General features: G+C 59.2%; 51 protein-coding genes and 3 pseudogenes (1 of these 54 cut by a window edge). 30 read left to right on the top strand and 24 right to left on the bottom strand.

Features of this window, described 5'->3' with window-relative positions:
• The 3 genes in view from ETW24_RS02740 to ETW24_RS02750 are tightly spaced (each overlapping or abutting the next) and all read right to left on the bottom strand, a layout consistent with a single transcriptional unit that may run on beyond the window.
• On the bottom strand, positions 1–39 hold the start of the coding sequence (locus ETW24_RS02740) for an alpha/beta hydrolase (RefSeq protein ID WP_129369638.1). It extends 834 nt beyond the left edge of the window; only the first 39 of its 873 coding nucleotides appear in the window; it begins with the start codon at positions 37–39; its stop codon lies beyond the left edge, outside the window.
• On the bottom strand, positions 36–1,223 hold the full coding sequence (locus ETW24_RS02745; RefSeq protein WP_129369639.1) for a PLP-dependent transferase: 1,188 nt from the start codon (positions 1,221–1,223) through the stop codon (positions 36–38). Before ETW24_RS02745 ends, ETW24_RS02740 begins: the two co-directional genes overlap by 4 nt.
• Positions 1,220–2,560, bottom strand: a complete 1,341-nt coding sequence (locus tag ETW24_RS02750; RefSeq protein ID WP_129369640.1) for an MATE family efflux transporter — start codon at positions 2,558–2,560, stop codon at positions 1,220–1,222. The genes ETW24_RS02745 and ETW24_RS02750 overlap by 4 nt, the downstream gene beginning before the upstream one ends.
• A 157-nt stretch (positions 2,561–2,717) precedes the next feature.
• Here ETW24_RS02750 and ETW24_RS02755 point away from each other — a divergent pair, with 157 nt between their 5' ends.
• The gene (locus ETW24_RS02755; RefSeq protein WP_129369641.1) at positions 2,718–2,915 is read left to right on the top strand and encodes an MbtH family NRPS accessory protein; all 198 of its coding nucleotides are present in this window, start codon (positions 2,718–2,720) and stop codon (positions 2,913–2,915) included.
• On the top strand, positions 2,912–6,778 hold the full coding sequence (locus ETW24_RS02760) for a non-ribosomal peptide synthetase (RefSeq protein WP_129369642.1): 3,867 nt from the start codon (positions 2,912–2,914) through the stop codon (positions 6,776–6,778). The genes ETW24_RS02755 and ETW24_RS02760 overlap by 4 nt, the downstream gene beginning before the upstream one ends.
• Before the next feature lie 86 nt (positions 6,779–6,864).
• Here the strand turns inward: ETW24_RS02760 and ETW24_RS02765 are convergent, their stop codons facing one another.
• The 6 genes from ETW24_RS02765 to ETW24_RS02790 form a co-directional block, all read right to left on the bottom strand.
• The gene (locus ETW24_RS02765) at positions 6,865–8,895 is read right to left on the bottom strand and encodes a TonB-dependent siderophore receptor (protein WP_164982675.1); all 2,031 of its coding nucleotides are present in this window, start codon (positions 8,893–8,895) and stop codon (positions 6,865–6,867) included.
• 385 nt (positions 8,896–9,280) lie between these two features.
• Entirely contained in the window at positions 9,281–10,333 is a 1,053-nt protein-coding gene (locus tag ETW24_RS02770) for a siderophore-interacting protein (RefSeq protein ID WP_129369644.1), read from the bottom strand.
• Between the two features lie 11 nt (positions 10,334–10,344).
• Entirely contained in the window at positions 10,345–11,142 is a 798-nt protein-coding gene (locus ETW24_RS02775) for an ABC transporter ATP-binding protein (RefSeq protein ID WP_129369645.1), read from the bottom strand.
• Entirely contained in the window at positions 11,142–12,158 is a 1,017-nt protein-coding gene (locus tag ETW24_RS02780; RefSeq protein WP_129369646.1) for a FecCD family ABC transporter permease, read from the bottom strand. The genes ETW24_RS02775 and ETW24_RS02780 overlap by 1 nt, the downstream gene beginning before the upstream one ends.
• The gene (locus ETW24_RS02785) at positions 12,155–13,192 is read right to left on the bottom strand and encodes a FecCD family ABC transporter permease (RefSeq protein WP_129369647.1); all 1,038 of its coding nucleotides are present in this window, start codon (positions 13,190–13,192) and stop codon (positions 12,155–12,157) included. The genes ETW24_RS02780 and ETW24_RS02785 overlap by 4 nt, the downstream gene beginning before the upstream one ends.
• Before the next feature lies 1 nt (position 13,193).
• Complete coding sequence (locus tag ETW24_RS02790; protein ID WP_129369648.1) at positions 13,194–14,177, bottom strand: ABC transporter substrate-binding protein; 984 nt, start codon at positions 14,175–14,177, stop codon at positions 13,194–13,196.
• A gap of 489 nt (positions 14,178–14,666) precedes the next feature.
• Between ETW24_RS02790 and ETW24_RS02795 the strand changes: the two are divergent.
• Positions 14,667–15,497: pseudogene (locus ETW24_RS02795) on the top strand (transposase); the annotation flags it as partial.
• 161 nt (positions 15,498–15,658) lie between these two features.
• On the opposite strand, the pseudogene ETW24_RS02800 reads toward ETW24_RS02795, so the two are convergent.
• From ETW24_RS02800 to ETW24_RS02840, 10 genes and pseudogenes are all read right to left on the bottom strand, one after another.
• A pseudogene (locus ETW24_RS02800) lies at positions 15,659–16,698 on the bottom strand (IS481 family transposase).
• Between the two features lie 401 nt (positions 16,699–17,099).
• Positions 17,100–17,456: a transposase gene (locus ETW24_RS24650; RefSeq protein WP_254695686.1), complete on the bottom strand. Its 357-nt coding sequence runs from the start codon at positions 17,454–17,456 to the stop codon at positions 17,100–17,102.
• Positions 17,457–17,479: 23 nt separating this feature from the next.
• On the bottom strand, positions 17,480–18,139 hold the full coding sequence (locus ETW24_RS24655; RefSeq protein ID WP_254695687.1) for an IS110 family transposase: 660 nt from the start codon (positions 18,137–18,139) through the stop codon (positions 17,480–17,482).
• Between the two features lie 349 nt (positions 18,140–18,488).
• Positions 18,489–19,535, bottom strand: coding sequence for an adenylate/guanylate cyclase domain-containing protein (locus ETW24_RS02810; RefSeq protein ID WP_205877341.1), 1,047 nt, complete (start codon positions 19,533–19,535; stop codon positions 18,489–18,491).
• The gene (locus tag ETW24_RS02815; protein ID WP_205877343.1) at positions 19,532–19,969 is read right to left on the bottom strand and encodes a response regulator; all 438 of its coding nucleotides are present in this window, start codon (positions 19,967–19,969) and stop codon (positions 19,532–19,534) included. Before ETW24_RS02815 ends, ETW24_RS02810 begins: the two co-directional genes overlap by 4 nt.
• Positions 19,935–20,330, bottom strand: a complete 396-nt coding sequence (locus ETW24_RS02820) for a response regulator (RefSeq protein WP_129369650.1) — start codon at positions 20,328–20,330, stop codon at positions 19,935–19,937. The genes ETW24_RS02815 and ETW24_RS02820 overlap by 35 nt, the downstream gene beginning before the upstream one ends.
• A complete protein-coding gene (locus ETW24_RS02825) occupies positions 20,327–23,026 on the bottom strand; it encodes a response regulator (protein ID WP_164982676.1) in 2,700 nt (899 codons plus the stop codon). The genes ETW24_RS02820 and ETW24_RS02825 overlap by 4 nt, the downstream gene beginning before the upstream one ends.
• Before the next feature lie 43 nt (positions 23,027–23,069).
• Entirely contained in the window at positions 23,070–24,086 is a 1,017-nt protein-coding gene (tauA, locus tag ETW24_RS02830; RefSeq protein ID WP_129369652.1) for a taurine ABC transporter substrate-binding protein, read from the bottom strand.
• A 43-nt stretch (positions 24,087–24,129) separates the two neighbouring features.
• Positions 24,130–24,909, bottom strand: a complete 780-nt coding sequence (locus ETW24_RS02835; RefSeq protein ID WP_129369653.1) for a substrate-binding periplasmic protein — start codon at positions 24,907–24,909, stop codon at positions 24,130–24,132.
• Between the two features lie 64 nt (positions 24,910–24,973).
• Positions 24,974–25,474: a substrate-binding periplasmic protein gene (locus ETW24_RS02840; RefSeq protein ID WP_129369654.1), complete on the bottom strand. Its 501-nt coding sequence runs from the start codon at positions 25,472–25,474 to the stop codon at positions 24,974–24,976.
• Positions 25,475–25,574: 100 nt separating this feature from the next.
• On the opposite strand from ETW24_RS02840, the gene ETW24_RS24660 reads away from it, so the two are divergent.
• From ETW24_RS24660 to ETW24_RS02855, 3 genes and pseudogenes are all read left to right on the top strand, one after another.
• Positions 25,575–25,868, top strand: a complete 294-nt coding sequence (locus ETW24_RS24660; protein WP_129369655.1) for a transposase — start codon at positions 25,575–25,577, stop codon at positions 25,866–25,868.
• An 8-nt stretch (positions 25,869–25,876) separates the two neighbouring features.
• Positions 25,877–26,545, top strand: a complete 669-nt coding sequence (locus tag ETW24_RS02850; protein ID WP_129369656.1) for an IS3 family transposase — start codon at positions 25,877–25,879, stop codon at positions 26,543–26,545.
• Between the two features lie 103 nt (positions 26,546–26,648).
• Positions 26,649–27,858, top strand: a pseudogene (locus ETW24_RS02855) (IS3 family transposase).
• Positions 27,859–28,865: 1,007 nt separating this feature from the next.
• On the opposite strand, the gene ETW24_RS02865 reads toward ETW24_RS02855, so the two are convergent.
• The gene (locus ETW24_RS02865; protein WP_129369657.1) at positions 28,866–29,105 is read right to left on the bottom strand and encodes a helix-turn-helix domain-containing protein; all 240 of its coding nucleotides are present in this window, start codon (positions 29,103–29,105) and stop codon (positions 28,866–28,868) included.
• A 228-nt stretch (positions 29,106–29,333) separates the two neighbouring features.
• Between ETW24_RS02865 and ETW24_RS02870 the strand changes: the two genes are divergently transcribed.
• The 13 genes from ETW24_RS02870 to ETW24_RS02920 all read left to right on the top strand — a co-directional run bounded on the left by ETW24_RS02870 (position 29,334) and on the right by ETW24_RS02920 (position 42,677).
• Complete coding sequence (locus ETW24_RS02870; protein ID WP_129369658.1) at positions 29,334–30,101, top strand: hypothetical protein; 768 nt, start codon at positions 29,334–29,336, stop codon at positions 30,099–30,101.
• 104 nt (positions 30,102–30,205) lie between these two features.
• Complete coding sequence (locus tag ETW24_RS24130; protein ID WP_164982677.1) at positions 30,206–30,370, top strand: hypothetical protein; 165 nt, start codon at positions 30,206–30,208, stop codon at positions 30,368–30,370.
• Positions 30,371–31,076: 706 nt separating this feature from the next.
• The gene (locus ETW24_RS24135) at positions 31,077–31,253 is read left to right on the top strand and encodes a hypothetical protein (RefSeq protein WP_164982678.1); all 177 of its coding nucleotides are present in this window, start codon (positions 31,077–31,079) and stop codon (positions 31,251–31,253) included.
• Between the two features lie 166 nt (positions 31,254–31,419).
• Positions 31,420–33,000 (top strand): ABC transporter substrate-binding protein, encoded by a 1,581-nt coding sequence (locus tag ETW24_RS02875; RefSeq protein WP_129369659.1) that lies wholly within the window; start codon positions 31,420–31,422, stop codon positions 32,998–33,000.
• 112 nt (positions 33,001–33,112) lie between these two features.
• Positions 33,113–34,093 (top strand): ABC transporter permease, encoded by a 981-nt coding sequence (locus tag ETW24_RS02880; protein ID WP_129369660.1) that lies wholly within the window; start codon positions 33,113–33,115, stop codon positions 34,091–34,093.
• A complete protein-coding gene (locus tag ETW24_RS02885; RefSeq protein WP_129369661.1) occupies positions 34,093–35,007 on the top strand; it encodes an ABC transporter permease in 915 nt (304 codons plus the stop codon). Before ETW24_RS02880 ends, ETW24_RS02885 begins: the two co-directional genes overlap by 1 nt.
• Entirely contained in the window at positions 35,007–35,987 is a 981-nt protein-coding gene (locus ETW24_RS02890) for an ABC transporter ATP-binding protein (protein ID WP_129369662.1), read from the top strand. The genes ETW24_RS02885 and ETW24_RS02890 overlap by 1 nt, the downstream gene beginning before the upstream one ends.
• Complete coding sequence (locus ETW24_RS02895; RefSeq protein ID WP_129369663.1) at positions 35,984–36,949, top strand: ABC transporter ATP-binding protein; 966 nt, start codon at positions 35,984–35,986, stop codon at positions 36,947–36,949. Before ETW24_RS02890 ends, ETW24_RS02895 begins: the two co-directional genes overlap by 4 nt.
• Before the next feature lie 18 nt (positions 36,950–36,967).
• Positions 36,968–37,864 carry an MBL fold metallo-hydrolase gene (locus tag ETW24_RS02900; protein WP_129369664.1) on the top strand — a complete coding sequence of 299 codons (897 nt, stop codon included), beginning with the start codon at positions 36,968–36,970 and terminating at the stop codon, positions 37,862–37,864.
• A gap of 91 nt (positions 37,865–37,955) precedes the next feature.
• The gene (locus ETW24_RS02905) at positions 37,956–39,716 is read left to right on the top strand and encodes a SulP family inorganic anion transporter (protein WP_129369665.1); all 1,761 of its coding nucleotides are present in this window, start codon (positions 37,956–37,958) and stop codon (positions 39,714–39,716) included.
• A 728-nt stretch (positions 39,717–40,444) separates the two neighbouring features.
• Complete coding sequence (locus ETW24_RS02910; protein ID WP_254695688.1) at positions 40,445–41,599, top strand: multidrug effflux MFS transporter; 1,155 nt, start codon at positions 40,445–40,447, stop codon at positions 41,597–41,599.
• Between the two features lie 167 nt (positions 41,600–41,766).
• A complete protein-coding gene (locus ETW24_RS02915; protein ID WP_164982679.1) occupies positions 41,767–42,153 on the top strand; it encodes an ACT domain-containing protein in 387 nt (128 codons plus the stop codon).
• A gap of 41 nt (positions 42,154–42,194) precedes the next feature.
• Positions 42,195–42,677 (top strand): GFA family protein, encoded by a 483-nt coding sequence (locus ETW24_RS02920; RefSeq protein WP_129369668.1) that lies wholly within the window; start codon positions 42,195–42,197, stop codon positions 42,675–42,677.
• A 549-nt stretch (positions 42,678–43,226) separates the two neighbouring features.
• On the opposite strand, the gene ETW24_RS02925 is transcribed toward ETW24_RS02920, so the two are convergent.
• Positions 43,227–44,129, bottom strand: coding sequence for a GlxA family transcriptional regulator (locus ETW24_RS02925; protein ID WP_129369669.1), 903 nt, complete (start codon positions 44,127–44,129; stop codon positions 43,227–43,229).
• 238 nt (positions 44,130–44,367) lie between these two features.
• On the opposite strand from ETW24_RS02925, the gene ETW24_RS02930 reads away from it, so the two are divergent.
• The 11 genes from ETW24_RS02930 to ETW24_RS02985 all read left to right on the top strand — a co-directional run bounded on the left by ETW24_RS02930 (position 44,368) and on the right by ETW24_RS02985 (position 54,205).
• Positions 44,368–45,345 carry a homocysteine S-methyltransferase family protein gene (locus ETW24_RS02930; RefSeq protein WP_129369670.1) on the top strand — a complete coding sequence of 326 codons (978 nt, stop codon included), beginning with the start codon at positions 44,368–44,370 and terminating at the stop codon, positions 45,343–45,345.
• A 202-nt stretch (positions 45,346–45,547) separates the two neighbouring features.
• The gene (locus ETW24_RS02940; protein ID WP_129369671.1) at positions 45,548–45,763 is read left to right on the top strand and encodes a DUF1127 domain-containing protein; all 216 of its coding nucleotides are present in this window, start codon (positions 45,548–45,550) and stop codon (positions 45,761–45,763) included.
• A gap of 98 nt (positions 45,764–45,861) precedes the next feature.
• Positions 45,862–46,431, top strand: a complete 570-nt coding sequence (locus ETW24_RS02945; protein ID WP_129369672.1) for a hypothetical protein — start codon at positions 45,862–45,864, stop codon at positions 46,429–46,431.
• Positions 46,432–46,498: 67 nt separating this feature from the next.
• The gene (locus tag ETW24_RS02950) at positions 46,499–48,037 is read left to right on the top strand and encodes a cytochrome-c peroxidase (RefSeq protein WP_129369673.1); all 1,539 of its coding nucleotides are present in this window, start codon (positions 46,499–46,501) and stop codon (positions 48,035–48,037) included.
• Positions 48,038–48,114: 77 nt separating this feature from the next.
• Complete coding sequence (locus ETW24_RS02955; RefSeq protein ID WP_129369674.1) at positions 48,115–48,858, top strand: methyltransferase family protein; 744 nt, start codon at positions 48,115–48,117, stop codon at positions 48,856–48,858.
• A 78-nt stretch (positions 48,859–48,936) separates the two neighbouring features.
• Entirely contained in the window at positions 48,937–49,995 is a 1,059-nt protein-coding gene (locus tag ETW24_RS02960; RefSeq protein WP_254695690.1) for a flavin-containing monooxygenase, read from the top strand.
• Between the two features lie 205 nt (positions 49,996–50,200).
• Entirely contained in the window at positions 50,201–51,571 is a 1,371-nt protein-coding gene (locus tag ETW24_RS02965) for an MATE family efflux transporter (protein ID WP_129369675.1), read from the top strand.
• On the top strand, positions 51,568–52,266 hold the full coding sequence (gstA, locus tag ETW24_RS02970) for a glutathione transferase GstA (RefSeq protein ID WP_129369676.1): 699 nt from the start codon (positions 51,568–51,570) through the stop codon (positions 52,264–52,266). The genes ETW24_RS02965 and gstA overlap by 4 nt, the downstream gene beginning before the upstream one ends.
• Complete coding sequence (locus ETW24_RS02975; protein WP_129369677.1) at positions 52,263–52,955, top strand: class I SAM-dependent methyltransferase; 693 nt, start codon at positions 52,263–52,265, stop codon at positions 52,953–52,955. Before gstA ends, ETW24_RS02975 begins: the two co-directional genes overlap by 4 nt.
• Before the next feature lie 36 nt (positions 52,956–52,991).
• The gene (locus tag ETW24_RS02980; RefSeq protein ID WP_254695691.1) at positions 52,992–53,489 is read left to right on the top strand and encodes a LysE family translocator; all 498 of its coding nucleotides are present in this window, start codon (positions 52,992–52,994) and stop codon (positions 53,487–53,489) included.
• A 176-nt stretch (positions 53,490–53,665) separates the two neighbouring features.
• Positions 53,666–54,205 (top strand): dihydrofolate reductase family protein, encoded by a 540-nt coding sequence (locus ETW24_RS02985; RefSeq protein WP_129369678.1) that lies wholly within the window; start codon positions 53,666–53,668, stop codon positions 54,203–54,205.
• A 494-nt stretch (positions 54,206–54,699) separates the two neighbouring features.
• Here the strand turns inward: ETW24_RS02985 and ETW24_RS02990 are convergent, their stop codons facing one another.
• From ETW24_RS02990 to ETW24_RS03000, 3 genes are all read right to left on the bottom strand, one after another.
• Complete coding sequence (locus tag ETW24_RS02990) at positions 54,700–54,990, bottom strand: putative quinol monooxygenase (protein WP_129369679.1); 291 nt, start codon at positions 54,988–54,990, stop codon at positions 54,700–54,702.
• A gap of 95 nt (positions 54,991–55,085) precedes the next feature.
• Entirely contained in the window at positions 55,086–56,009 is a 924-nt protein-coding gene (locus ETW24_RS02995; protein WP_254695692.1) for a helix-turn-helix domain-containing protein, read from the bottom strand.
• A 330-nt stretch (positions 56,010–56,339) separates the two neighbouring features.
• Positions 56,340–57,392, bottom strand: a complete 1,053-nt coding sequence (locus ETW24_RS03000) for an IS110 family transposase (protein ID WP_205877346.1) — start codon at positions 57,390–57,392, stop codon at positions 56,340–56,342.
• Positions 57,393–57,671 lie beyond the last annotated feature (279 nt).

The raw sequence follows: 57,671 nt of genomic DNA on the forward strand, positions 1-57,671 counted from the left end.
GGTCTCGCCGGTGGCGCAGGCAGGGGGCAGTGGTGTCATTGGCGTGCCTCCGCGATGGCTTGCAGGACATCCGCCACCAGGTCATCGGCGTTTTCCAGGCCGGCAGCAAGGCGCACCGATCCGGCGGGGGTGCCGAAGCGCTGGAACACATTGGCCGGCCCGGAAAGGCTCAGGGCGGCCTGAGCGGGGATCACCAGGCTTTCCGGGCCGCCCCAGCTGACGCCGATTTTCACTACTTTCAGCGCATTGGTGAAACGGGGAATGTCGACGCTGCTGTCCAGATCAAAGGCGAACAGCCCGCCATAGCCCGACAGGCAGGCGTTGCCCGGGTTGGCCTCAAAGGCAGGATGGCGGACGCGGGCGACGGCGGGATGGGCAGAAAGGGCCCGCCCCAGCGCAAGCCCGTTCTGCATGTGGCGGGCCATTCGAAGATGCAGGGTGCGCATGCCTCGCAGCACCAGCCAGGCGTCGAAGGGGGAGAGCTTTCCGCCGAGAAAATGATAAGCCTCGTGGTCGATACGGGCAAGCAGCGCCTTGGGGCCTGCAATCAGGCCTGCCAGCGTGTCGGAATGGCCTGCGAGATATTTGGAGGCGGCGTGAACCATCAGGTCGATGCCGAATTCCGCCGGGCGCTGGTACAGCGGCGTGGCCCAGCTGTTGTCGATCACCGAGATCACCCCCAGCCGGCGCGCCTCAGCACCGATGGCGCGTAAATCCTGGGTGGTGAATCTCCAGGAGGCCGGGCTTTCCAGATAAATCAGCGCGGCGCCTGGCAGGGCATCAAGCACTGCCTGGGTATCGGTGCCGTCTACATACTGGGTGGTCACACCAAACTTCTTCAGCAGGCATTCGAACAGGCGGAAAGCGTCGGAATAGAGGTTCTCGACCGCCACAACACGATCGCCGGATTGCACAAAGGGGATCACCGCGGCAGCAATGGCCGCCATGCCGGAGGCAAAGCCGCGCGCTGCCTCCACGCCCTCCATCCGGGCGATGAGGCTTTCCAGTTCAGCCACCGTGGGGTTGTTGCCGCGGCTGTAGACATAGCGGCTGGACTCGCCTGCAAAGACGGCGGCCAGGTCCTCGTAGCGGTCGAACAGAAAGGAAGAGGTCTGGAACACCGGCACCGAACAGGCGCCATGCGGCATGGGATCATGCGGGGCGATGAGATCGGGTGTGAGCCGGTCGGACGCGGCGGGCAGGGTGGGCGAGTAATCGTTCATGCGGGAAGACCTTTCAGGGTGGCGTGCGGCAGGCGCAGCAGGATCAGAACGGCGGCGAGGCCAGTGAGGAGCGCCGCAAGCGACAGTGCTGGGGCAAGCCCGGCGAAGCCCCAAAAACCGGCGGTAGTGAACAGGAGCGGCAGGAACAGCCAGCCCAGCGGTGCGAGCCCCAGGAGAGCTGCATCGCGGGCGCGGGCGGTGGCTTGCAGGCTGACTTGGGCCGCGTGGCGCAAGGCGGTTGCGGGCAGCGACAGAGCGAACGCTGCCAGCGCGGGTTCGGCAAGGGACTGAACCGCAGGATCAAGGGTGAACAGGGCGCTGATTTGCGGCGCTGCCAGCAGACCCGTCAGCAGAAACAGGCTGGCGGTTGCGGCGGCGATGGCTGCGGTGGTGAGCGCCGCGCGGGCAAAGCGGGCGGTATTGTTTGCGCCGGCGGCATAGGCCAGCACCGCCTGCGCGCCGAGACAGAAACCCTCGACCGGCAGAGTGGCGAGCACCCAGAGCCTGAGGGCGATGCCCATGGCGGCCTGGCCAGCGGTGCCCTCGTGCTCGCCGGCCAGGCGGTAGAGCAGCAGAAAGGCGAGGCTGGCCCCCAGCACTGAGGCAGCCTCAGGCAGGCCGATGCGCAGAACCGGCCAGAGGCGGGCAAGGGCGCTGCCGGAAAGGCGCGGTCGCAGCCGCAATGGGGTGCGGGAAGACGTGAAATACCAGCCATAGAGGGCGAGAGTGGCAATCTGGGCCAGTACGGTAGCCAGCGCTGCACCGCGCACGCCGAGGCCCACGGTGAAGATCAGCAGCGGATCCAGCGCCATATTGAGCGTGAAGCAGAAGATCAGGCTGAAAAGGCTGAAACGGGCATGGCCGCTGCCGATTGCGGTGAAATCGCACAGGATTTGCACCATTCCCAGCCCCGCCGAGAGGGTAAGGATGCTGATGTACTGCAGGGCAGGCTCCCGCACCGCTCCCGTGGCGCCAAGCACATCCAGCAGCGGAAGCCGGGCCAGCCAAAGCGCAGCAGCGGACAGAGCTGCCAGCAGCAGGCAGAGCGCCATGGCGGCGGAGGCGAGGCGGGCGGCCTCCTGCTTGCGGCCGGCGCCCAGGGCACGGCCGGCCGCGGCGGCGGTGCCGATGCCGAGCCCCACGCCAATCGCGGCGGTGAGGCCGGTGAGGGGCAGGGCCAGGCTGACGGCGGCCAGCGCCTCTGGTCCGAGCTGGCCGACAAAGTAGCTGTCCACTCCTTGGTGGGCGGCATTGATCGACAGGCCGCCTGCGGTGGGCAGGCCTGCGCGCAGCAGCGTCCGGAGGAGATCCGGGCTGGCAAGGTTCAAGGCGGTCATGGTCTGGGGCTTCTATCTGATGAGGGTCTGTCCTGACCTTTGACGCAGGCGGGGCGGGGAAATTCACAAGCCAGGTGCAAGTTTTCTGCTGGGAGGGGTGAATTGCGGGCGATGTGCTGCGTCTTTCCGGGGACAAGAGATGAATGGAGACCCGAAGATGACCCAACCTGGACCCGATCAATGGATCTGCGTCAGCAACAGTGAAGGCCGCTGGTCCGTCTGGCCTGCAAACCTGCCGGTTCCTGCGGGGTGGCAGGCCAAAAGCACGCCAGCGGACCGCAGCGCCTGCCTCGCGGAGATTGAGGCGCGCTGGGCCGACCCGCGTCCCGAAGCACTGCAGGAGGCGATGGCATGAGCGGCACGCTGGCGCTTGAAGATGCGGCGATGGAGCTGACACCGGGGGAAAAACAGGTTTGCGCCCATGATCAAGTGGGGCAGCTGGCGCCCTACGGGATGCAGGTGCTGCTGCTCAGGGCGGATGCGCGCTGGCAAATCGCAGAGGTCCGTCAGGCCGCGGAAGCCGTCCTGGAAGCGCATCCGGTTTTTTGTGCCCGCCTTCACCGCCAGGCGGGCGGCGAGATGCGCCGCTCTGAACAGGAGAGGAACCGGATTGGACTGGCGGAACGCCCGGCAGAGGAGTTGGAGGCCGCGCTGGCCGGGATGCGTTTTGATCTGGACGGCGGTGCGGGGGCCTTTGCTTGTGTCGCAACGGATGACAGGGACCATCTGTTCGGCGTGGCTTTGCACCCGGCCTTTGGCGATGCAGGGGTGCTGAACGCTGTGGCTCTGGGCTTTGCCCGGGCGTTGACGGGAGAGGCGGATGTTGCTGTTTCAGCGGTTGGGGCTGCAGCTGAAACGGGCCGGGATCAGTTGCCTGGCTGGCGGGAGATGCTGGAGGATACGGCCTGTGCGGTTGCCCGCTTACCGCACCGGCACGGCGGCAGCGAAGGCGTCGCACGGGGCCGTGCAGAACATGTGCTGCAGCCGGCGCTGGCGGAAACCCTGAACAGTGAAAGCACCGGAGCGGAAGCCCGGTTCGCTGCGGTACTTGGTATTGTGCTGTCGCGCTGCAGCGGGCAGGGGGATCTGCGCTTTGCAACCGGTTCCGTACAGGCGCAGGCTGGGCGGCGCAGTGAAGACATCCTGCCGCTGCGGCTGCGAATTGATCCGGGCAGCAGTGCAGGGGCAGTGCTGGCACAGGTGCAAACGGAATTGGAGCGGGGCAGGGCGCGAGCAGTGCCTTCGGAACTTCTGGTGCAGGACATGCTGCGCCGCGAGGGCGCGGACCGGCATCCTTTGGGAGCCGTCACCCTGCATGTGCGCAGGGATGTGCCGCTGCCGGACGGGCTGGCGTTCTGCGCATTGCCGGAACCTGCGGCGCAGGGGGAGTTGATGCTGCTGGTGCGTCTGAGCGGTGATGGCAGGGTGATCCTGCGGGCCAGTTATGCGCGGGACTTGTTCGAGCCTGCCTTGATCGGGCGTTTTCTGGCGCATCTGGAGCGGGTGCTGAATGCCGGGCTGGCGGACCCGGAGCAAGCGGCAGGGCGGATTGCCTTGCTGAGCCGCGAGGAACTGGACACGCTGTCGGCGCCATATGAGGACAGCGCGGTCAACGATCCCCGCATGGTGCATGAGATCATCGCCGGCCACGCCTGCCAGACGCCGGACAAAACGGCGCTGATCTGCGGTGGCGAGGCCTGGAGCCACGGCACCCTGAACCGCAGGGCCAACCGGCTGGCGCACTGGTTGCGGGCGCTGGGGGTTGGCGCCGAAGTGCCGGTGGCCGTCATGGTCGAACGCGGCAACGAGGCGGTGATGGCGATCCTGGCAGCGCTGAAGGCAGGCGGCGCCTATATCCCAGTGGAGCCGGATCATCCGGAAAGCCGCAATCACCACATTCTGAGCGACGCAGGTGTGCAGGCGGTGATCACCCGCCGCTGCCACCTGGGCAAGCTGCCCGAGGGGCTCAAGGCCCGGATCCTGTGCCTGGACGATGATCCCGGGGCAGGTCAGCCGGAGGTGGACCCGGATGTCCCTATCCACCGGGACCAGATGGCCTATATCATGTATACTTCCGGCTCCACCGGTAAGCCGAAAGGCGTTGCAGTGGAACATGGCCCGCTCAGCGATCATCTGCAGGATACGGCGCGTGTTTATGAGATGAGCAGCGAAAGCCGCGAGCTGCCGTTCCTGCCGTTCTCCTCGGATGGCGGGCATGAGCGCTGGATGAATCCTCTGATGATGGGCGGCTCGGCGGTGATCCCGGACGGGGTGCTGTGGACGCCGGAGCAGAGCTTTGCGGCGATGCGTAAATACGGCTGCAATAATGCCTCTATCCCGACGACCTACCTGCAGCAGCTGGCGGAATGGGCGGAGGAGACCGGCGAAGCGCCGGATATGCGGCTCTATTCCTTTGGCGGCGAGGGGCTGGCGCAAGCGACCTTTGACCTGCTGTCGCGGGAGCTGCGGGCGCCCCTGCTGATCAACGGCTACGGGCCGACCGAAACCATCATGACGCCGATGGTTTGGAAGGTGCGGGCAGGCACCCGTTTCGAAGGCGCTTATGCGCCCTTGGGCCGGGCAGTGGGCAACCGTCGCGCCTATGTGCTGGATGCGCAGCTGATGCCGTGCCCCGTCGGGGTGGTGGGAGAGATCCACCTGGGCGGCGAGGGGGTTGCGCGCGGCTATGTGAACCGGCCTGGCACCACCGCGGACCGGTTCATCCCTGATCCTTTTGCACCGGAATTGGACGGGCGGGATGGTGCGCGGATGTACCGGTCCGGCGATCTAGGGCGCTGGCGCGAGGACGGCACCATCGAGTTCCTCGGCCGGGTGGATCACCAGATAAAGCTCAATGGTTACCGGATCGAGCCGGGCGAGATTGAGGCGGTGCTATTGCAGCAGCCGGGTGTCTCCGAAGCGCTGGTTCTTCTGCGCGAGGATGGCGGCGAAAAGCGGTTGGTCGGCTATGCTGTGGCGCCGCGGGAAGTGCAGGAGGAGCAACTGATGCGGGCGCTGGAGGCGCAGCTGCCCCGGCATATGGTGCCCTCGGCCATTGTTGTGCTGGAGCGGATGCCGACCAACCCCAATGCCAAGGTTGACCGGGCGGCACTGCCGCTGCCGGGGGTGCGGCGGCGGGCCGGCGAAGGTGCCGCACCAGCGGGGGAGGCCGAAGCCGCGGTGCTGGCGGTTTGGCGGGAAGAGATCGGCAATCCGGATATGGGCGTGACCGATGACTTCTTTGACATGGGCGGCAGGTCCCTGACCGCGTTGAAGGTGCTGGCCCGCATGCGCAAAGCCTGGCCGGGCATTGCGCTGACCATTGCGGACTTGTTTGATGCGCCGACGGTCCGGGCCTTGACACGGCGGCTTGTGGCTGGGGATGCCACCGGGCGGCAGGCGATTGCGCTGCGCAGTACAGGCTCAAGGCCGATGCTGTATTGTTTCCCCGGGCTGCTGGTGTCGACCCGTGAATACCTGCGGCTGACGGTATTTCTGGGAGAGGATCAGCCAGTGACCGGCTTCCTGTGTCATTCGCTCAATGAAGAGAAGCATTTGAACGTGTCAGTGCAGGATGTGGTGGCGCCTTATGTCGAACATATCCGCCGGGAAAGCGCCGGGCGGCCCTGCGTATTTCTGGGCTGGAGCTGGGGCGGTCTTCTGGCCTGGGAGGCGGCGCGGCAACTGCAGGGCGAGGTGGATCTGCGGATGATCGGCATGGTGGATGTCTGCGATCTGGGCCGCGATTTTGCCCCTGGCGCGGTGCCGCGCTTTGCTCTGGACGAGCGGGCGAAGCTGGAAGCGGAGCTGCAGGCGTGGCTGGGCAAGACCAGGATGCGGTCACAGTGGGACGCCCTGATCGGGGCGATGGATGCGCTCTGCTATGACCAGTTCCTGCGATTCATCGGCAACGAGGCAGAGCCGCTGCCCTTTGACGGCCCCGAGGTTTCCAGCCGTGAGCATACATTCTGGGTGCTGATCGACAACGCGCTGGTGTTTCGCCAGTACCAGCTGGCACAGCTGGATGTGCCGGTGGCCTCCTTTAGTGCAGGGGACACGCTGAGCCGGGGTCTGAACCTGGTGGACTGGCGGCAGGTATCCCCGCGCGCCGAACCGGCGGAAGTGGTGCCAGGCACCAACCATCTGCACATCATTGGCGACCAACTGTTCCATGGCCGCTTCAAGGCGGCGCTGGAGCGGGCTTTTGCAGGCGTGTAATGGCAGCAGCCGGGGCTGAAAAAGCCCCGGCTGCCGGCCGGACAAAGGCGGCACGGGTTATCCCCGTGCCGCTGTTTTTTGTTTGATCAGAAAGATCTGCCGATAGTGAAGGACACGGTGCGGCCTTCACCGCGGGAGCAGCCGTAGCCGTCGTAGCAAACGCTGTCGTAGCCCTTGTCGAACAGGTTGGAGACCCGCAGGTTTACCTCCATTTCCTGCCATTCATAGCGCAGGGCCAGATCGGCAAGCGTGTAGGAGGGTGTCACCCGTGCGTTGCTTTGGGTGGCGAAGGCATCGTCATTGTAGCGGATGCCGCCGCCGATGCTGAGACCCGGCAGTAGGGCCGCGGCATCATAGTCCAGCCACAGCGACAGCTGATGCGGCGGCGCCATGGCGTTGTCGTTTCCGGTGAGGCCTGCAACCAGAGATTTGGTGATCTCGGTGTCCAGGTAAGTATAGCCGAACACACCTTGCAGATTATCCGTGATCCGGCCCCGGGCCTCCAGCTCAAACCCGCGGGAGCGGATTTCGCCTTCCTGAGTAAAGCTGCTCCAGGTCGGGTCGTTGCGGTCGTAGTCCTTCACGTTGGTCTTGCGCAGGTCAAAGATGGCGGCGCTGAGCATATAGCTGCCGTGCTCCGGCAGATAGCGCAAACCGGCTTCCCACTGTTTGCTTTCGGAGGGGTCCAGAGGCGCGCCGGCGATGGTTTTACCAAAGTTCTGGACGAAGCCTTCGGTATAGCTGACGTAGGGGGTCATGCCGTTGGCCATCTCGTAGGTCAGGCCCAGCATGCCGGTGGTTGCCGCGTTCTTCTGCGACTGGGCGGTGGAATTCAGCAGATCGTCGATTTCATTTTCGAACCAGCCGCGGCGCAGGCCAGCGGTGACAGCCAGGCCGTTGCCGAACTTGTGGTGGTTCTGCAGGTAGATCCCTTTTTCAGTATACTCTTCCCGGTTATGTGCCGACAGCGGCGGGTAGGCGACGTCGAAATCGAACACCGGATTGGCGAAGCTGACGGAATAAGCGCCATAGGCCAGGTGCTGGCGGTATTCGGTTTTGCGGCGCTGGTAGTCGGCGCCGACGATCAGGCTGTTACCGCCGCGTTTCCATTCCAGGTAGTTGTCGAAGCCCAGGTTATAGGCCTCTTCAGTGTTGGCCTGTGCGGTATAGCCCATGTTGCCGGTCGCAAAGTCGGTCGAGGCGAGGTACAGGTGCTGGTAGTCGATCTTGTCGCGGGCGTAGCGGGTCTTCTGATTGAAAGTGAAGCCGTCGCCGAAGCGGTGCGAGAATTCCCAGCCGATGGAGCCGCTGTCGCTCTCATAGGAATTGAAGCCCGACTGCCGCGTATAGAAGTTCTCGGGCAGGCTGCCGAGGGCCACGTCATACTCTACACCCGCTTGCGGCACCCATTGCAGCGGGGTCCGCTCGTCCTGCTGCAGATGCAACAGCACCGTCAGGCTGGTGTCGTCGCTGGGCGCCCAGGTCAGGCTGCCCGCAACCAGATTCCGGTCGTTGTGGGAATTGTCCAGTTCAGTTTCGCCGTCGCGCAGCAGCACCGTCAGCCGCCCAGCCAGCGTGCCCTCGGCATTCAGCACCCGGGACACGTCCACGCCGGCCTCGGCGGCGCCAAAGCTGCCATAGCCGGCATAGGCAGAGCCTTCGTTTTCAAATGTGGGACGTTTGGTGACCAGATTGACCAGGCCGCCTGCGTCGTTGGAGCCATAAAGAACACCCGCCGGGCCGCGCAGCACCTCGACCCGGTCCAGCATGTAGGGGTCGATCTTGAAACTGGCGAAATTGTGCGCCTTGTTCGGCAGCCCGTCGCGGTAAAGCGCACTGGTGCCCATGTCGAAGCCGCGGATCGAGAACTGGTCGAACCGGTCATCAGTGCCCCAGGTGGAGGGGTTGATGCCGGGAGTGAACTTGATTGCGTCCTCGACCTGGGCGGGCTGGCGCCGTTCCAGCTCAGTAGAGGTTACGACGGAAATCGACTGCGGCACCTCGGCCAGCGGCACGCCTGATTTGACGCCGGTCTCGGAGGCGGGCGCGAGGTAGCTGTCGACGGCGCCGGCATATTGCAGCTTGTCACGCACGATGATCGGCGCGAGCTCCAGCACGTCCTCTTCCTGTGCTGTAGCGGGTTGGGCGGCGAACGCAGAGGCGCTAAGCGCGGTGCCGCAAAGCAGCGCTCGCAAAGCGGGCCGACCGGTAGCGGCCGGGGAGGGTAGGGTTGTCATCACTGTAGTCCCAGGTTTTTCGGCCAGGCTGCGCTGCAGCAGGAAACCGGCCCTATTGGTTGGCAAATTGCAAATGTTGCCTGGGACGTTCCTGGGTGGCGGCACCATACATTTAACGGGTGAAGAGTCAACGGTGGCACCGCCGTAACTCTTGATTTGGAGCGGTTTTTCCGGCTCTTCATTTTCCGCCAGGTCCGCAGGCAGAGAGATGGAGCGCCCTGCAGACCAGAGCCTCGCCGCGGCGTTGCGGCGGTAAGACGTTGGGTTACGGCAGGCTCCAATAGGCTGCGATATAGCTTTGGCCAGGCGGCACGCCGGCGGTCCGGGCGGCGGCGCGCAAGGGTTGCGCCTCGGATTTTTCGCCGGCGAACCAGAGGAAGGCGCCGGGGGGCTGCGGGAAGCCCGCCCGGGCACAGCGGCCGAGGCTGTCTCCGGCCCGCCGGTCCAGCCAGCGCAAGGAAATGCCGGGCGGGGCGGTGACCGGATACCCGCAGGCGGCGCCGCCATCCGCAAGCAGCGTGGCGCTGCCGCAAGTACCGGGCGGCAGGGTTTCGAGAATGCGGGCTGCTGCGGGAATGGCGGTCTCATCAGCGTAAAGCAGGATCTCTTCCGTATCCGGAATGCCGCCGCCGCCGGGGCCTGCGATAGCCAGCTTATCACCCGCTGCAGCGTTTTGCGCCCAGGCAGAGGCCCGGCCGCCGGCATGCAGGAACAGGTCGAATTCCAGCAGACCGCTTTGGGTGCAGACGTTGCGGGCGGTATAGACCGGCCGGTGCAGCGTCTTGGCGCCTTTGGGCCAAACTGTCCGGCCACCGGCATCGAGCTTCGGGTACTCCGGATCGGTGCAGCCCGCGGGCGGCAGCAGCAGGCGAAAGTGGATGGCATCATCGCCAAAGCCGGACAGATTCTGCGCCTGCAAGCGGATGCGCAGAAAACTGCGGCCCAGCGGAATGACGGAGAGCAAGGTGGTGAATTGCACATCCGGAGGCCGTGTGCTTGCTACGCCATTATCCGGCCAACGGAGTGAAGCCGCCGCGCCAGGCTGCAGGTGTTCGAGGTGTTCAGCAAAGCCCTCTTTCAGCATGTGGAGCCGGTCCGGCAGCGCAGCTGATACCCGGATCGCGGTGCCTGTCCCCTCCGCGGTAAATCGGTAGCGGCCAAAAGCGGGGACTTCGATCGTGAGGCTGGCTTCAGTATCTTGGGTGACCGGCAATTCATGCTCTTGCGCCATGGCGCGCAGTGCCGGCCGGGCGGCGGCAAAGGGCAGGGCAGGCAGATTGGCCTCGGCCCGCAGGGGGAAGCTGGGAAGGCTGTTCATCGGTGCGGGCCTCATTCCGGGATCACGTGGGGGGTGCCATGCAGCGGATCGGGGATGATCCGGCAGGGGAGACCGAACACCTCCTGCATGACGGTCTCGGTGACCACTTTGACCGGAGTGCCCTGGCAATGAACACGGCCGGATTTGAGAGTGATCATATGGGTGGCAAAGCGCGCCGCGAGGTTGATGTCGTGCAGCACCATCGCGATGGTGCGCCCGGTCTCGCGGTTGAGTGCCTGCACCAGTTTCAAAAGCTCGATCTGATGCGGCAGATCAAGGTAGGTGGTGGGTTCGTCCAGCAGCAGAATACCGGTGTCTTGGGCTAGCGCCATGGCAATCCAGGCGCGCTGGCGCTGGCCGCCGGAAAGCGACTCAAGCGGCGATGTGGCAAGGGGGGTCATGCCGGTGCGCTCCAGCGCCTGATCAATGGCGGCGGCATCCTGGCGGGACCATTGCCGCAATGGCGACTGATGCGGAGTGCGGCCGCGGGCGGCAAGGTCGCGGACGGTCAGCCCTTCGGGGGCTGCGGGGGATTGCGGCAGGATCGCCAGCCTTTGCGCGACAGAGCGGCTGGGCTGACGGTGGATTGCCTTGCCGTCCAGCACGACCTGGCCCGCGGCGGCAGGCTGCAGCCGTGCCAGGGCACGCAGCAGGGTGGATTTGCCGCAGGCGTTGGGGCCGGCGATGACCGTAATGCTGCCATCGGGGATTTCTGCGTTCAGGTCAGTGAGCACTTGTGTCCCGGCATAGGCAGCCGACAGGTTCTCTGCACGCAGGCGGGCGTTTGGGGCGTTGGAGGCTTTGAGCATCAGAACGGTCCTTTGCGGAAGTGGCGCAGCAGCATCCAGATCAGCAGCGGTGCGCCGGCAAGGGCGGTAAAAACGCCGGCGGGCAGCTGGATCCCGGGCAGAGCACGGGAAGCGGTGTCGGCAAGCAGGGTGATCAGCGCGCCTGCAAGAGCCGCGCCTGGCAGGGCAGGGTGCCCGCCGGGTCTAAGCGCGCGGGCGAGGGGGCCCGCGGCAAAGGCCACAAAGGGCAGCGGCCCGGTGGTGCTGACCGCCAGTGCCGCCAGCAGGGTGCCGGTCACGGTGAGCGCCAGCCGCAGCGCAGGCAGGTTCAGGCCCAGCCCGGCGGCGGTCTCCTCACCCAGGGGCAGCCGGGCGAGCGGGAACTGCAGCCAGAGCGCCAGGGGCGCCAGCAGGGCCAGCCCGGCCCAGACCTGGACCGCGTCGTCCCAGTTGCGTGCGTTCAGCGAGCCGGTGAGCCAATGCGCCATGCTGACGGCGCTTTGGATATCAAGGCGGCTGAGCAGCAGGTCGGCGGTGGCACTGAGCGCGAGACCGGCACCGATGCCGGTGAGGATCAGCCGGGCGGGGGACAACCCGCCCTTCCACGCCAGCAGGGTGACGGCGGCGGCGGTCAGCAGCGCCCCGGCAATTGCACCGGGCAGCACCAGGCCGCCAGTGAGGATCAGCGCCGTCAGGGCACCGCAGCTGGCGCCGGCGTTGAAGCCGATCACATCGGGCGAGGCGAGCGGGTTGCGCAGCATCGCTTGGAAGATAGCCCCGGAGAGGCCAAATGCGGCTCCGGCGCCGAGAGCTGACAAGATGCGCGGCAGACGGAGATCAAGCAGAACCAGTTGTTCCATGGCGCTGCCCTGACCTGCAAGCACCTGTAAGCTGCGGGTGAGGCCAAGAGGGTAGCTGCCAAGCTGTGCTGCAAATGCGGCCAGCGCCAGCAGCATGGCCAGCAGCAGAGCACCTGCCAGAAGGGCCTGGCGCGGGATCTGCAGCGAGAGGGAGGCGATACGAAAGGTCCAGTTCACAGGCTTCGGGCTCCGTTCCGGCGTACCATCCAGATCAATGCGGGCCCGCCCAGCAGCGCGGTCATCACCCCGGCCTGCAGGCTGCCGCCAAAGAACGGCAGACGACCGGCCAGATCGGCTCCAAGCAGAAGAATGGCACCAAAGGGGGCAGACAGGGCAAGGCCCCAGCGCAGGCCTGGCCCAGCGGCCCAGCGGGCCAGATGCGGCACGATAAGACCCGCAAAAGCAATCGGGCCTGCAAGGGCGACGGCACTGCCGCTTAGCAACACGATTGCGGCGCCGGCCAGCAGCCGCGCCGCGCCGGTGCGCACGCCCAGGCCACGGGCGCTGTCTTCGCCCAGCAGCAAGGCGTCGAGGCCTGACGCCGCCGCCAACGCCGCCAGCGTGCCCAAAACGAAAAAGGGAGCGAGCGCTGCGATTGTCTGTGTTTGGATCCCGTCAAATCCGCCGAGTACCCAGAAACGGTAAACATCCAGCGCCTGCTGGCTGGCCAGCAGCAGCGCCCGGGTAAGAGCAAGGAACAGAGAGCTGATGGCGGCGCCGGCCAGCAGAAGCCTCAGCGGGCTGGCCAGAGAACCGCCGCTGAGCACGGCCACCAACAGGGCGGCCGCCAGCGCGCCGCCAAGGGCGGCCCAAACAAAAACCGCAGGATCGGTGATGCCCAGCAGCAGGATGCATCCGGTCACCGCCAGCGCGGCGCCGCCGTTGATGCCGAGAAGGCCCGGGTCGGCCAGAGGGTTGCGGGTCAGTCCCTGGATCAGCGCTCCGGAAATTCCCAACGCGGCTCCTGTCAGGACAGCGCCGAACAGCCGCGGCAGCCGCATCTGCCGGATGACGATCTGTTCGGCGCTGGCCGGGTCATAAGCGATCATAGCCTGCCAGACCTCGGCCCAGCTGACAGGGCGCAGGCCCAGCCGCAGCGATACTGCGGCTAGCAGTACCAATGCCACAAGCGTTCCAGTCAGCCAAAGCGCACGGCTGGAGAGGGCGGCGCGGCGGCGCGGAGCTGCCAGGGCAAGTGCGGTGTCAGGCATATCAAGATCCCCCAGGCAGAAGCCCGGCCTCGGCCATTCCGGGAACCGGTGTCGCCGGGGTCCCGTCCGCTGCTGCCTCCAGCAGAGGTACCAGGCGGTCGAGCGCGTAATCCAGGCTGAGCGGACTGGAGTGGGAGAGGGCAGCGGCCAGTAGCGGATCGGCGTGGATTTCCCTGCCCTCCCTGTAGGCGCGCAGGGTCGGGCGCAGCGGCATCCGGGCAATCTCCGATGCAGAACCGCCGTAGTCGAGCCAGATCAGCACATCCGCGTCGATAGGTGCGGGGGCTTCGGCCGGGATCAGCGCGTGAAAACTGTTGACGCCTGCGGCAGTGTTGATTTCAGCGGGCACTTGAAAGCCGAGATCTTCCAGGAAGCGGCCGCGGATATCGCGGCTGGTGAATGCTCCGGTCTGCCCGGCCCAGACCATGGCAGCGCTGGCGCCTTGCCAATCGGGATGGCTTGCACGCAGTTCCTCGAAACGCTTGCCGATGCGTGCGATTACCGCCTCCGCCCGGTCCGTTGTGCCAGTGGCAGCGCCGAGCCGCCGCAGCATCAGTTGCCAGGGGGTACCGTAATCACCAAACCCGGCCGGTGGTGCAAGGGTGGGGGCAATGCGGGACAAAAGGGCATATTCCCGTTCTGTGATGCCAGACCACTGGGCGGCGATCAGATCGGGTTCAAGCGCGGCAACCGCCTCGATATCTATGCCGCCCCTTAAGACCGCCGGGCGGCTCTCACCCATTACCTCCAGGGCCCAGGGCCAGACGCCGGAAGGATCGTTGCCATACCAATTCCGCAAGGCGGCCGGGGTTTCACCAAGCGCCAGCAGGAAGTCATGGCCGATAAAGCTGATTGAAACGATGCGGCGGGGTTTTGCCGGGACGGTTGCGTCTCCGAAACGGGTTTCAAGCCTCACCGGGAAGCTTTGTGCCGCAGCAGCAACAGCAAACAAGGAAACCATAAGGCAGGCAAAGGCAAGACGCATAGCCGATTTTAAGTCCAAAGGCGGGCACCGCCCGTTGTTAAAGTTTCGTTCAGCTGTCTTCAGCAGTAGAAATTTTAACGTTTGACTGGACTCTGCACCTTCGTTCAGGTGGCTGTAATCTTGCTAATACGCTTTTGATGTATGGTGTTGACCCGATATACACTCTCAATTCCCCGGTCAAGGAGCTTGCGGCACCAACTCTTGCCAGGGGCACGAAGCGAATGCCGTTCTGCTTGTTCAGGCAAGACCGGTTGATGCTGTGATTCCGGCCGCTACTGAACAGAGGTGGTCGCGCTTTTTTGACCTGTTTGCAGCCCGTTTAAGGTGGATCAGGGTTTCACATCAGGCTGCCATTCTCATGGGTTCTGTTTTGCTTTCACAGGCCTCATCCGGGGTCAATATGCCATGGGCTGATGTCGTTGAAAAACTCCTACTTGATCGGCGATTAAGTGGCTGATTCAATATCCGCATTGAACGGGAGGGTTGGCGATGACGGGACCGATGCAGGCGGCGCAGGCCGAACTCTTTTACGAGTTCTCTCTGGAGGAGCATGTCCCGTAAGGTCATCTGCTGCGATCGATTGACCGGCATCTCGATCTGAGCGGCATCCGGGGTCATCTGGCGGGTTTCTACAGCCGCACGGGCCGACCATCGGCCGATCCTGAACCAATGATCCGCATGCTTGTGGTTGGCTACTGCTTTGGCATCCGATCCGAACGGCGGCTTTGCGAAGAGGTGCATCTGAACCTGGCCTGTCGCTGGTTTTGCCGCCTTGATCTGACTGACCGCATCCCGGATCACTCGGCATTCTGCAAGAACCGGCACGGCCGCTTCCGCGACAGTGATCTGCTGCGTCATGTTTTTGAGACGACTGTTGAAAGATGCGTGTCGGAAGGGCTTGTCGGTGGCCAGGGGGTCGCCGTGGATGCCAGCCTGATTGTTGCGGATGTTCAGAAGCAGAACTCCAGCAATCCCGAAGAATGGGTGGCCAGGGAGATCGATCCCAATGATATATCACGGGCGGTGCGCGAGTATCTCGACACTCTCGATGACGCAGCATTCGGTGCGGCCGGTGAGACAACACCCAAGTTCACGGCACATGCCGATCCCGCCAGCCAATGGACCGCGGCTCGCAAAGGACCTGCATTCTTTGCCTATTCAGACAATTACCTGATCGACACGGATCATGGGATCATTCTTGACGTGGATGCCAGCCGCTCGATCCGGCAGGCAGAGGCGGGTGCCATGCGCAAGATGACCGGCCGGACGGAAGAGCGCTTTGGCCTGAAGCCTGATCGGGCCGCAGCGGACACCGCCTATCCGCAACAAGCGCCATTACCGCGAAAGCGGTTTCGTCCATGTACCGAAAGCCGACATGGATGGCGGTTAGTCCGGCCCAAAGGCTGCCCTTGGACGATTTGATCTGTAGTGGTTCCGATGTGATCTGACAGTTGGCCGTTTTTCCGGCGGCGTCTGTCAGGTCAAGTTTGGTTCAGGAACTTTTCCTTCCAGATTTCTTTGCCCTCGATCATGGTCTGAAACGGCGTTCTGCCGCAACACATTTTGCCCTGATGAGTGCGCTCGTGGTTGTAGTGGTGCAGCCATTCGTCCAGATCGGCCTGCAAGGCTTCGATGCTGTCGTAGAGCTTCTTGCGGAACGCGACCTGATAAAACTCCTGCAACACCGTCTTGTGAAACCGTTCGCAGATGCCATTGGTCTGCGGTGATTTCACCTTGGTTTTGGTGTGGTCGATATCGTTGATCGCCAGGAAGAGCTGGAAATCGTGTTTGTCGACGCGCCCGCAGTATTCCGTCCCGCGACTGTCATGATCCGCAGCACCGGCAGGTCGTGCTCGTCATGGAATGGCAGCACTCGGTCATTGAGCAGGTCGGCTGCGGTGATCGGTGTTTTGGTGGTGTAGAGCTTGGCATGCGCCACCTTGCAATAGGTGTCCACGTAAGTCTGCTGATAGACCCGCCCGACGCCCTTGAGGGTGCCGACATAAAACGTGTCCTGTGATCCCAGATAGCCGGGATGGGCTGTTTCCACCTCGCCGCAGGCTTCATCGTCGAGCTTCTTCTTCTCCAGCGCCTGCACCTGGGCCTCGGTCAGGATCATGCCGTCCTCGGCCACCTTGGCTTCCAACGCCCTCAGCCGGGCCTTGAAGTTCGCCAGATCGTGCCGCAGCCAGATCGACCGGACACCCGAGGGTGAGACGAAGACACCCAGCTTACGCAACTCGTTCGAAGTGCGGGCCTGACCGTAGGCCGGGAAATCAGTGGCGGATTTGATGACGGCCTGCTCGGTCGCGTCGTCCACCCGGTTTGCCAGATTGGGCTTGCGCCGGGTGCGCTCAAACAGCGCTTCCACGCCGCCTTCTTCAACGGCTGACTTGTAGCGATAGAAAGTATCCCGGCTATAGCCCATCACCTGACAGGCTTTCGAGACATTCCCCAGTTCCTCGGCCAGATTCAGCAGGCCGGTTTTGTGTTTGATGATCTTGTCGGTAGTATTCAACATCGTGGTTTCCTCGTTTCGATGGTTTGGTTGGCACCACCATCAAAACGGACAACCATCTCCCTTCAAGGGAACCACCGCCCCCAATCCAATTTGAAAAAATGGGGGCGGTGTCAGATCACATCGAGACTAATTCATTTGATCCAAAGTCGCGGTGCTACCCGCCGAAGCGGCTCTCTGTTTGCGGGATCGTCAAGTGCGGGTTCTATTGCCGTTCGGGGTCCTGGTTCTCTACGAAGTCGGTGTTTCCGCTTCCTGATGGCGTCCGGGAGCTGACCAGCCAGAATGTCATTCGCGAAGTGAGCGTCACGCTCCTTCAGCCGCTTTTGACTGGCTTGATCCGCCGCCGTCCCGAAGGACGCTGAACCCGCCCTGTCTCTGGTGGGCGGGATCTCAGTTGGTTGTCAGGTGATGAGCTCCTTTTCCGGTTCGAAATCTGTCCCGTCGCGCCAAATGCACATCATGACGACGGCGAGTTTTCGGGATGCCGCCAGCGCAGCTTTCTTGAAGCCCTTTCGGTCTTGCAGCTTCTTGGCCCACACGCGCAGTTTTGACGGCTTTCTGACCTGGGTGATCAAGCTGGTTGCAGCGGAGTAGAGCAATCTGCGCAGATCACGGTCTCCGCATTTCGATATCCGTCCGGGCCAGTCCATGTCTCCGGATTGATGCCGCCGCGGCGTGAGGCCGAGGAAAGCACCGACGTCTCGGGATCTCTGGAAACGGCCTGCGTTGTCGAGGGTTGCGAAAAAAGACAGCGCCACGACAGGCCCAACGCCCGGGACGGTCATGAGGCGGCGGGCAAGGCCGCTTGGCGCGCTATGAGCCTGAGATCTTCATCCATCGCTTCCGCAGCCGCGCACAGGGCCCTGTGGATCGGGATGAACATGCCGGCCATCACGCCGAGTGCCGGGTTGGTCTGACCGGCCTCAGCGAACTGATCACGGAAGCCCTGCCGCAGGTTTGCCCGGCCAACTGAACCCATACAGATCCCGAAAACCTTCAGCACACCGCGAACATGCGCTTCAAGGTCCTTGCGCATCCTGATCAGGCGCTCCCGTGCGCCAATGAGCACGCGAACCCGCTCCGACGCCTCGCTTCTGATGTGAACCCGGCTGAACCAGCCGGTGCGGGCCAGATGCGCCAGCCCTTCGGCATCACCGGTATCGGACTTGTTGATCCGCCCAGACAGCGCCTTGTGCGTCAGGCGTGCATCAATGCAGATGATCGGAAGGCCGCGTTTCTCCAGTTCGCGGGTAAGCCAGATGGCCAGAATGCCGCTCTCATGCGCAATCCGCTCGGGCTCAGCGGTGTGCTCCGAAATGAATGATGCGATTGCGTCCGGATCCGAACTGGTTTCGCCGCGCGCAAGCACCTTACCCTCTCCATCAACAACACAGATCGACACGGATTTGACGGACACGTCCAGACCAACATAATGCAACATGGTCGTTCTCCTTCACGGCTGGTTTCGCTGAGGCCCATCTTACCGGACCTCGTTCGCCCAGGGAGAGCGGCCGCCGCAAACACACCATGTCGATCGCTACGAATGCAAATACAGGGATTGTCGGTTTGCGCACCTCTCAAAGATCGGAGGACAAAAAACGGAAATACAGAGCCTCAACAGGGTTGCCGACGTGATTTCCAGCAACTTTTTGAAACATACCAACTCCGGTTCGATATATGTGCAGGGACTTTCTCAGAACCAAGAAACTTGCGGAAGCCGCCAAGGGTACATATCGCCAGGTGGCATCTAAGGGTGATCGGGCGAAACGGAGCGTGCGCAACAAGGCTCCCTACCGAGTGCACGCGCATTCGATCAACTCGTGCGATCCTCTTCCCTTCAGTTCGACCATACCTTTTGACTTGCCGTCGAACGCATCGTGCAAGTTTCGCCATACGGCCTCGCTCACAAGCACCGTTCCAGGATCGGCATGACCGACGATGCGGGCGGCGATATTCACGGTATCTCCCCAGATATCAAAGGCGTAATTCTTTTGGCCGATGACTCCACCAACGAGCGGTCCTATGTGAATGCCGACCCGGATTTCCCAGCCAGAGGAATGTTCCGCCACGGCATCAATCATGTCCAGGCCCGTCTGAACACTGGCCTTCGCAGGACTTTCGACATGGTTCAACAGCCCGGCGGTTGCCATGAAGGCATCCCCAATCGTTTTGATCTTTTCCAACCCGTTCCGGGTCGCGATGTCCTCGAAGGCGCGGACCAGATCCTGAAGATGGGATACAACATTTTCTGCCGAATTGTCGTTGCAATAACTCGTGAAACTCACAACGTCGCAGAACAAAACCGCCACATCTTCAAAATGACGCGGTCTTACAGAATTGGTGGATTTCAGTTCGTGAACCGCGGCGGCTGGCAGGGTCGCATGGAGCAGGTCGTCGGCGCGTTTTTTTTCAACCTCGATTTGTTTCATGTAGCCCGCCTCCTTATCTCTCAGGCGCTTCTTTTCGAGGCTGGCGCGAATACGCGCACGCAGGATCGCAGCGTTGAACGGTTTCGGGAGATAGTCTTCGGCACCGGCTTCGATACAGCGCACAACGCTTTCAATTTGATCGACGGCGGAAATCATAATGACCGGTATTGAGCGCAGGCGCATGTCGGATTTCATCCGCTCCAGCGTTTCATACCCGTTGAGAACCGGCATCATGATGTCAAGCAACACGAGGTCGTATGGCTTCTTTCCGAGCAGATCAAGCGCCTCCTGGCCATTCTCGGCCACATCGACATTCTCATAGCTCTCGCGCTTCAAGCGCCGCAGGAGCGTATAGCGGTTGTCTTCGTTATCATCGACAATGAGAAGAGCTGGTCCATCCGAGGTCAAGATGCTTGCCTCGCCTGGAGCAGCGCGTCGATCTTGCCGAGCAGGCGTGGCATGTCGACGGGCTTGGTGTCGAAATCGTCGCATCCGGCATCATGTGCTTTTGCGCGATCCTCGGCCATGGCATGCGCTGTCAGCGCGATGATCGGGATGTCCGACGTGGCAGCGTTCGATTTGATTCGGCGGATCGCTTCCCAGCCATCAAGAACAGGCAAACCCAAATCCATGATGATCAACCGAGGCATTTCCGATTGTGACATGTCCACACCTTGTTTGCCATCGGGCGCCACGACAACTTCGTATCCTTTCCGGGCTAACCGCTTTGTGAGCATGTAGACATTGTCTTCGTTGTCCTCGACGTAAAGGATTTTCACCATTCCCACTTCAACTCCTTTTCTTCGGTCAATGACCTTCGCCTGAACCTGGTTGCCGACCATGCTCTGCGAGGACTTCGATCCGGCCGCAAAGTGCCTTCATATCGACCGGCTTTGAAAAGAAATCCGAGCATCCGGTCTCTATCGCGCGCCTGCGATCCTCGGGCATGGCATAGGACGACACCGCGATCACCGGAATATCGCGGGTGGCGGCGGCTGCCTTCAGCCGACGGGTGGCTTCCCAACCATCAATAATGGGAAGATCGAGGTCCATCAGAATAATGGACGGATCGGTCGTGCCCGCCATTTCCAGACCGACCGCGCCGTCGCGGGCAATCAGGACCTCAAAACCATGTTTGCCCAACCGACGTGTGAACAGGAAAATGTTGTCTTCATTGTCTTCAATGTAAAGCACTCGGATCATCCCACGGCCTCCTGCGTGGGTTGCGGTGTGTTCTCTACAATGATCTCACGGATCGTGGCCAAGAGCTCGCTCCGACCAATATCTGTTTTTTGCACGATCTGCGTGACGCCGCCATTTAGCCGCTGGTGATCTTCCGGCGTCAAGTTTGCCGCGGTTAGCACGACGATCGTTATCCTGCCATATTCAGGGCGTTGACGAAGCGCTTCAAGGAACTGAAAACCGTCCATTTCCGGCATCAGCAGGTCAAGCATAATGAGATCGGGCTGACATCCATTCAGGCGCTCGATCCCGATATTGCCGTTCTCCGCCTCAGTGACGTCCCAACCGTTCTTGGAGAAGATTCCGCGTAAAACGTCGCGTACATCGGGATCATCCTCGACTACCAGCACCTCTGGTGTCCGGTCCTGCGGATGGTATTTTGACAGCAAGGCTTTCATCTTTTCGCGGTCGATCGGCTTTGTCATGTATTCAGACGCGCCCAGAGCAAAACCGCGATCGGGCTCTTCGGTCATGGTTGCCATGATGACGGGAATTGCGGCGGTCTCCTTGTCTGACTTGATCTCCTTGAGAAACTCCCAGCCATCCAACTCCGGCATCACGACATCGAGTGTGATTGCAGAGGGCATCAGTCTGCGCGCGAGTTCGAGTCCGTCCCGGCCATCGACGGCGGTCACGACATCGTAGCCTTCTTTAGCCAGCATGACGCGCATCAGCTCACGGGACGCCTTGTCGTCATCGACCACCAGGATCCGTGGGTTGTCACGCCGAGCTGAATTGATCGGCAGCGCCGGCGGGCGCTTGGACATGGGTGATGCGTCGTCGTCGCCCGAACTGACACCTGCCACGCGTGGCAGGTGAAAGGTAAATGTTGCACCCTCGCCAAGCGCGCTTTGCACTTCGATGTCACCCCCCATCATCCGCGCCAGACGCCGACTGATTGCCAGGCCCAGTCCGGTGCCGCCGAAGCGGCGGGTAGTCGAGCTGTCGGCCTGGCTGAAATCTTCAAACAACCGGTTAATCTGTTCTGCACTCAACCCGATGCCAGTATCTGTAACCGAAATCGAAACCGTCGAACCGCGATCATCCTCCACCGCCCGCGCCACCAGAGCGATCCTTCCGTTTTCGGTAAACTTGCTGGCATTGCTCAGAAGATTAAGGATGATCTGGCGCATTCGCGTCTGATCGGCAGCGATCGTCCCGAGATCATCCGGGCAATCAACGGTCAACTCATTCCCGTTCTTCTCGGCCATCGGACGCACAGTTGTCGTTGCGTCTTGGATCAGGCTCAGCAAGTCGAAGCTTTCGATATACATCTCAAACTTGCCGGCTTCAATTTTCGATAAATCGAGAATTTCATTTATCAGGTTCAGCAGGTGCTTTCCTGCGCGCGAAATGCGTTCCAGAGGCTCAATAAAGTCCTCCTGTCCGAATTCCTCGGCATCTTCCATCAGCATCTCGGTAATGCCAATCACCGCATTGAGCGGCGTCCTCAGTTCGTGGCTCATATTGGCGAGGAACTGGCTTTTCGCACGGTTCGCCTCCTCGGCTTCCTGCTCCCGTTCCTTGAGTTCAGTTATGTCGGTGTAAACGGCAACGGTGCTGTCGTCGTCGGTTTTTCGCTCGCTGACGCGGATCCAGCGGCCGTCCGCACGTTCTTGAAGATGTGTCTCTCCCGGGTTCTTGTGCTGCGCGTTTCGCTCCGCGATCCAGTCCTCCGGTGCATCGAGCGCATCCTTGATAAGACCTTTTTCAGCGGCACTTCGGATGATCTCATCGAACGAGGCACCAGCGACAACGATGTCTTCGATTCCGTGATAGAGGAGTTCACGATATCGACGGTTGCAAATGATCAGGCGATCATCGGGGCCGTACAATGAAAACCCGTCGGAGATGCTTTCAATGGCATGAGACAGCTGCATTTGGGCTCGTTTTGCAGCAAGGGTCGCTTCGGCCAGTTCACGGGTCCGTTCCTCGACACGCTGTTCCAATTCGTCGCGCGCCCTGCGTAGCGCCGCCTCATCCGCCTGCTGGCGTTTCTGCATTTCGTTGAATGCCGCGACAACCGTGCCAATCTCGTCACGGCTGAGCCAGTCCACCGGAACGCGCTCACCTTTGACGCGGGCACTGTTGATCGAATTCAAGAGCCGTTCGAGTGGGATACCGATTGTGCGGCGATTTGCGATCAACGTGCTAAAAATGATGGCCCCGAGAAGAAGAGCGCCCAGGATTCCGGCCGTCGTCAGTCGCTGCCGTGCAGCGGCGCGTATCTGGGCGTCAGTCAGCGCGATGGCCAGGCGCCCGATGACCTCGCTGCTATCGTCATACACATAGACGATTTCTTTTTCCGCAAAGAACTGTTCCTGCTCGAGATCTTCGACCTTTCCAATCCACGCAACCAGTATGTCCTGATCGTCATAGACCGCCGCGCCCGAGATATCCGGATCAATGGCAAGGGCTTTGAGGATTAGCTTGATCTGCTCGTCGGCAACGTTCCACATCGATTCCGCAACCACGGCACTTTGGATTGCGACCAGTTTTTCGAGCTTGTTATTGAGCCGGTCTTCGGCTTCGCGCTGCGCATTGAATTCAAAAAGCCCAAAAACAATTACGGTCGATGCAAGAACCAGCGGCGTCACAACGGCAAGAAATTTTGCCCGGATCGACCTGAACGAAAATATTCCTGGCTTTTGCTTCATCAAATACACTCTGTACGCAGCACGCTATGTTTGCTTTTGTCCGTCAACACGCGCCCTCAAGAACCATCTCGACATAACGAGGATTCACATGCCGCGCGAAATCGTCTACGACACTGCGAATTTTACCCTGCTCGCGCAGGAACTCTGCAGTGAAACTCAGCGCCTGGGCGACACCTCCCTCGCCGCCGCCGCCAAGCCAGCGCGGCGATGCTTGTTCTCTGAGCGTTGGAAAATCGTAAAGGCCCAGAACCACCGGCACGTTTTCGGGATCACCACCGGCCAGGCTGACGATCGCGGCGACCTGATCCGATCCCGACGTCCAGGCCGAAGGATTGGCGAGATAATCTGCATCCGCAGCCGCAACGGTCTTGATCAATTTGCACATGAAATCCGGGTTCTGGGCGGCGAATGTCCTGTCGACAACCATCGCATCGAACGTGGCCTTCCCCCAGCTTGACAGAACACCAGAGGTGATCAGCACTTTCCCGGACTTCTTGATTTCGCTTAATGCCGGATCCCAGACAAAGGCAGCGTCGATCTCACCACGTTGCCACGCCTCCGCGATCTCCTGAGGTTGCATGTTTCGTATATCGACATCCTTCTGCTCAATCCCAAACTGCTCGAGCGCAAAAAGAAGGTGGAAATGTGTGGTTGAAGCGAAAGGCACGCCGATGGTCCTGCCCGCCAGATCCCGAGGCGCGATTACGCCGGCTCCGTCCCGAACAACCAGTGCTTCCGCCGCCGCTATATCTTCCAGAATCCAGACGACCTCAATGTCCAGGCCCCGGCTGATACCGGCGGCAATCGGGCTTGACCCGGATTGCGCGATCTGAACATTGCCCAAAATCATCGAGTTGATGACCTTTGCGCCGGACTCGAACTTTCGCCATGCCACGGGCTGGCCAACGGCTTGCTCGATTTCACCGCTCACGATCGCCGTCTTCCAAGGATTATACATCAGCTGGTAGCCGATCGTGACATCGTCCTGCGCACTTGCCCCGCGCGCACCCAACTGCGCGACGCAAAACAGGGCCAACATCACCCGCCGAACCGCTTTCATCTCACGCCTGCAAAGTCACTGACCCGGCGCCGAACAGCCGCCTTCATTGCGAAAACGCAGTCGCGAAGTAATTCTCCGCGATATCGTCCGCATTCACCTGAGCGAGTCCCGCATTGAATTTTTCGAGCATCGCACGACCATCCCCGTCATCGCGGAAACACAGATATAGCGTCTTGTCTTCCAGTGGGGTGGCGTTGAATTGCAGGTCATCTCGGTTTGATTTCAGGCTTGGTTCCGTCGCTTTGAGGTATTCAAGCACGAATTTGTCTATGACAGCGGCGTCAATGCGCTTGCGCACCAGTTTCTTCAGATTCGTAAGATCGTCGTTTGACGGAACCGCCAGGATCCAACCGGTTCCGACTTTTTGATCGAATTCGTCGGTATTCGCGTAGCCGAGGACCGTTCCGATCTTCAGCTGCTGTTCACCGATGGAATCGAGGCTGTCCCACGAAATTGGCGCAGCCGCATTTTCAGCAAATCCCAAAGGGCCATTGCCGATCGGATCGGATGCGATGAAACCTTCCTGGTGGCGGCAATGATATCCAGGGAAGTATGCAATGACTCCGTCCTTGCCATCTTTTGCCATATCGATCGCACGTTTCCATGGGCGATAGGCAACATCTGTTATGAACCCTGCCTTCTCAAAGGCCACGCGAACCACTTCTGTCGTCGCTCCGCCACTGGGCAGATCACTGCCGGTGTAGGGTGGCCAATCCAGCGTCGAGATGTGGGTCATCTGATCCTGCGCCACAGCTGGCGACGCGCATGACAGTGCAAAGATCGCAGCCGCCGCGCGACATGTCTGAGACATCGCAGTAAACATGAAAAAAATCCCCCCAATTTTTTGTGGCAACGCAGACCGAACGGCGCATCGTTACCTTACGTCATTACAACCCATATCGTTGCTTTATGGCAAGAAATTTAGGTGTCGTCTTGAACTCAGTCAGGGCTTTCGAAAACCTATCTGCAAGCGTCTCGTGACCTGGTTTCCGGCTGAAAAACAAATATCCCGGCGTTTCAGCGAGGCTTGGCAAGAGAGGTCGGACCTGATCTTCGACCCCCAACCGCCTGGCATCTGCAAGAAATGGCAGGGTCGTATCCAGAACAGTTTCGACCCGCCCAAGCGTCAGGAGTTTGATCATGCTTTCGCGACCCGTGGCTTCGACGCGCGACATGCCGTCCGCTTCAAGTTCATTGTCGATGCCTCCGTAGCTGTACCCTTTTACCAGCGCAAAGGATTTTCCGGAGAGCGGGCTACGGTCGGAAGTGGTCAAGCTGGAATCCATGCGCACGAAAAGCGTTGCATCATAGTTCAGTAACGGCTCGTCCGGGTAATGGTTGAAGTCTTCACGCTCTTCGGTTCTCGTACCACAAAGGCCCGCGTCCACACGTTGGGTCTCGACGAATTTGAGCTACCCCCTGAATTTCGGACACTGACGTAAGCTATGATTTGTTGTCTGCTGATCTTCGACGAAGAGGAGATCAGAGATGTCGAAACGGAAGAACCACTCGCCCGAGTTCAAGGCGAAAGCCGCGCTTGAGGCTTTGAAGGGTGAGCGAACTGCGGCTGAGCTTGCCAGCCAATTCGGCGTCCATCCCACGATGATCCACAGCTGGAAACGCGCTCTGCTGGAAGGCGCGTCCGGCGTGTTTGAACGCGGCGGAAAGAAGTCCCCAGAGATCGACGAGGAGCAGGTCAAAGAACTGCACGCGAAGATCGGGGAGCTGGCTGTCGCCAACGATTTTTTGTCACGAAAGCTCATGCCGTGGACCGGCAAGTGAGGCGCAAGATGGTTGAGCCTGCCAATGCCAACCTGTCGATTGGCAAGCAGTGCAAGCTGCTGTCGATCTCGCGGTCGTCGTTTTACTACACGCCCAAGGGCGAGACGGCGATGAACCTGATGTTGATGCGCCGGATCGATGAACAGTTCCTGGAAACGCCGTTCTTTGGTGTCCGCCAGAAGACTTGGCACCTCCGAAACGACGGGCACCTTGTGAACGAGAAGCGCATCCGACGCTTGATGCGGCTGATGGGCTTGATGCCGACCTATCAGAAACCAAACACCAGCAAAGCAGCGAAAGGGCACAAGACCTATCCCTATCTGTTGCGTGGTCTACGCCTGGAGCGTCCCAATCAGGTGTGGTGTGCCGACATCACGTATCTGCCAATGCGCAGGGGCTTTCTGTATCTGGCGGCGATCATGGATTGGCACACCCGAAAGGTGCTGGCCTGGCGCCTTTCGAACACGCTGGAAGCAGACTTCTGCGTCGAGGCACTGAACGAGGCCATCGCCAGGTTTGGCCCGCCGGAAATCATGAATACGGATCAGGGCAGCCAGTTCACATCTTTTGCCTGGACGAGCAGATTGCGCCGATCCGGCGTGCGGATCTCCCCTCTCGCGCATGCACACATGCGCTGCCGGGCAGCGGATGGATGGCAAGGGGCGCTTCCTCGATAACATCTTCGTCGAGCGGCTCTGGCGGTCGTTGAAATACGAATGGACGTGTCGCGGTTTGATGCCGCTCCTTTGATAGCATTTATTGCAGCAAAGGAGACGAACTATGGGACTGAAACGGACAGAAGAATTCCGGGCCGATGCGGTGCGGATTGCGCTGACGAGCGGGCTGAGCAGGAAGCAAGTGGCCTCTGATTTGGGTGTTGGCCTTTCGACCCTGAACAAGTGGATCACAGCGCATCGCGACACCGAGGTGGTATCCGACAAAGACCTCGACCTTGCCCGAGAGAATGAACGGCTTCGACGGGAGAACCGCATTCTCAAGGAGGAGAGGGAGATCTTAAAAAAGGCAACGCAGTTCTTCGCGGGCCAAAAGCCATGAGGTTCAGGTTCATCGAAGAACACACTGATACCTTCAGCGCCAAGCGGATGTGCAATGTGCTGGATGTCAGTGAGCGCGGTCTACGGGCCTATCGCAGCCGCCCGGCCAGTCAAAGGCAGCGCACTGACATGGTCGTTCTGGCGCATATCAAGGAACAATCTCGCCTCAGCCTGGGCAGTTATGGCCGCCCACGGATGACCGAGGAACTGAAGGAGTTGGGCCTGAACATTGGCCATCGTCGCGTCGGGCGTTTGATGCGTGAGAATGGCATCCGTGTCGAACGATCTAAGAAATACAAGGTGACGACCATTGCCCGGCAGACGATTGCGAAGCAATCAGCCGAGAGGGGGACAGCAACCACGCCTTCAACATCGCACCCAATCTGCTGAACCGGGATTTCTGCGCAGATGCGCCCAATCAGAAATGGGCAGGTGACATAAGTTACGTGTGGACGCGCGAGGGCTGGCTCTACCTGGCGGTGATCCTTGATCTGCATTCCCGGCGGGTGATCGGTTGGGCCATCAGCAATCGGATGAAGCGGGACTTGGCGATCCGGGCGCTGAACATGGCTATAGCCTTCAGATCACCGCCTATGGGCTGCATTCATCATACGGATCGTGGATCGCAATACTGTTCTCATGACTATCAGATAATCCTGCGACAACACGGGTTCAGCGTGTCCCCCTCTCATGCATGTAAACATGCACTGCCGGGGCAGTGGATGAGCGGCAAAGGAAATTGCTATGACAATGCGGCCATCGAGACCTTCTTCAAGACGATCAAGGCAGAGCTGATCTGGCGAAGGTCGTGGCCAACGCGTAGGGCCGTTGAACTGGCCATCTTCAACTACATCAATGGCTTCTACAATCCGCGACGGCGGCACTCAGCATTGGGCTGGAAAAGCCCCGTCGCATTCGAACGGAAAGTGGCCTAAACGAGCACTTGGAGCGGCACGAAAGCGGGACACGTCCACAATTCGTTTATGACGTTTACAGGCTTCCGGTTCCGTAGCTCCTGGATGCTGCGATCAAAGTAACCTGCGTAGTACGTTGTCTCCGGTCCGCGAAGGAGATTGCTGACCTCCTCATGAGATAGCAGTTCAGTTATGCCAGGCTGACCGAGGCGCTCAAAGTGGACACCATTTGCGTCCACTGCGGTAGGGCGCAGGGCCGCGCCGCGAGAAGCCAGCATATCAGAATTGGAAAATCGATAGCGGGTAGTCATGCGGTGGCCTCCTCAAATCTCCGGTGGGAAAAGGCCAGCGTTCGTGCTGCATTCGCCGCAGCCTTGCGATCCAGATGTTTGTCCGTGATGAGCAGGCTGCGGTCGGCAAATCTCTTTGGCATCGCTGCGGCAACCCGTTCCAGCTCGGAAAGGAAGTTTCGTTGGATAGCACGCTGCATTGGCTTCACGGCAATTGCGACACGTTCTCCATCTGACAGTGTAACAAGGAAATCAAAGACATGCTTTGCCAGCGACCATCTGCGCCGACATATGAAACAGCGGCAGGCTGGTCCCAGATGTGATCGACATCGGTGCGCACCAGCATCAGGCATAGGAAGGCGTATTCTAGCGCACTTTCGAACTGGAGAATGCGGGGTCGTTCGTATCCAGGAAGTTTGGCGACCAAGGAACCTCGCAGGCTAGCGCGTGAACGGCGTGTGATATGGCGGGTCGCGTGGCTCGGATCCGGCCCGCGGTAAACAAGTGTTTGTTTCATTCTGTATGGAGTGCAGACCTCCAACCCGCGCAGAGTGCTGAGCGAATTGGAGGGTGCGATCTCCCCCTGATTTGGATGTGTTGAACAGACCCGCCGGAGAGGGTTCCGGCAGGTTGACTTTCGGTTTGGATCGGGGGAAGAATGGGGCGTCGGGTAGAAAACGACACTTATTCCGAAAAGGCCTTTCCATTGCAGTGGAAGGGCTTTTTCTTTTCCCGATTTCAGTTGTGTTTCGTGACATCCTCCTCTGTTGCATAGCGTTCGGGAAAGAGTTCTTGAGGTGTCGTGCCCAGTTGACGGGCGATTTCGGCCTGCACACGATGTGACCGTCGGTATCCTTGGCTCACCACAGTGACACTGCTTTGGTTGATCCCTAGGTGCCGAGCAATTTCTGCCATCGACGAGCCGGCCATACGAAGGCGGAATTTTAGAAGCTCGTGATTTTCCAGGTCGATCTTCATGGCCAGTGCAAGTCCTTAGACTTCGTAGTTGCTCTGTGCATCAGTGATTCGAAAAAGCGAGCAGTCTTCAATTCAAAAGATTCAAACTCTGCGTTTGTCTGAGTTTGCCCTTAGAAAACTCGGTCAAAGTACGAAGTTCAACTTGTGTGATTGCGAATTTGCATGACCTGCGAGTCAAAAGGCGATTGAGTTTACCTAGGTGGAGAAGTCGTGGAACCAGGGGGCATCATGCAAAATGAAGTGAATTCGGCGGTTGGACATCCTGAAAACCAAGGTCTGTCAGAGGAACAAGAAATCCAGCTGCTAGAGCTCACGCAGAAACTCCATGAAGCTCAAGCCATTGTCGACGAATATAGTGCTGCCATTGAAGATCTTGAGAAACGGAGAACAGAATTCCGCGGAAGAAAACGAATGAAACTCTGGCCCAAGAGACCAGAACCTCTGCCAAGTTTGGGGGATGGAGGAGCGTCCAATCCAGATTGTGTCCGGTACTGCTACCCCCAAAGAGCAAATGAGATGGTCGTTTGCAATGGGCAAAATTTCCTGGATCAACCGGCACGACCGACGCTGCCGTCTCGGGATGTGCTCCTGGAAAGGTACCGGCTTGTTCAGTCAATTCGCAGTTTTTCTTTCTGGCACGGCCTGACCCAGAGTGAAGGTAGAGCAGTCTTGAGAGACGTCGGGATCGACATCTGCGAGGAGGTCGCAAAAGATTGGGAGCGGGATGTATCAATTCGTGAACTGAGCCGCCGTCATGGTGTGACCCGACACACGGTATCGAATTGGATCAAGAAAACTGGACGGATGGTGCCAGTTGCAAACAGTCGAAAACGATATGACGAGGAAATGATTGTCGAGACTTACCGGTATACTAGGTCGTGTAACAAAGCAGCAATGGCAGCAGGTGTTGCCTGGAAAACTGCACGATCTGCCCTTGAACGACGGGGGTTGTGGGGTGGGAAATCTAACGGTGTTCGCGCGCAGAGATTGATCTGACTATGCCCGGGAACGCTCAAATCGTTCGACTATCAGAGTGTGAATGTTAGGTGCCAGGCTGGAAGCAGAGAAGGGTTTCAGTAAAAATGGAAGGGCGGCTGAAGATGACAGACGAGGAAATTGCCTCAGATCCAGATGCGCAGCTTAAGTTGCTTCAAGAAGCTTATGCCACGAAAGACCCAGACTTGATCGACCAAGCAATCTATCGCGTGTATTACGCGCGGAGAGATGCGAAGCACGGTCTGAGTGAGTGGCTAGACGAAAATTGACTCGTATCTGAACGATATCGCTTGTGCTGGCATCAATGGCCAGCTCAGCTGCACCGAGGTTCGCAACGACTTTCTGTAACATTTTACGCGCTCGGTCATTACCTTCTCAAAAATCTGACTGGGCAGCCTTGCCAGGACAGCCCGGTCAATCCGTCCAGCAGGGATCGTTTGCTGCGTAGCAGCCGTTCAAGGGCAATGCGGCGAATGCCTCAAATGAGCCCATTGTTTGAATTCGGTTTTCTCGCAGCGCGCGCTCGCAGCACGAAAATCGCTGCATCAGCTTGGTTCATGGCGCTGCAAGGCGGTGGAAAAACCGGCCGTTGGTGCAAGGCGCAGCAAAGATTGAGGCGGCAACTCACGGGTCGCGGACTTTGCTGCCGTTGCCCTTCCGGGTGTTTGCCGACGCAGTATCCGCTCTCAGGTACAGAACGCGATTTGCGGCGGAGCAGCGGTGTTCCCGTTTCCGGGCATTCGCCGGTACGGTAATCAGCGAAATACCTACCATCCTTACGCCGCAACCGGGACCAATCCTTGAAGAGCGGGACAGTACTTCCTTTCTCTACGGCTGAACCAAGGTCTGTTCGGGAGGCACCTCAACCTGCCGTAGCTTAGTGACAATCTCTACAGGCTTGTACTGCTTCATTCCTATTCTGGTTCTCCGTGTTCCACTTCATAACGGCAAAACAGCTTTGTGGGAGAGACCCGGATGTGGTTGCAGAACGCGCGCAGCCAGCGTTTGCGCAGCGGGAGAAGATCAGTGCTACGTGAGCGCGATGATGTTGTTTTGATCGCATTTGGCCAGAAAATTAGATCAAAAAACCCCAATATCAATAAAATGACGCGAACTTTGGGTCAAAAAATCATCCAAAACCAATCAAAGTAAATTTGCGCTGAAATGCCGCTCAGACCTCAGCGCTCAAAAAGTTGACTTGCGTATCGTGGAGGAACGCAAGGCCTCACCAATAATGGACCTTTGACGGCGCTCTGGCAAACCACCCGGTTTGCCGAACGGGTTTCCCGTGCCTTCAGAGGCAACACGGAGGAGAAACATGAAACTCAAGTCGCTTCTGCTGAGCAGCGTGCTTTGCGCTGCTGCAGGTATTCCAGCATATGCTGAAACCCTGAAATGGGCACGTGCGGGCGATGCACTGACCCTTGATCCGCATGCCCAGAACGAGGGGCCGACGATCACGCTTGGCCGCCAGATCATGGAGCCGCTAGTGGACCGTGACATGAAAGGCGGGCTGGTTCCTGGCCTTGCCACCGAATGGGCGCCTTCGGAAAATGACCCGAATGTCTGGACCTTCACCCTGCGCGAAGGGGTCAGGTTCCACGACGGCGCTGACTTTGACAGTGAAGACGTGGTCTTTTCGCTGAACCGGGCAATGACCGAAAAAAGCAACTACCGGGAAGTGCTGGCCTCGGTTGCGGAAGTCCGTGCCACCGGCCCCTACACGGTTGAGATCGTGACCAAAGGCCCGAACCCGATCATGCCCAACAATCTCACCAATCTGCTGATCATGGACAAGGGCTGGGCAGAGGCCAACGGTGCGGTGGACGTGCAGGATTATGAGGGTGGCGAAAGCACCTATGCTGCCAAGAACGCCAACGGCACCGGCCCGTACAAGGTGGTCAGCCGCGAGCCGGACGTGAAAACCGTTCTGGAGCGTTTTGACGGCTATTGGGGCATGGGGCAGTTCCCATTGGAAGTGACGCGGATCGAGGCGTCGCCGATCCAGAATCCGGCGACCCGTGTCGCTGCCCTTCTGTCCGGTGAAGTGGACTTCATCCAGGACGTGCCAGTGCAGGATCTTTCCCGTGTGGACGGTTCAGAAGGCCTGGACGTGCGCAAGGCACCGCAGAACCGGGTGATCTTCTTTGGGATGAACCAGGGCGATGCGGATCTGGCCAACGATAATGTCGATGGCAAAAACCCGCTGTCAGACGTGCGCGTGCGCCAGGCGATGAACATGGCAATCAACCGCGCAGCCATCCAGAAGATCGTGATGCGCGGCCAGTCCCAGCCCGCCGGTGTGGTACTGCCCCCCTTCGTGAACGGCTGGACCAACGAACTGGACGCGGTTCCGGCAACCGACATCGCGGCGGCCAAGGCGCTGATGGAAGAGGCCGGTTACGGCGATGGCTTCTCGATCAAGCTGGACTGCCCCAACGACCGCTACATCAATGATGAAGCGATCTGTCAGGCGTCGGTAGGCATGTTCGCGCAGATCGGTGTAAAGGTGAACTTGGACGCCAAACCCAAGGCTCAGCACTTCCCGCTCATTAACAATCTGGAATCCGACTTCTACATGCTGGGTTGGGGCGTTCCGACTTACGACTCCGAGTATATCTTCAACTTCCTGGTTCACACCAAGGGTGAGGCTTACGGTTCGTGGAACAATACCCGCTACTCGAACGCCAGGCTGGACGAAGCGATCGAGGCACTGGCAAGCGAAACCAATATTGCCGCCCGCGATGAATCGATTGGTGCCATCTGGGACCAGGTTCAGGAAGACGTGCTCTATCTGCCGATCCACCATCAGGTGCTGAACTGGGGCATGAAGTCCCATGTCGACTCGATTGTCGATCCGGAAGACAGCCCGAAGTTCAAGTACTTCGCCTTCAAATAAGGAAAACCAGTCAGGCACCCTTGTGTGAGGGTGCCTGCGCCGGAGTTCGCGTCCGCTTGCGGGGAACACCCCCGCGGACTGTCGCAGTCTTCGGTCAGGGAGATCAAAGTCAATGTTAGCCTATATCATCCGCCGCATAATGCAGTCCGTTCTGGTTCTGTTTGTGGTCGGTCTTGTCGCCTTTTCCATGTTTCGCTTTGTGGGCGACCCGATCGAGAACATGCTGGGACAGGAGCGCACAGCCGAAGACGTTGTGCGCCTGCGCGCCGACCTGGGATTGGACCAGCCGTTTCCGGTCCAGTACTGGCGCTTTCTTGAAAACGCCGCCCAGGGCAATTTCGGTCTCAGTTACCGCCAGGGGCGGCCCGTCGCAGACATCCTGATTGAGCGCGCGCCCGCTACTCTGGAACTTGCGCTGGTTTCAGGCACCCTGGCCATGGTGCTGGGAATCGGGCTGGGTGTTTTCACGGCGATCAGGCGGGATGGCTGGCTGGCCAACACGATTATGACCGCCTCTTTAATCGGGGTCTCGCTACCAACATTCTTGATAGGCATCCTGCTGATCTATGTGTTTTCGGTCGAACTGGGCTGGCTGCCCTCCTTCGGGCGCGGAGAGACAGTGATGCTTGGACAATGGTCCACCGGGTTTCTGACCAAAAGCGGCCTTATGTCTCTTGTTCTGCCCAGCATCACGCTTGGCCTTTACCAGATGACGCTGATCATGCGGCTTGTCCGTTCGGAAATGCTGGAAGTTCTGCGCACCGACTACATCCGGTTTGCCCGGGCACGGGGCTTAGGGGAAAGGGCGGTCTACTTCCGCCATGCGCTAGTCAACACCATGGTGCCTGTCATCACAATCATCGGCCTGCAATTGGGCAGCATCATTGCTTTTGCGATCATCACCGAGACCGTTTTTCAGTGGCCGGGCGTAGGACTGTTGTTCATCAACGCGGTCCAGTTCGTCGATATCCCTGTTATGGCAGCTTATCTGATGCTGATTTCGGTTCTCTTTGTTGGCATCAACCTGATTGTTGACCTTCTCTACTTCCTCATCGACCCGCGCCTGCGGACCAGCAAGGCAGGAGCACACTAATGCAAAAACTCAAAAACATCTGGCATTCCGACCTTGCCTGGAACTTCCGAAACTCTCCCGTTGCGGTGGTGTCCGCATCGATCGTGCTGGTCTTGGCACTAGCAGTAATCTTTGCTCCGCTTATCGCACCGCACAACCCGTTCGACCCAGCAACCCTGAACCTGATGAACGGTTTTTCAAAACCAATGCACCCCAATGAGTTCACCGGGGAAGTCTTCCTGCTGGGAACGGATGATCAGGGCAGGGACGTGTTTTCCACTATTTTATACGGCATGCGCATTTCACTGATGGTCGGTGTGCTGTCCGTTACATTTGCGATGGTTCTGGGCATTATTCTCGGCTTGCTTGCCGGCTATGTCGGCGGTTGGACCGAAACCATCATCATGCGGGTTGCCGATGTGCAGCTCACCTTCCCGTCGATTCTTGTCGCCATGCTGATCTTCGGGATTGTCAAAGGAGTTACCCCGGTTGAATACCGCGACCAGATGGCAATCTGGGTCCTGATCCTGGCCATTGGCCTGGGTGAATGGGTCCAGTTTGCCCGTGTGGTTCGCGGAGCGACATTGGTCGAAAAAAACCGGGAGTATGTGCAGGCGGCGCGGCTGATCGGGCGTTCCAGGTGGGTCATCATGATCCGCCATCTCCTCCCTAACGTTCTGTCACCGGTTCTGGTCATTGCGACGATCTCCCTGGCGCTGGCCATTATCGCCGAAGCAACACTCAGCTTTCTGGGTGTCGGCGCGCCGCCTACACAGCCTTCACTCGGAACCCTGATCCGTATCGGCCAAGGTTTCCTGTTCTCTGGTGAGTGGTGGATCCTCCTGTTTCCTGCCCTGACCCTTCTGACACTTGCGCTGAGCGTGAACATGCTGGGTGACTGGCTGCGCGATGCCCTTAATCCGAAGTTGCGCTAATGACTGATCCTGTCCTTTCCATTCGTGACCTTGTGGTCGAAATCCCAACCCGTCACGCACGCCTTTGTGCCACCGACAAGGTCAGCTATGACATTGCTCCGGGCGAAATCCTCGGTGTTGTTGGCGAAAGCGGCGCAGGCAAATCCATGGCTGGCAATGCAGTCATAGGTCTTCTGAATCCGCCCGCCCGCATCACCGGAGGTGAGATCCGGCTGAACGGGCAGCGTATCGACAACCTGCCGCGTGAAAAAATGCGGCGGCTGCGCGGCAAAGAGATTGGAATGATCTTCCAGGATCCGCTGACCTCGCTCAACCCGCTGTTGCGGATCGGTGATCAGCTGACCGAAACCATGATGGAGCATCTGGAGCTGACCAAGCCTGAGGCCCGTGCCCGCGCTATTGCTGCGTTGGAGGAAGTCGGCATCCCGGCAGCTTCCGAGCGTATCGACAGCTACCCGCACGAGTTTTCCGGCGGCATGCGACAGCGGGTTGTGATTGCGCTTGCCCTGTGCGCCGAACCCTCTTTGATCATCGCTGATGAGCCTACGACTGCGCTGGATGTTTCGGTGCAGGCGCAGATCATCGCGCTGCTTAAACGGCTGTGCCGTGAACGCGGTACTGCGGTGATGCTGATCACCCATGACATGGGGGTGATTGCAGAAGCTGCTGACCGTGTGGCGGTGATGTATGCCGGCCGCATGGCTGAAATCGGCGATGTGCGTGAAGTAGTCACCCGGCCGCGCCACCCCTATACGGACGGGTTGATGGGTTCGACACCTTCGGCATCGGCCGGGCAGCACCGCCTGCGCCAGATCCCCGGCGCTATGCCGCGGCTGCACAGCCTGCCGCAGGGGTGTGCTTTTTCGCCGCGCTGCGAACGGGCAACTGAACGCTGCCGCAACAGCCCGCCGCCGACGCTTGAGGCCGACAATGGCCGTTCCGCCTGCTGGCATGCAATCAAACTGGAGGGCGCAGCATGAACACCATCGTTTCCGTCAATGAGCTGACCCGGGTCTTTGACGTTTCCAAACCCTGGCTGAACCGAGTGCTGGAACGGCTTCCTAAATCGCATTTGACTGCGGTCTCGGATGTCAGCTTCGACATCAAGGAAAAGACCGTTTATTCGCTGGTGGGCGAAAGCGGATCCGGCAAGTCTACCATCGGCAAGATGGTGGTCGGCCTTTTGGAAAACTCCAGCGGCGCTGTCAAAGTTTCGGGCGTGGACCTGAACCGGGAAACGGATGCCGTTGCGATTACCAAAGCACGCGACGCGATCCAGATGATTTTTCAGGACCCCTATGCGTCGATGAATCCGCGCTGGCGGGTGCGGGATATTATTGCAGAACCGGTCGCCGCCAAGGGCGGTGACACCAAAGAGCTGGCTGAGCGTCTGCTGGAGCAGGTGGGCCTCTCGGCAGAAGACGCCGACAAGTTCCCGCATGAGTTTTCCGGCGGCCAGCGCCAGCGGATCTGCATCGCCCGTTCGTTGGCCTCCCAGCCCCGACTGATCGTCTGCGATGAACCGACCTCGGCACTTGATGTTTCAGTGCAGGCACAAGTGTTGAACCTTATGAGCGATCTTAAGGACGACCTCGGCCTCACCTATCTGTTCATCAGCCATGATTTGACGGTGGTGCGTCATATCTCCGACAGGATTGGCGTGCTGTATCTGGGCCGCCTGGTCGAGGAGGCAGCCCCCGACGATCTGTTTGAGGCGCCCAAACACCCCTATACTCAGATGCTGTTGGCAGCGGCACCTAAAATGGACGCATTCGGCCGTGAAGTGGAGCCGCCCCAAGGCGAAATTCCCGACCCGATCAACCCGCCCTCTGGCTGCGCGTTCCATCCGCGCTGTCCGATTGCAACCGCGCAGTGCTCTCAGGTCCGTCCACAGATGCGCAACATTAATGGCAGCCGGGTTGCCTGCCATCTGGCAGAGTGACATGGCGGGCGGGACATTATGACAATAAGCTCGGGGCTTTCGGCCTGGCGTTCAGCCAGAAACCACAACCGGATGATGGAATACCGGCAAGATTGCCAGCCGCAACAGGATGACGTGGAGATTGCCTATTTCGGCGGATCTGCCTTTCGGATCACCACGCCTGCCGGTATCACGTTGATGATCGACCCCTGGCGCAACCTGCCGACCGGCAAGGCTGACTGGTTCTTTCATGACTTTCCGGAAACCAGCGTGGACATTGGGGCATCGACCCATGCCCATTTCGATCATGACGCGCTGCACCGGCTGGACGCCAGCGTACTGCTGGACCGGTTGATCGGAACTTATGAGTTTGGCGATCTGAAAATCACCGGCATCGCTGACAAACACGCCACCGACGAAACCTTCGCGCCTTACGAGTTCCAGAAAATCAACACCTATTTCGGCGGCAACCCCGTACTGCCGCCGAACAACGCCCGTAGCTGGGACAACTGCATGCTGCTGGTAGAAACCGGTGCGCTGCGGATCCTGCATTGGGGTGACAACAGGCACAATCCCCCGAAACATATCTGGGAGCAGCTAGGGCACATCGACATTCTGCTGCTGCCCGTTGACGATTCAGAGCATGTCCTTGGCTATCCAATGGCCGAAGACGTTATCCGCCAGATAAAACCGCGGGTCGTTATCCCGCACCACTACTTCATCTGGAATGTGGTCTTGCGTCAAAGCACGCTGTTTTCCGCAGATAAGTGGCTTGCGACGCAATCCAATGTACAACATTTGCCGACCGCCCAAGCCAGATACTGCCCGGCCAACCTGCCGCAGGAAACCCGGATAGACAGCTTTGGCGATCACGTATCTTTTGATGTCGGTGCCTGGCACCGGGAAAACGGGAGACAGGTTCAGGCAAGCGGCTAACTGCTAAGGCTGATGCCTTGGCAGCACAACCTCATGCAGGGTTCTACACCTCACCCAGGGCGCACACTTCCAATTTTCCGTACGGACTGACATGCCTGACTTTCGCAGATATCTACCCATACTCAATTGGGGCCGCACCTATGACCGTGCAGCGCTCTCGAACGACCTGATTGCGGCGCTGATCGTAACCATCATGCTGATCCCGCAATCACTGGCCTATGCCCTCCTGGCCGGCTTGCCTGCTGAGGCAGGTATCTATGCTTCTATTGCGCCCATCATCCTCTACGCAATCTTCGGGACGAGCTGCGCATTGGCCGTTGGCCCGGTCGCTGTTGTGTCATTGCTGACTGCTTCAGCAATCGGGCAGGTCACAGAGCAGGGTACGGCAGGCTATGCTGTCGCCGCGCTGACCCTGGCATTCCTGTCGGGCGGTTTTCTTCTTCTGATGGGGGTTTTCCGGCTCGGCTTTCTGGCCAACTTCCTCAGCCACCCGGTCATTGCAGGCTTTATCACGGCCTCGGGCATTCTGATTGCTACAAGCCAGCTCAAGCATATCTTTGGCATCAGCGCCGGAGGGCACACCTTGCCGGAAATGCTGGGCGCACTCCTTGTCCGTCTTGACGAAGCGAATGGTATTACTGTGATCATCGGCGGCTTGGCCGCAGCGTTTCTGTTCTGGGTGCGCAAGGGCTTGAAACCAAGTTTGAGACGGCTGGGCGCCCCCGAAGCTGTTGCAGATATCGCGGCCAAGGCCGGGCCCGTCGCCGCAGTGGTGGCAACAACTGTTGCTGTTTGGGTTTTTGATTTGAATGCGGCAGGTGTCAGAATTGTTGGTGATGTGCCGCAAAGCCTGCCCCCGCTCACCATGCCAGGGTTGTCTGGAGATCTGATCCGGGTCCTGTTAGTGCCTGCGGTTCTGATCTCCGTGATTGGTTTTGTCGAATCTGTGTCGGTTGCCCAGACGCTTGCAGCCAAAAAACAGCAGCGCATTGATCCGGACCAGGAACTTATTGCTCTTGGGGCAGCAAATCTCGGTGCAGCTTTTACAGGCGGGTACCCTGTTACTGGCGGTTTTTCCCGGTCGGTTGTGAATTTCGACGCCGGTGCAGAAACCCCGGCAGCGGGCGCATATACGGCTGTTGGACTCGCCATTGCTGCAATGGTCCTGACACCCCTGGTTTACTACCTGCCGAACGCGACGCTCGCCTCCACCATCATTGTGGCTGTCCTCAGCCTCGTCGACCTTTCGGTTCTGAAGAAAACATGGATGATTTCCAGCGCGGATTTCATCGCAGTTGCAACTACAATCCTGCTTACTCTAGGACTCGGCGTGGAGATTGGCGTCGCAGCAGGTGTAGTCATTTCAGTTCTGCTGCACCTTTATAAAACTTCCCGGCCTCATGTCGCTGAGGTCGGCCTTGTGCCGAGCACCCAGCACTTCCGCAACATTTTGCGCCATCAGGTCGTAACTGATCCAGCTCTGGTGACGCTCCGGATCGACGAAAGCCTGTATTTTGTGAATGCGCGATTTCTGGAAGACTTGCTGGCGGCCCGCGTGCCCGTCGGAGGTGACGTCAGGAACGTCGTGCTGATGTTTTCTGCCGTGAACGACGTCGACTATTCCGCGCTCGAAAGCCTTGAAGCAATCAATCAGAGGCTGAAGAACTTGAGCATAGGCTTTCATCTCTCCGAAGTAAAAGGACCGGTTATGGATCGTCTCAGCAAATCGCACCTTTTGCATAAGTTGAATGGCCAGATTTATCTTTCCCAGTTCGAAGCTTGGACGTCACTGACGTGCGACGAAGGCGACTCGAAAAACATAAGCAAATGGTGTGAACTACCGCCCGGCTAGGCGGCTTTTTTGCTCTGCCCACTTAAAGAGTCATCGTAAGAGTTTCCGATCGGGCTACCACCTTGGATACCACAAACACAAAAATGCCCTCGGCTTTGCTAAGCAGACGTACTGGACTCGCCACTCTGAATAATTTCACGGTTTCAAGTTTGCTGCGCCTTTTACCAATGGCCGAATGTTCCGCTGCGCCGCAGACCGTTCTTTGCAAAAGTGCAGAAGCATTCCTCCCCATTTGTGTGTGCCGCACAGATTTGACAGGTCCGGTCCGGGCTCAGTGCCGCCGAATGCCAACGCAGCAAGCACCGCGATAGGGACAGGACGGAACCGGCCATCAGCGAAAAGGGCTAAACCCTTGAACTTCAGTGGTCTCTTTCGCGGGGCGGTCGTTCGTGTTTAATGAGCCGACCTCCGGGCCGGAAGCGGCAAAATCGGGCTTCGAGCCCCAGTTTACCGGTTGCTGCGGCTTGTACGAACGACGGCTTTACGTGTTGCCACCACCGATCAAGCTGACTACGCTCGCTTTCAAAGGAGTGAATCCATGACCTTCAATTTCGTCGTCGTAGTAAGCAAAAGGTGCATGGTCCGATAAGGTTTTCCATATCCGTTTCCATGCGCCCCCGACATTCTCGGGGGCTTTTTTTGTTTCTAAAGATCAGATCGCCAAGATGAACCGCACGAGAACACCTCCGCATTTGATAACATTGATCCTGTTGACGGGGTTTTCACCGATGTCGCTCAACATGTTCCTACCCTCGCTGGCCAATATCGCTGTCGATCTTAAAACTGACTACAGCACTGTGAGCTGGGCTGTTTCTGGGTACCTGGCTATAACAGCGATCATCCAGCTCATCATCGGTCCCTTGTCAGACCGGATCGGTAGGCGGACGGTTCTTCTGGTGGCTTTGCTTGTTTTCGCATTTGCCTCTGCGGGTTGCACCTTTGCTCCGAACATCGAGGCATTTCTGTTCTGCCGAATGCTCCAAGGCGGCATCATCGGCGGGTATGCGCTTTCTCTCGCGATAGTTCGGGACACGAGAACGGAGCGAGAGGCTGTGAGCCTGATCGGCTATATCGGAATGGCGATGGCAATCGCCCCGATGATCGGTCCCATGCTGGGAGGGGTGCTGGACACCTTCTTTGGGTGGCGGTCCGTCTTTGGCTTCTACGCTGCAGCGGGCTTCGGATTGCTGCTGCTTTGCTGGTTCGACCTCGGAGAGACGAGGCCTCAAAGGGCAACAGATACCAGCACTCCGGTGCCTGGCACGACGGCGCTCATCCGTGAGCCCCTTTTCTGGGCCTACGCACTCTGCGGCACGCTTTCCGTCGGCGCATTCTACATCTTTCTGACGGGCGCACCCCTTGTTGCGCAGTCCACTTTCAATGTCACAACCGCCGAACTTGGACTCTACATCGGGACCATTACTGTTGGCTTTATGATCGGCGGTTTCCTGGCCGGTCGCGTTGGGCAACACTTCGAACCGACAACCATCATGATTGCGGGCCGGGTTGTGGCTTGCACTGGTCTTTTCGGAGGTTTTTTGCTCTTCGCATCGGGTATCAGGTCAGCGGAGCTTTTCTTTGCGAGCACCATCTTCGTTGGTTTAGGGAATGGGATTACAATGCCCGGATGCAATGCCGGTGCCATGTCGGTTCGACCTGATCTCGCCGGAAGCGATGCCGGATTGAGCGGCGCTCTCATCGTTGCTGGTGGTGCCGTTTTGACGTCGGTGACGGGCAACCTTGTGCCACAGACGAACGGAGGCCAAACACTGCTTATGTTGATGCTGGCTGCATCGGGATTGGCAATGGCGTTTGCCGTTTGGGCGGCATGGCTGAGGAAGAAGGGTGGCTATCCGGCAAGGAGCAGCGATCCATCGCTTTGAGCCCAAACTGCGCGATACTGCACCCTGCGCGAATGTTGGCTTGGCTTTAATGATCCGATAACCTAATCTGCGCGGAACTATCATCTTGGAAGATGAAGCTCCCGCGTGACTCCAGAAGTCACAGCCAGGAATGTCCTTCTTCAGTCAAACTGTGGAGGGCGTCTTTTTTGAACCATACCCTAAATGTGAATTTCGTTCCTGGACGTTTTGCCGTCTCGCAACTTGCCACCGATACTGACATTCCGGAGTGGTTTAGTGGGCCAGGATTCAAGGCTGCAATCTATTCGGATGACGAGACAACCCTGGTTTGCCTCGAAGATCGTATTCCTGCTGAAATTCAGACGGAAAAGGGTTGGGTTTGCTTGCATACTGTGGGTCCCTTTCCATTTGATGCTGCTGGAATTGTCCAATCGCTGATTGCGCCGCTGTCCTCCAATGACATCGGCGTATTTGTCGTCTGCACTTATGACGGCGAGCATGTGCTGATCCCAACCAAAGAAACTGAAAAGGCAATTCGGTGTCTGAGAGCAGCAGGGCACATCATAAACAACTAGCATCTAACGTAGATAACGAACTGAAAAGGTTGAGAGAAAGTATGCCGACTGGATTAACTGGAAGCTGTCTTTGCGGGAAGGTGACTTACGACACAGGTAGCGAACCGCTTTGGGTCACCATTTGCCACTGCAAGTTTTGCCAACGTGCGACTGGGTCTGATCGAATGATCCAGCCGGTTTTTGAGAGACAAGACTTTAGCTTCACCGCTGCCACCCCTGCAGTCTTCACGCAACCCTCTGACGGAAGCGGCAAAAACGTCAACGCGCACTTCTGCTCGGATTGCGGGACCAAGTTGGCGCTAACCTTCGAAAGGTGGCCGGACAAGATTGGCATATACCTGGGAACGCTGGACAGTCCGGATGCGATCAAGGTCGGGCCGGACAATAGTAAGCACATATTCGTTTCCGAGGCTCAGCCAGGGACTCTGTTGCCTCCTAACGTGAAGATCTTCGATCATCATGCGGCAGAAATTGATGGAACGCCAATCGAGCCAACCATTCATTCGAAGCCAGTCACCACTTAACAGCAGCAGCCATTGGCGCAACCGTAGCGAAAGCCCGTTTCGTCCGCTCCTCGTTGGTCGATCCACGTTGCGGCGAAAGGGGGGATTGTATTTGGCCCCTCGGGCTGACTTTCAACGGCCGGTTTGGCGACACATGCCGCTTCAAAGCGAAAATCACGCCGCACCCGCGAGCGAATGCTGCGTCAGCAAACACCAGGAAGGGCAATGGCGGCAAAGTCCCGTACTGCGGTCCCTAGCCGGCGAGAACTGAGCGACTGCTTCGACGATACCGGGTTCCATTGTCGTTACCGGAACTGCGGCGCGCTTCGGACCGATGGTGCCTGACTGGGTGCTGCCTGAGATACGTGATCCGTGCGCGTGCCAGATAGCGCCGAGACATGCCGCCCCGGCGAAAACGTGTCAGAACCTAACAAGTTCTGCCGCGAATCTCATTCACGTCCAAGCCGTTGATCCTGCTAACATGTTCACCAACAGCCCGAAAGGACCGTTTGTGACCTGGTCACAATGCGCGACTTTGGGAAAGATCAAAACTGTTCTCAACCTATCCTCTCAAGTATCCATGGGTGCGAGTGCCCTCCATTTTTTTCGATACGCGGACGCGGAGATACCGACGCGCTTTCTAAACGCCGACCGGAAACTCGACGGTTCAGAATAGCCGACCTCCGAAGCGATCTCATCTATAGGCGCGGCGGTGGTTTCGAGAAGCTGCTTTGCTTCTTCGACCCGCAGGGTCTGGATGTAATCTACCGGCGCCTGACCGGTCGCCTTCCTAAACCGGCGGTGGAACCCGCGTTGGGTCATGCCGCTGCGTTCTGCCATGGTAGCGACGGGGCTGGGTGTGTCGTAGTGCTGTGCCGCCCAGACCTGCGCCTCAGCAATCAACTGGTCGTCATGCTGGCTCGTAGCGACCAGCGATGCGTAGCAGAGCTGACCGTCCGAATGGGGCTGCAAAAGGAACTCCTTGGCGATTCGCCTCGCCTCGTGCGCGCCTGCGAAACGCGCTATCAGGTAGAGCATCAGATCGCCCCAACACGAGGCGCCGCCCGCCGTCACGACGGAGTGACCTGCACCAGCCGGTGCCAAGACCCGCTCTCGGCGGAGACGGACCTTAGGGTAAAGGCGCGTCAAAGTTTCGGCGTAGTTCCAATGCGTCGTCGCCTCGAGCCCGTTGAGAAGGCCTGCATGGGCCAGAAGCCATGCGCCTGAACAGGTCGAGGTGATCAGAGCACCAGCATCGGCGACCATACGCAACCACTCTGCGGCATCTTCAAAGCTTTCAGGTGGCTGTGCGTGCGGGTCAAGGTTCAATCCCGGTACGATCACGAGCTTCGGTATGTCGCGCGGTTTCGGAAATTGTTCGAGGCAGCCTTGGGGGGTAACCCGGCGACCATTGGTGTCGGTGTATGGGCGCCCGTCGGGTGACAGATGCCGCACCTCAAAAGTACCGGACATCTCACAAGTCCGTCCAGCCGAGTCCAGAACATCGAGAATCGAGAACAAGGTTGAGGACGAACTGCATGTCAAGGTCAGTACGACCGTCTTTATGGGAACTGGGTATTCAAGCAAGAGAGAATTCCGATAATCACCGTTTTCGTCTTTTTCACTTCTATCTCGACTCGCCTGTTAAGTCCATTTCTTTGCCCATGACAACGGCCAGCCAGGCCAATCACTCGTTAGCAAGGATAAATTGATGACCATTCAAAACCAAAGCCCAGCGTTCCACACTGACGTGATCCGTGGCTACCTCGCCGACCCGCGCACCTACCTGACCGATGGAGGTTTCGAAACCTCCATGCTGTTCCTCGAAGGGTTCGACCTACCGGCCTTCGCTGCCTGCGTCCTGCTGGAAGACGACGTCGCCCGTGCGGCGATGGACCGGTACTTCGACCGCTTTCTCTCCATGGCCGAGACGACCGAAACCGGTTTTGTTCTCGACACCAACACCTGGCGCTCCGGAACGCATTGGGCCGACGCGGTCGGGCGTTTGCCCGCGCAGATGCAGGACCTCACCCGCGAGGCCGTCAGGTTTGCCATGGCGATCCGGGATCGGTGGCAAGATCGCGTTTCGCCGATCCTGCTCAATGGCGTGATCGGACCCGCCGGCGACGCCTATGATGGCACGATTTCGCTGGATGCGGCCACCGCCGAGGCAATACACGCGCCGCAGATCGCCTTGCTCGCGGAATGCGGGGTTGATCTGGTTTCCGCGCTGACCTTCGGAAGCATGCCGGAGGCGATCGGGTTCAGCCGTGCGAGTATCAAGGCGGGCGTGCCCGTTGCGATCTCCTACACGGTGGAGACGGACGGATGCTTGCCGGACGGAACACCGCTCGAGCGCGCCGTGCTTGAGACCGATGCCGCAACCGGGGGTGCACCGCTCTACTATATGATCAATTGCGCGCATCCCGAGCACTTTCGCGATGTTCTCAACAACGAAGCCTGGTGCCGCCGCATCCGCGGAGTTCGCGCGAACGCTTCGCGGCTGAGCCACGCGGAACTGGACGAGGCAGAGACCCTGGACGACGGCGACCCCGAAGAATTCGGACTGCTCCACGCTGATCTTGCCCGAAAGCTCCCGGCACTGAAAGTCGTCGGCGGGTGCTGCGGCACGGATCACCGTCACGTCGGCTGCATGGCGGACGCCATGCTTCCTTCGACCGGGGCCTGACTTCCTCCCCGCGTCTCAGCCCGTGGGGAACCGAAATGGATCGGGGGCCGGGCCTAGGCGCTCGGACGGGCGTAGAAACAACCGAGGACCACCTGGCGGAAACCGACTTCGCATCGGTCGAGACGCAAAGGCTACCGCACGATCCCATTCAGGCATACTGCATCGCCCGCCTCTGAGCGGGCTGAAAGAAAGGACAATAGACATGACTGCAATTTCAACGAATGTCGGCGCTGGCCGCCGCTGGCTCTCAAGTGTTGTCGAAGACATCAACGGGTGGATAGCGAATGCCAAGGAGCGGCGGCGCATCCGCCACGAGAAGAGAGCGCTGTCACATCTTCCCAATCACTTGCTCCGCGACATCGGGCTTGAGCAGTATGCGGTTCCGCCCGATCCCATCATCCGTCACCGTTTTGTGTAGTCGGGATTACCGATCTCCAACCCCAACAGCTTGAGGCGCGTTCTTCGCTCTGCGTCTGTGACCTTTGTTGTTCAACTCAACCCAGAAAAGGAAATGCCATGTTTAAATCAACTCTCTCCGCAATTGTCCTGATGGCGACGGCGGCCACCCATGCCTTCGCAGGCGATACGCCGATGTCCTTCGACGTGGCCGAAGACATGAGCCGGTTCGTTTTTGCACCTGCCCCGGTCTTTGATGATGGCATGCCGGCCTATGGCAATGCCTTTGTCACGCAGGGCTACATCTACGAGGACGGCACCCTTGACAGCGGGGTCGAAGGCACACTGCCCGACGGCAGCCCTGCATTTCCCGACAAGGTAATCGGCCGCTGGACCTGTGACGGCTATTTCGTCGGCGACGGGATGCGCACGCAAACTGGTGCGATTGTCATCACCCGGCAGGTCTTTGAATTCCACAACGGGGACATCCTGATCAACCAGGGCGCTGAATTGGTGGACGTCAATGTCACGGCCCCGCGTGTCATCACCGGCGGCACCGGCGCTTTCGCCGGGATGTCGGGCGAGATGACGCAGGTTCTGCTTGGCATGTCCGAGGGTTACGGCGTGCGGCTTCTGATCGACGTCAAACCTGAAGAGCATGCGGCGCTGTCACAAACCGAAACCGACTGACGACAACCGATTGCAATGTGCTTCCGCCGCCAAGATGCGGCGGAAGCACCCAACCGAGGACGCGATCATGAAATCCCCGCTGGCCATCGCCTTGCTTCTGACCTCCTCTATCGATGCACATGCCGCCGATCTGCCCAGCCCGCTGGAGGACATGGATTTTCTATGGAACGGAACGCCCAGCCCGGAGCTTTACGAGCTTGGCCGAAGCCTGTTCTTCGATCCTATTCTGTCCGGCAATCAGAACATCGCCTGCGCGACCTGCCACGATCCGGCGCGCGGAACGGGCGATGGCGTCTCTTTGTCCATCGGAGAAGGCGGCAGCGGCTTTGGCCCCGAACGTGTCACGCAGGATGGCGTGATCGGACGTGTCCCTCGCAATGCGCAACCGCTCTATAACATCGGTGCGCGGGCCTATACGTCCATGTTTCATGACGGGCGACTTGAGCTTGACCACATGAGTGGATTTCCAAGCCACCTTAGAAGCCCGGCCAAGGAGCAATTGCCCGAGGGTCTGGACAACGCCCTGACAGCGCAGGCCATGTTTCCGGTCCTTTCCGCTGTTGAGATGGCAGGCCAGCCCGGCGAAAACCCGGTCGCCGACGCCGTTTCGAAACGAGATTTCAACCGGGCTTGGCGCCTTCTGGCCGACCGGCTGGCTGCGACCCCGGCCTATTCCGACCAGTTTGTTGTGATCTTTGATGATGTCGAGGCGCCACAGGACATCCGGTTCGATCACGCGGCTACGGCAATTGCCGCCTTTGAAACGGTGGCCTTCCGGTCTGACTGGAGCCGGTTCGATGCGCGTCTTGCTGGCTGGCCGTTGAACGCAACCGAGGAAGCCGGGCTTGACCTGTTCTATGGTAAGGCGGGGTGCAGTTCCTGTCACAGCGGCCCCTTACTGACGGATCACGAGTTTCACGCAATTGCGGTTCCACAAATCGGCCCCGGCAAAGATCAAGGGCCAGACGGCAGCTATGCTGCCCATTCCGGCTATCCGCATCGGGTCGAGGATCAGGGCCGTTTCAACGTGACTGGTGAAAATGCCGACCTCTACGCATTCCGCACTCCGTCGCTGAGGAATGTCGCGCTGACAGGGCCGTGGGGACATAACGGCGCCTTTGCCTCGCTTGAGGATATGGTGCGGCACCATCTCGATGCGGTGGCATCGCTGGCGAGCTACACCCCGGCGGAGCTTCAGCCGCTCGATACCGTGATCCAGCCGGTGCGCAGTAGAACCGGCGTCAGCTACCAGGCCCTGAGTCCGATGCAACGCAGTACCTATGACCTGCGAGACATTTGGGTGCACAGTTCGGAACGGCTGCGGAACGAGATCGCCCGCGCCAACACGCTCGCGCCGGTGGATCTGTCCGATGAAGAAGTGTCGAGCATCCTTGCGTTTCTGGAAACGCTCACCGATCCGACGGCGATCGATCGCTCTTACCTTGTGCCGACGGTCCTGCCGTCGGGCCTGCCGCCACAACCCGGTCGTGACGACGCTTGCTTAACAGACATCGTGCCTTGGGTAGGCGCGAAGGCATTGCCCGGGGAAGCTGAAGACCTACCGGAGCCGCGCTGCGACGACCGGGGGGATAAGATCCAGCAATAGCCCAAAACCAAAGCGGCCCTGGCTTGCCAGTGCGGCCCTCCGAAAACTCTCAAGCACATCAATACGAAAGTAACACCATGAAATACCTTATTTTTGCCTACGCGCTCATCAGCTACGCCCTGTTTGGAGTTGTCTTTGTCTGGCTTGCCGCCTTTCTGCACAATGTCGGGGATCTGCGCGGTCCGGCGTCACGTCCCGCAGTGGAGGCCGCCCTCATCAATCTGGCGCTGATCCTGCTATTCGGCGTGGTCCACAGCGTGATGGCGCGACCCGCTTTCAAGAGGGTCTGGACCCGCATCATCCCGCCCGCGTCCGAACGCGCGACCTACGTGCTGCAATCTTCATTACTGCTGGGCTTGATCATTTGGCAGTGGCAGCCAATCCCGGCGATCATCTGGCGGGTTGAAGGGCCGGCGGTCTGGATCTTCTACGGCGCGATGGGGCTTGGCGCGGCAATCATTCTGGTCGCGACCTTTCTGCTGGGTCACTTCGAGTTCGTCGGTCTGTCACAAGCCTGGCACAACCTAAGGGGCACCTCGACGCCGCCCGCGACATTCCGAACCCCGATGCTCTACCGCATCGTGCGCCACCCGCTGCAGTTCGGTCTTCTGATCATGATGGTCGCAACCCCTGTGATGACGTTGGGTCACTTGATCTTTGTTGCTGCGATGGCCGTCTACATCGCCATCGGTCTGCGCTTTGAGGAACGTGCGCTGCTGCGGGAATTCGGCGCGGCTTACGCAGTCTACCAGCGCGACGTGCCCATGTTGATCCCCAATCCATTCCGTCGCTCACGCGGGTCTGTTCACGGTGCCCCGTAATAGCCGGTCGCGATCCCAAACACTTCAACCTTCAACGTCTCAGTCGCCCATTGGCGACCACCGACAGAAAGAATAACTATGGAAACCACCATTCCAAATAACGTCCTGATCGTCGGTGCAGGCCTGTCTGGTCAGGCCGCTGCAGAGGCACTCAGGCGCCGTGGCATTGCGGTCACCATCCTCGAAGCGCACGACCGCGTTGCCGAACCCTGGCGCAGGCGCCATCCCGCATTGCGGCTTAACATCCATCGCCTTTTCGCCCGGCTGCCGGGGATGCGCCCGCCACGCGCCGATGGCGCCTATCTGCGGCGCGATAGCGTTGTCGGATACCTCGAACGCTATGCGCGCCAGATCGGGGTGCCGATCCGCTTCGGTGTCACCGTGGAGGCGATTGAGCGCGATGCCTGCGCATGGCTGGGTCGCACCTCGGCAGGGGTGTTCGGTGCCGCGCATGTCATTTTCGCCACGGGTCGCGACAGCAATCCGCATGTCCCCGATTGGGCAGGCTTACGTGATTTCGAAGGCGTGGTCTTGCATGCCGCCGACCGCGGCGATGTGAACCGCTTCGATGGCAAGCGGGTCCTCGTGGTGGGTGCGGGCATTTCCGACAGCGATGTGCTGAACCACCTCGCGCGCCATAGGCCAGCGGACGTTATGATTTCCGTCCTTCACGGCCCCGCGATCGTACCCAATCGCGTCTTCGGATTTCCACTGCACCGCGCGGCGCGATTGTTCCAGTCCATGCCGGTACCGTTTGTTGACCGCGCATTCGCCCTGACCCAACGGTTGTTCTTTGGCGATTTTACTCGCCATGGCATGACCGCCCATCCGCTTGGCGGTGGCACCCGTCTGGCGCAGGACGGCACTGCGTTCGCCATCGACGATGGGTTTGTCGCAGCGATCAAGAGCGGCCGTTTCAAGGTCGCTCCGGCCGTCAGTGAATTCCATGGATCTCAAGTCATTTTTGAAGACGGAAGAAGCTTTGAGCCCGACGTCGTGATTTGCGCCACGGGATACCGTACAAATCTCGAACCGCTTGTGGGGCATCTCGGGGTTCTCGACCCCGGAGGTAACCCTGTCCGCCCTGCGGGAGAACTTGACCCGGTACATCCGGGGCTTTGGCTTACCGGCTACTAGCCCCAGTTCACGGGTCACTTTGAGGGTGCCCGGATTGCAGCGCAACGGATCGGCAACGGTATTGCCATTGGTCTGCGACGTCCCGAGCAAAGTTCTTCTTCATTAGCCCAACGCAACGTCGTGCCTGAGGCTGCCGAAAGCTAACGGCGCAGCGGTTTCCCGCCACTCCCGGTACGGTTTGTGGGGCCATACATAGGATAAATCCATGACTTCGTTTGATATCACGCGCCCATCGAGCGACCCTTTGAAGCGCGCGGGTCGCCATGTGAGCAAAGCGGAAGCCGCAGCAATCGTACGTCTTGCCGCGCCGCTGACCGGCCTCGCTCTTGTCAACATGGCGATGAGTGTGACCGACACAATGATGACGGCCGCCTTCGGGATGGAGGCCCTTGCGGCGGTCGCCGTTGCGAGCGATTTCTATTCGATCTTCTTCTATCTAGCTATCGGCTGCATCGGCGGTCTTGGACCTCTTTATGCGGCCGCCCACGCAGCGGGCAATACGGGTAGGATGGCGCGGCTCAGGTCGGCAGGTGCTATTGTCTGGGTTGTACTTGCCACTCCGATCAGTGCTCTCTTGTGGCAGACTCCGTTGTTCCTCAGCCTGCTCGGCATAGAACCCGGCCTAGTCGAGGCGGGGACGGGCTACGTCCGTGCGATGGCGTTGACCTTCGTCCCGATGCTGGCCGTCGGCGTCTTGCGCACACGGCTGACCGCCATTGAACGCCCAGGTGTTATGCTGCGGATTACGCTCTGCGCAGTGCCTCTGAACGGTGTCTTCAACTACCTGTTCATGTATGGCGCTCTGGGTCTGCCGGAGCTTGGTGTGACTGGCGCGGGCGTGTCCTCGCTGCTGGTTGGCTTACTGACACTCGCCGCCTTGTCATGGGAAACCTGCCGCGCAGGTGACCGCGGACTGAGTCGGGCGAACCAGGGGGACGTTGCCGAGATACTTCGCATCGGTGTACCCATCGGGATCGCCACGCTGGCGGAAGTCGGCATCTATCTGGGTGCCACGATCTATGCCGCTTCGCTTTCCGTGACAGACGCGGCCGCACATTCCGTGGCGATCCGTCTGGCGGGCATCGGCTACACCTTTTACTTCGGTCTGCAACAGGCGGCGATGACCCGGCTTGCGCGGGTCGATCCGCTTACAGATCGGGCGAACGAAGTGAAGAATACGGCGATGCTGCTTGGCGTTGCGATCGGCGTATCGCTTTGCCTGACCCTTCTGGCGGTGGCGTCACCGGTTGCGAGTTATATGCTGCAGAGCTCGACGCCTGCTGCAGTCAGTGTCGCAATCGCGGTCATCGGAGCGCTCGCCATGGCGGAGCTCTTTGGTCCGGCGGGAGCGGGAGCCGCTGGATTGCTGCGCGCAAGGAAAGTAACGCGTCCGGTTATGGTTTACTCTCTGATCGGAAACTGGGGGGTTGCGGCTCCCTTGATAGGTATCTCAACGATTGTGTTCGACATGGGTGCGATCGGCATCTGGATATCGATGGCCACCGGAACGATTGTGTATTCTGGAATGTGCGTTTGGGCGCTTCGATACTTGCCAGCGCAGGGAGCAGCCAAATGATACTCTACTTCATGCCCGGTGCCTGCTCTCTGGCGCCCCATATCGCTCTTTGCGAGGCTGGTCTGCCGTACAGCCTGGTCGAAGTCGACTACCGGTCGCAACTGACCAGATGCGGTTGCGAATTCCATCAAATCAATGTCAAGGGTTATGTCCCAGCGCTGGTGCTGGAGAATGGAATACTGTTGACCGAAGTTCCGGTGCTCCTGCAATTCGTAGATGCACAGGCTCCGGATGCGGGGCTTTTGCCCACGTCGGGTATGCATCGATGGCGGGCACTGGAATGGCTGAATTTCATCGCGACGGAGATTCACAAGAGTTTCAGTCCGCTTTTCCGACCGACGACGCCCGAAATCTTCCTGAAGCCGGGCAGAGACCATCTGATCCGGCGCCTGACCGTGATCGAGCAACATCTGAGCGAGCACAGATACCTGTTGGGGCGCGACTTCTCGCTGGCGGACGTCTACCTGTTCACCGTTTGCCGCTGGCTGGCAGATCAGGAGTTGTCCATCTCCGATTGGCCGGCACTGCAACGGCACTTTGATGACATCAAGTATCGGCCGGCTGTGGGGCAGGCCTTGGTCCGAGAGGGGCTGACGGGAACTGCCGTGGCGCCCGACCAGCTCGCGGATGGTGATCGAACCAAGCAAACTTGCCTTACCCGTCACATGCAACATCGATGCGGGAGGCAGACATGATCACTCATTCAGCGGACCCCCAGACTGACCGGAGAGCCATGTATCGGGAAATGCAGCGCTCAATTCCCGGTCTCGACGCAATGTATCGCCTCGTGCCCGCACTAGTCACCAACCATGCCGACGATGCGCTCAGTATCCTGGTCGTCGGGGCTGGGGGTGGTAGGGAGATTGAAGCACTTGGCGATTGCAACGCGGTCGGCCGGATCACCGCGATAGATCCATCGGCGCGGAACCTTGATACGGCGCGGGTCACCGCCGCGTGTTCTGGCGCGTCGTCCGAAGTCAGGTTCATCGTTGGAACCGTCCGTGATCTGCAATCCGGAGAGGCCTTTGATCTCGTCACGTCGCTTTTAGTGATGCACCACCTGCACGACGATGGTGCCAAGCTTGAATATCTAAAGAGCCTTCGGGACAGGCTCGCCCCCGGTGGCCGCTTGATCCACGCCGATGTTTGCTTCGGAGATTTCGAGGACTTCGACCGGCTGATCCCAATTTACCTAGCGTACGCGGATATCGTCGGCGTTTGCTCGGACGCGACACGTCTGGAGCTTTCGGCGATCCCCCAATTGCCGATCATTTCAGGAAGGCGCACCCGCGCGCTCTTTGTTGAAGCGGGTCTGACCGAGCCAGTCGAGGTTTTCCGCAGTCTCTGGTACAGATGCTGGACCAGCAGCCGAGCCCCTCAATGATCAAGTCCGAGTGCCACAATTAGAGGAGACCACACCATGCCCGACCTGCCGGTCTTGTTGACCTATATCGCCGTTCTGACAGGGTTCGTCTTCTTTCCTGGTCCGTCGATCTTACTCACGCTCACCCGGTCATCGACCTCTGGAATACGCGTTGGTGTCGCAACAAGCCTTGGCATCGGACTCGGCGACCTCGTCCATACTTTCATGGCGGTTGTCGGGATCTCTGCGATACTGCTGGCCTCAGCGCAGGCGTTTACGCTGATCAAGCTGCTTGGAGCAGGATACCTGATCAAAATTGGACTGCGCTCACTGTTCGAGGGCCGCCTTCGCAAGACCTCTGAGGCCGCCCCTCCGATATCGGTAAGCCAGGCGTTCCGACAGGCCTGTCTTGCTGAGATCCTGAATCCGAAATCCGCGATGTTCTTTTTGGCCTTCCTGCCGCAATTCGTCGATCCGCGCCACGGAGAGATCTCACTGCAACTCACGATTTTTGGATTGCTCTTCGTGCTCATGGGGCCCTGGCGACGCTGGTAACGGCAGTCGCGGCTGGCCATGTCGGTCAGTTTCTTCGGCATAATCCGGCTGTCCAGCGCTGGCAATCGAAAGTCGTGGGCAGCATCTACTGTGCGCTTGGGATAAGACTGGTGTTTCAGGAGCGCTGACCGGCGGGGATTTTCGTCAGCCAACCAACCCGACCAAAGGTGTTTCAAATGCAACAGATCATTTACGACGTCGCCATCTCGATCGACGGATACATTTCCGGGCCCGGCGGCGATATCTCGCAGTTTGCCCAGGAAGGCGCGGTGGTCGAAGACTATTCAGTCCGCCTCGAAACCTACGCGACCGCGATCATGGGCAGGGCGACATACGAGTTCGGCTATCGCTTCGGCATGCAGCCGGGCCAGAACCCCTATGCGCACATGGAAACGATCGTCCTTTCGAAGTCGCTCGGCTTGCCGGATGGGGCCGAGGTCGCAGTGCAGAAATCCAGCGACGCCTCGGCAATCGACGCTATAAAAACCCGATCTAGCGGGCCGATATACCTCTGTGGCGGAGGTACACTCGCCGGATCGCTTCTTTCCGCGGGACACATCGACGTCCTTCGCCTGAAACGCGCGCCCATCATTCTCGGGGAAGGCGTCCTGTTGTTCGGCGGCACCAGAGCGTCGCCTCGCCTCCAACACACCGAGACACGGGACTATGGCGACGGATACCTGTTTCAGGAATTCCGGGTTTCGCGAAAGGAGTGAGTAGTTGGTCGGGAAGTCCGGAAACAGGAACGAAGTTCACCGCTCCATGAGGCAACTTACAGGTCGCGGGACGGAGCAGACCTTTGCCGCTATTGCGCCAAAGGCTGCTTCTGTTCTTCAAACGACGGGCTTGTTGGCGGGACGCGCTCAGTATGAGAGTTTTTGGAAGCCGTTCGGAGTACTCTCAGGCCGATACGAGTTCCAAAATTGAAACTGGGCGTCGGGAGATTGCCATTCTTGCCAAATAGCGAATTTGCCGTCCGACGCAGATAGCGCTTTCGCCATCAAGCACCCGCGAGCCCTGCGCATGTCCGCAAGCAAGGGCGGCAATTCCACACGGTCGATCCCCTTGGAGAGGCAACTCACAGGGTCAGGCTGTGGCTTTGAAGCCGGGGAAGATTGGCCAAGCTCAGGCAATAGCGCCGCCCCGAGGGCGGCTCCGATTGTCCCAATTGCGTGCCGTCTTGATATGTCTCCTTTGAAGACCCGTGCCATCACATCACCATCCGCTCATAATAGGTTACCTCAGGGGCGCCCTCCATGAAGGCAAGCAACGCGTCCATGACGCCAGCGTTCTGGATGAAATTGAGATAGGCTTGGTGATGCTGTTTGCTGGTCCACTCTTCTTGCAGGAGGAACGCGCGCGTTTCGGGATCGTAGTACAGATTTACCTGAAACGCTCCGTCAAAGCCGCGAACATTTGGTAAATTCTGCTGCAAGAAGGCAGACAGCGCGTCGAACCTTCCGGCCTCGACAGTCATTTCCAAAGTGACCCAGATACTCATCTTCAATCTCCTGATTTGGTTTCCGGGAGAATAGTCTGAATTGGGTGATATTGATGTGAGCTATGCCTCAAAAATCGTCATATCCGGTCAAAACATCACGCGAGTTTCAAACGCATCTGTTTTGGTGTTTCGCCAAAGGCGCGGCGGAAGTCCTTGATGAAATGAGACGTATCAGCATATCCGATTTCGTAAGCGACTTCAGAGATCGAAAGGGTTGAGATCTCGACCAATTCCCGGCCTTTGGCCAATTTAACGTCCCGCAGCCAAGCTCCGGGCGCTATGCCGAAAGCCCGCTTGAAATCTCGCTGAAACGACGAAAGCGACCGCCCCGACAGACGTGCATAGTCCGCGACCGTCAGCCTGCGATCTGCATACCGGCGCATCAACTGCTTAATGTTGCGCCGTCCCTTTGTACGGTCCGTGTTCAATAGAAAGCGCCGAAGCTGGTTCTGATCATCGTGCAGATCCAGCAGCAGAAGAAGTTCGAGCAGTTTTGCTTTTACCAGCGCGTAAGGCGCATCAAGGCCGACATAGACTTGCGGCAATGCCGCGACATAAGCCTTCAGGCAAGGCGTACCGGCAAAAAGCGATGGCATGCATGTGGCGTGTTGTGTGCTGACTGCTGATGTGGCCTTGAGAAAGTCGTCGATGACGGGATCGTCGAAGAAGAATAGCCATGCTTCCAGCGGCCCGTCTGCGTTTGTAAAGTCCGAGATCATATGGTGGTGACGTGGTATCATCAGCATGTCACCCGCGCTGACACACGTCGCGCCCCCATCAAAATCATAGAAAGTCTCTTGCCCGCGGACCACATACGCCAAACACGCCGCGTTGGTGAAGAACTCAACACCGAGCATGTCTTTCCGGATGAATTTACGGAAGATACTTGCCCCCCTTTGGGCAATGACTGGCTGAGCGTCTTCGAAATCAAACAGTCCATTGGGAATCAAAAGCGTGTTGTCCGCACAGTGAGCTGCGATGGTTTGGTTCGCTCGTTGCAACATCCTGAGTGTGCCCATCTTTTTCCTGTCAAAGCTGACTTTAGCTGCCGCGCAGAATATTGGAAAGAAGGGCTCTGGCCGCGATTTCGCTGCACATCACATCAACGACTGTTTCTGTGGAACAGTCGTCGTTAGCCGCCCAAAGGCGTTCTCTTTGGTGAACATCCCGCTGCCGGACACATGGTTCCTTTCGAGGTCGATTTGCTCGCCTCATGATGGGGGTCGCTGGGGCCGCCTCAATGTTACTCGGCGCATTTCTGATGCAACGATCCCTACGAGGTCGGTCGCCCTTCGTCCCGGCAGGGACGCTTCCGCCGGAGCGGAACTGATGAGACCTATGGTCCTAATTCACGCCGCGGTCTTCTTTGGGATTCCGTATTCGAACTCGGTGCCGTCGACCCAAATCGAGTGCATGATGATTGCCAACTTTCGGGCAACGGCTATAGCCGCACGTTTGAACCCTGCGCGTTTGTGGATCCGAAGGCCCCAAGCCTTGAGGCGCGACCACTTGGCCGATCTGGTCAAAAGCACAGTCGCCGCTTGGTACAGATATGATCGCACCATTCTGCTAGGCGTTTGCCCGATGCCAGCCGAATAACTGCTCTCTCCCGATTGGCGCGTACGCGGGGCCAGACCAAGATACGGGCCGACTTTGGCAGAGGATGAAAACCGTTTTGGGTCGTCAATCGTAGACATAAAGCCAAGCGTAACCAGATAGCTTACCCCTGGAATGGTCATGATCCGAAGTGCGTGTTCGTTCTTTGCAGCAGTGTCTTTGAGCTGATCGTCGTACACCCGTATTTGTTCAGAGAGTGCATCGTGCGCGTCCAACAGCGGCTTCAGCATTGGTGCGACCGCGGGATGCTCTGCAATAACGTCTGCTACCATCTTGGGAAATCGCGAGGTCCCCGTGCTCTCGGTTATGAGGCCAAAAGTCTTCACGATACCCCGCATCTGGTTCAGCAGATCCCGGCGCGACAGCCTCATTTGATACCGCGCAGAGAGCATGGAGCGAATGAACTGCGCTTCAGGTGTGCGTACATTGGCTTCTTTGTACCATCCGATCCTCATCAACTCGGCCAGCCCCTCAGCATCGTTACGATCCGTCTTGTTCCGGCGCATCGACAGCGCTTGACTGGCATGGCGGGCGTCAACACAGATGACGGGCACGTCACGATGCCGGAGTTCCCGCCAAAGCCAAGGTGTGGTCGCGCCGGTCTCTACCGCGACCCGCTGGCAATTCGGCGCATGTTGATTGAGGCATTCAACGATAGATGCCAGTTCCGATGGGATTGCGCCCTGAAAAACCGCCTTGCCATCCTCACGCAGAACGCAAACGTGCGTTTCGGCGAGGGATACGTCCAGGCCTACATAGGTCATCGAATGATTGGCTCCAGTCATCTTTTCAGCTCCTCAATCGGGCGTTTCAACTAGCCCAACATTAGACGTGAAGCGGAGGACCGTTGTTACTCCATGTTACCCTTTAGGGCGGAGACAGCCTGTTTCGGGCGACCATGCAGCCGTGGCGCAAACTGGCTCGAAGAGACTGCTTGCGCCACACCTGGGCTGTAGGGAGCCCGGTCGCGAGCTGAAGGCTCGAGATTTGCCAGTTCTGAAGCTGTCGACTAACGGCGCGAGGTTTACCGTGAGAACAAACCTCATATATTCCAGAGATTGGCT

Origin of the sequence: Leisingera sp. NJS204 (assembly GCF_004123675.1) — a bacterium.
Taxonomy (GTDB): Bacteria; Pseudomonadota; Alphaproteobacteria; order Rhodobacterales; family Rhodobacteraceae; genus Leisingera.

What these genes read in the sequence shown, in the direction of transcription:
- ETW24_RS02745 (WP_129369639.1), bottom strand. Translation starts at nt 1,223, where the DNA reads ATGAACGATTACTCGCCCACCCTGCCCGCCGCGTCCGACCGGCTCACA.
- ETW24_RS02750 (WP_129369640.1), bottom strand. Translation starts at nt 2,560, where the DNA reads ATGACCGCCTTGAACCTTGCCAGCCCGGATCTCCTCCGGACGCTGCTG.
- ETW24_RS02755 (WP_129369641.1), top strand. Translation starts at nt 2,718, where the DNA reads ATGACCCAACCTGGACCCGATCAATGGATCTGCGTCAGCAACAGTGAA.
- ETW24_RS02760 (WP_129369642.1), top strand. Translation starts at nt 2,912, where the DNA reads ATGAGCGGCACGCTGGCGCTTGAAGATGCGGCGATGGAGCTGACACCG.
- ETW24_RS02770 (WP_129369644.1), bottom strand. Translation starts at nt 10,333, where the DNA reads ATGAACAGCCTTCCCAGCTTCCCCCTGCGGGCCGAGGCCAATCTGCCT.
- ETW24_RS02775 (WP_129369645.1), bottom strand. Translation starts at nt 11,142, where the DNA reads ATGCTCAAAGCCTCCAACGCCCCAAACGCCCGCCTGCGTGCAGAGAAC.
- ETW24_RS02785 (WP_129369647.1), bottom strand. Translation starts at nt 13,192, where the DNA reads ATGCCTGACACCGCACTTGCCCTGGCAGCTCCGCGCCGCCGCGCCGCC.
- ETW24_RS02790 (WP_129369648.1), bottom strand. Translation starts at nt 14,177, where the DNA reads ATGCGTCTTGCCTTTGCCTGCCTTATGGTTTCCTTGTTTGCTGTTGCT.
- ETW24_RS24655 (WP_254695687.1), bottom strand. Translation starts at nt 18,139, where the DNA reads ATGTTGCATTATGTTGGTCTGGACGTGTCCGTCAAATCCGTGTCGATC.
- ETW24_RS02815 (WP_205877343.1), bottom strand. Translation starts at nt 19,969, where the DNA reads ATGGTCGGCAACCAGGTTCAGGCGAAGGTCATTGACCGAAGAAAAGGA.
- ETW24_RS02820 (WP_129369650.1), bottom strand. Translation starts at nt 20,330, where the DNA reads ATGATCCGAGTGCTTTACATTGAAGACAATGAAGACAACATTTTCCTG.
- ETW24_RS02825 (WP_164982676.1), bottom strand. Translation starts at nt 23,026, where the DNA reads ATGAAGCAAAAGCCAGGAATATTTTCGTTCAGGTCGATCCGGGCAAAA.
- tauA (WP_129369652.1), bottom strand. Translation starts at nt 24,086, where the DNA reads ATGAAAGCGGTTCGGCGGGTGATGTTGGCCCTGTTTTGCGTCGCGCAG.
- ETW24_RS02835 (WP_129369653.1), bottom strand. Translation starts at nt 24,909, where the DNA reads ATGTTTACTGCGATGTCTCAGACATGTCGCGCGGCGGCTGCGATCTTT.
- ETW24_RS24660 (WP_129369655.1), top strand. Translation starts at nt 25,575, where the DNA reads ATGTCGAAACGGAAGAACCACTCGCCCGAGTTCAAGGCGAAAGCCGCG.
- ETW24_RS02850 (WP_129369656.1), top strand. Translation starts at nt 25,877, where the DNA reads ATGGTTGAGCCTGCCAATGCCAACCTGTCGATTGGCAAGCAGTGCAAG.
- ETW24_RS02865 (WP_129369657.1), bottom strand. Translation starts at nt 29,105, where the DNA reads ATGAAGATCGACCTGGAAAATCACGAGCTTCTAAAATTCCGCCTTCGT.
- ETW24_RS02870 (WP_129369658.1), top strand. Translation starts at nt 29,334, where the DNA reads ATGCAAAATGAAGTGAATTCGGCGGTTGGACATCCTGAAAACCAAGGT.
- ETW24_RS24130 (WP_164982677.1), top strand. Translation starts at nt 30,206, where the DNA reads ATGACAGACGAGGAAATTGCCTCAGATCCAGATGCGCAGCTTAAGTTG.
- ETW24_RS24135 (WP_164982678.1), top strand. Translation starts at nt 31,077, where the DNA reads ATGTGGTTGCAGAACGCGCGCAGCCAGCGTTTGCGCAGCGGGAGAAGA.
- ETW24_RS02875 (WP_129369659.1), top strand. Translation starts at nt 31,420, where the DNA reads ATGAAACTCAAGTCGCTTCTGCTGAGCAGCGTGCTTTGCGCTGCTGCA.
- ETW24_RS02880 (WP_129369660.1), top strand. Translation starts at nt 33,113, where the DNA reads ATGTTAGCCTATATCATCCGCCGCATAATGCAGTCCGTTCTGGTTCTG.
- ETW24_RS02885 (WP_129369661.1), top strand. Translation starts at nt 34,093, where the DNA reads ATGCAAAAACTCAAAAACATCTGGCATTCCGACCTTGCCTGGAACTTC.
- ETW24_RS02890 (WP_129369662.1), top strand. Translation starts at nt 35,007, where the DNA reads ATGACTGATCCTGTCCTTTCCATTCGTGACCTTGTGGTCGAAATCCCA.
- ETW24_RS02895 (WP_129369663.1), top strand. Translation starts at nt 35,984, where the DNA reads ATGAACACCATCGTTTCCGTCAATGAGCTGACCCGGGTCTTTGACGTT.
- ETW24_RS02900 (WP_129369664.1), top strand. Translation starts at nt 36,968, where the DNA reads ATGACAATAAGCTCGGGGCTTTCGGCCTGGCGTTCAGCCAGAAACCAC.
- ETW24_RS02905 (WP_129369665.1), top strand. Translation starts at nt 37,956, where the DNA reads ATGCCTGACTTTCGCAGATATCTACCCATACTCAATTGGGGCCGCACC.
- ETW24_RS02910 (WP_254695688.1), top strand. Translation starts at nt 40,445, where the DNA reads ATGTCGCTCAACATGTTCCTACCCTCGCTGGCCAATATCGCTGTCGAT.
- ETW24_RS02920 (WP_129369668.1), top strand. Translation starts at nt 42,195, where the DNA reads ATGCCGACTGGATTAACTGGAAGCTGTCTTTGCGGGAAGGTGACTTAC.
- ETW24_RS02925 (WP_129369669.1), bottom strand. Translation starts at nt 44,129, where the DNA reads ATGTCCGGTACTTTTGAGGTGCGGCATCTGTCACCCGACGGGCGCCCA.
- ETW24_RS02930 (WP_129369670.1), top strand. Translation starts at nt 44,368, where the DNA reads ATGACCATTCAAAACCAAAGCCCAGCGTTCCACACTGACGTGATCCGT.
- ETW24_RS02940 (WP_129369671.1), top strand. Translation starts at nt 45,548, where the DNA reads ATGACTGCAATTTCAACGAATGTCGGCGCTGGCCGCCGCTGGCTCTCA.
- ETW24_RS02945 (WP_129369672.1), top strand. Translation starts at nt 45,862, where the DNA reads ATGTTTAAATCAACTCTCTCCGCAATTGTCCTGATGGCGACGGCGGCC.
- ETW24_RS02950 (WP_129369673.1), top strand. Translation starts at nt 46,499, where the DNA reads ATGAAATCCCCGCTGGCCATCGCCTTGCTTCTGACCTCCTCTATCGAT.
- ETW24_RS02955 (WP_129369674.1), top strand. Translation starts at nt 48,115, where the DNA reads ATGAAATACCTTATTTTTGCCTACGCGCTCATCAGCTACGCCCTGTTT.
- ETW24_RS02960 (WP_254695690.1), top strand. Translation starts at nt 48,937, where the DNA reads ATGGAAACCACCATTCCAAATAACGTCCTGATCGTCGGTGCAGGCCTG.
- ETW24_RS02965 (WP_129369675.1), top strand. Translation starts at nt 50,201, where the DNA reads ATGACTTCGTTTGATATCACGCGCCCATCGAGCGACCCTTTGAAGCGC.
- gstA (WP_129369676.1), top strand. Translation starts at nt 51,568, where the DNA reads ATGATACTCTACTTCATGCCCGGTGCCTGCTCTCTGGCGCCCCATATC.
- ETW24_RS02975 (WP_129369677.1), top strand. Translation starts at nt 52,263, where the DNA reads ATGATCACTCATTCAGCGGACCCCCAGACTGACCGGAGAGCCATGTAT.
- ETW24_RS02980 (WP_254695691.1), top strand. Translation starts at nt 52,992, where the DNA reads ATGCCCGACCTGCCGGTCTTGTTGACCTATATCGCCGTTCTGACAGGG.
- ETW24_RS02985 (WP_129369678.1), top strand. Translation starts at nt 53,666, where the DNA reads ATGCAACAGATCATTTACGACGTCGCCATCTCGATCGACGGATACATT.
- ETW24_RS02990 (WP_129369679.1), bottom strand. Translation starts at nt 54,990, where the DNA reads ATGAGTATCTGGGTCACTTTGGAAATGACTGTCGAGGCCGGAAGGTTC.
- ETW24_RS02995 (WP_254695692.1), bottom strand. Translation starts at nt 56,009, where the DNA reads ATGGGCACACTCAGGATGTTGCAACGAGCGAACCAAACCATCGCAGCT.
- ETW24_RS03000 (WP_205877346.1), bottom strand. Translation starts at nt 57,392, where the DNA reads ATGACTGGAGCCAATCATTCGATGACCTATGTAGGCCTGGACGTATCC.